The sequence below is a fragment of the Mycobacterium lehmannii genome, from assembly GCF_002245535.1.
GTDB classification, from domain to species: domain Bacteria; phylum Actinomycetota; class Actinomycetes; order Mycobacteriales; family Mycobacteriaceae; genus Mycobacterium; species Mycobacterium lehmannii.
In genome coordinates, this window is sequence record NZ_NKCN01000025.1 from 1 (window position 1) to 57,671 (window position 57,671).

The 57,671-nt window shown below is 66.4% G+C and carries 31 protein-coding genes, 1 tRNA gene and 2 pseudogenes (1 of these 34 running past the window's edge); 20 read left to right on the top strand and 14 right to left on the bottom strand.

Annotated features, from left to right (window positions below):
- A pseudogene (locus CEX87_RS22120) lies at positions 1-338 on the top strand (hypothetical protein); the annotation flags it as partial.
- A 39-nt stretch (positions 339-377) separates the two neighbouring features.
- Here the strand turns inward: CEX87_RS22120 and CEX87_RS22125 are convergent.
- Complete coding sequence (locus CEX87_RS22125) at positions 378-1,202, bottom strand: SDR family oxidoreductase (protein WP_064396638.1); 825 nt, start codon at positions 1,200-1,202, stop codon at positions 378-380.
- Between the two features lie 69 nt (positions 1,203-1,271).
- Between CEX87_RS22125 and CEX87_RS22130 the strand changes: the two genes are divergently transcribed.
- From CEX87_RS22130 to CEX87_RS22140, 3 genes are all read left to right on the top strand, one after another.
- Positions 1,272-1,964 (top strand): demethylmenaquinone methyltransferase, encoded by a 693-nt coding sequence (locus CEX87_RS22130; RefSeq protein ID WP_064396636.1) that lies wholly within the window; start codon positions 1,272-1,274, stop codon positions 1,962-1,964.
- A 115-nt stretch (positions 1,965-2,079) separates the two neighbouring features.
- Positions 2,080-3,861 (top strand): hydroxysqualene dehydroxylase, encoded by a 1,782-nt coding sequence (locus CEX87_RS22135; protein ID WP_064396634.1) that lies wholly within the window; start codon positions 2,080-2,082, stop codon positions 3,859-3,861.
- Between the two features lie 46 nt (positions 3,862-3,907).
- Complete coding sequence (locus tag CEX87_RS22140; protein ID WP_064396632.1) at positions 3,908-4,966, top strand: alpha/beta hydrolase; 1,059 nt, start codon at positions 3,908-3,910, stop codon at positions 4,964-4,966.
- Here the strand turns inward: CEX87_RS22140 and CEX87_RS22145 are convergent.
- The gene (locus CEX87_RS22145; protein ID WP_133148028.1) at positions 4,963-5,208 is read right to left on the bottom strand and encodes a hypothetical protein; all 246 of its coding nucleotides are present in this window, start codon (positions 5,206-5,208) and stop codon (positions 4,963-4,965) included. The two genes, CEX87_RS22140 and CEX87_RS22145, sit on opposite strands and share 4 nt — an antisense overlap.
- A 114-nt stretch (positions 5,209-5,322) precedes the next feature.
- Positions 5,323-5,763 carry a hypothetical protein gene (locus CEX87_RS22150; protein WP_064396628.1) on the bottom strand — a complete coding sequence of 147 codons (441 nt, stop codon included), beginning with the start codon at positions 5,761-5,763 and terminating at the stop codon, positions 5,323-5,325.
- A 21-nt stretch (positions 5,764-5,784) separates the two neighbouring features.
- Between CEX87_RS22150 and CEX87_RS22155 the strand changes: the two genes are divergently transcribed.
- The gene (locus CEX87_RS22155) at positions 5,785-6,039 is read left to right on the top strand and encodes a hypothetical protein (RefSeq protein WP_066810702.1); all 255 of its coding nucleotides are present in this window, start codon (positions 5,785-5,787) and stop codon (positions 6,037-6,039) included.
- Here CEX87_RS22155 and menJ read toward each other — a convergent pair whose 3' ends face one another.
- Positions 6,040-7,260, bottom strand: a complete 1,221-nt coding sequence (menJ, locus tag CEX87_RS22160; RefSeq protein WP_068193260.1) for a menaquinone reductase — start codon at positions 7,258-7,260, stop codon at positions 6,040-6,042.
- 21 nt (positions 7,261-7,281) lie between these two features.
- On the opposite strand from menJ, the gene grcC1 reads away from it, so the two are divergent.
- On the top strand, positions 7,282-8,289 hold the full coding sequence (gene grcC1, locus CEX87_RS22165; RefSeq protein WP_165593300.1) for a nonaprenyl/(2E,6E)-farnesyl/geranylgeranyl diphosphat synthase: 1,008 nt from the start codon (positions 7,282-7,284) through the stop codon (positions 8,287-8,289).
- 68 nt (positions 8,290-8,357) lie between these two features.
- On the top strand, positions 8,358-9,236 hold the full coding sequence (gene htpX / locus CEX87_RS22170; RefSeq protein ID WP_064396620.1) for a zinc metalloprotease HtpX: 879 nt from the start codon (positions 8,358-8,360) through the stop codon (positions 9,234-9,236).
- Positions 9,237-9,240: 4 nt separating this feature from the next.
- On the opposite strand, the gene CEX87_RS22175 is transcribed toward htpX, so the two are convergent.
- The gene (locus tag CEX87_RS22175; RefSeq protein ID WP_064396618.1) at positions 9,241-9,753 is read right to left on the bottom strand and encodes a nitroreductase family deazaflavin-dependent oxidoreductase; all 513 of its coding nucleotides are present in this window, start codon (positions 9,751-9,753) and stop codon (positions 9,241-9,243) included.
- Between the two features lie 255 nt (positions 9,754-10,008).
- Here CEX87_RS22175 and CEX87_RS22180 point away from each other — a divergent pair, with 255 nt between their 5' ends.
- Positions 10,009-10,986, top strand: a complete 978-nt coding sequence (locus CEX87_RS22180; RefSeq protein WP_158220784.1) for a helix-turn-helix transcriptional regulator — start codon at positions 10,009-10,011, stop codon at positions 10,984-10,986.
- Here the strand turns inward: CEX87_RS22180 and CEX87_RS22185 are convergent.
- Entirely contained in the window at positions 10,954-12,132 is a 1,179-nt protein-coding gene (locus CEX87_RS22185) for a flavin-containing monooxygenase (RefSeq protein WP_068193255.1), read from the bottom strand. The two genes, CEX87_RS22180 and CEX87_RS22185, sit on opposite strands and share 33 nt — an antisense overlap.
- Before the next feature lie 133 nt (positions 12,133-12,265).
- Here CEX87_RS22185 and CEX87_RS22190 point away from each other — a divergent pair, with 133 nt between their 5' ends.
- On the top strand, positions 12,266-12,841 hold the full coding sequence (locus tag CEX87_RS22190; RefSeq protein ID WP_068193285.1) for a hypothetical protein: 576 nt from the start codon (positions 12,266-12,268) through the stop codon (positions 12,839-12,841).
- A gap of 3 nt (positions 12,842-12,844) precedes the next feature.
- Here CEX87_RS22190 and CEX87_RS22195 read toward each other — a convergent pair whose 3' ends face one another.
- Together CEX87_RS22195 and CEX87_RS22200 are read right to left on the bottom strand one after the other, a co-directional pair.
- The gene (locus CEX87_RS22195; RefSeq protein WP_064396611.1) at positions 12,845-13,870 is read right to left on the bottom strand and encodes an NAD(P)H-dependent glycerol-3-phosphate dehydrogenase; all 1,026 of its coding nucleotides are present in this window, start codon (positions 13,868-13,870) and stop codon (positions 12,845-12,847) included.
- A gap of 155 nt (positions 13,871-14,025) precedes the next feature.
- Positions 14,026-14,517: a YajQ family cyclic di-GMP-binding protein gene (locus CEX87_RS22200; protein ID WP_064418873.1), complete on the bottom strand. Its 492-nt coding sequence runs from the start codon at positions 14,515-14,517 to the stop codon at positions 14,026-14,028.
- Positions 14,518-14,632: 115 nt separating this feature from the next.
- On the opposite strand from CEX87_RS22200, the gene CEX87_RS22205 reads away from it, so the two are divergent.
- Positions 14,633-14,715, top strand: a tRNA-Tyr gene (locus CEX87_RS22205).
- A gap of 56 nt (positions 14,716-14,771) precedes the next feature.
- Here CEX87_RS22205 and CEX87_RS22210 read toward each other — a convergent pair.
- A complete protein-coding gene (locus tag CEX87_RS22210; RefSeq protein WP_064396605.1) occupies positions 14,772-15,449 on the bottom strand; it encodes a TetR/AcrR family transcriptional regulator in 678 nt (225 codons plus the stop codon).
- Between the two features lie 79 nt (positions 15,450-15,528).
- Here CEX87_RS22210 and CEX87_RS22215 point away from each other — a divergent pair, with 79 nt between their 5' ends.
- The 4 genes from CEX87_RS22215 (at position 15,529) to CEX87_RS22230 (ending at position 18,872) form a co-directional block, all read left to right on the top strand.
- The gene (locus CEX87_RS22215) at positions 15,529-16,272 is read left to right on the top strand and encodes a carboxymuconolactone decarboxylase family protein (protein WP_233151475.1); all 744 of its coding nucleotides are present in this window, start codon (positions 15,529-15,531) and stop codon (positions 16,270-16,272) included.
- A complete protein-coding gene (locus CEX87_RS22220) occupies positions 16,272-17,105 on the top strand; it encodes a mycofactocin-coupled SDR family oxidoreductase (protein WP_064396603.1) in 834 nt (277 codons plus the stop codon). The genes CEX87_RS22215 and CEX87_RS22220 overlap by 1 nt, the downstream gene beginning before the upstream one ends.
- A 7-nt stretch (positions 17,106-17,112) precedes the next feature.
- Entirely contained in the window at positions 17,113-17,919 is an 807-nt protein-coding gene (locus tag CEX87_RS22225) for an SDR family NAD(P)-dependent oxidoreductase (RefSeq protein ID WP_064396601.1), read from the top strand.
- A 98-nt stretch (positions 17,920-18,017) separates the two neighbouring features.
- Complete coding sequence (locus tag CEX87_RS22230; protein ID WP_094289118.1) at positions 18,018-18,872, top strand: phytanoyl-CoA dioxygenase family protein; 855 nt, start codon at positions 18,018-18,020, stop codon at positions 18,870-18,872.
- Positions 18,873-18,933: 61 nt separating this feature from the next.
- On the opposite strand, the gene CEX87_RS27870 is transcribed toward CEX87_RS22230, so the two are convergent.
- Both CEX87_RS27870 and CEX87_RS22235 read right to left on the bottom strand, forming a co-directional pair.
- Positions 18,934-19,059, bottom strand: a complete 126-nt coding sequence (locus CEX87_RS27870) for a hypothetical protein (RefSeq protein ID WP_269845555.1) — start codon at positions 19,057-19,059, stop codon at positions 18,934-18,936.
- 125 nt (positions 19,060-19,184) lie between these two features.
- Positions 19,185-20,648: an APC family permease gene (locus CEX87_RS22235; protein ID WP_064396597.1), complete on the bottom strand. Its 1,464-nt coding sequence runs from the start codon at positions 20,646-20,648 to the stop codon at positions 19,185-19,187.
- A 433-nt stretch (positions 20,649-21,081) separates the two neighbouring features.
- On the opposite strand from CEX87_RS22235, the gene CEX87_RS28005 reads away from it, so the two are divergent.
- A complete protein-coding gene (locus tag CEX87_RS28005) occupies positions 21,082-22,014 on the top strand; it encodes a BBE domain-containing protein (protein ID WP_064425816.1) in 933 nt (310 codons plus the stop codon).
- A gap of 7 nt (positions 22,015-22,021) precedes the next feature.
- On the opposite strand, the gene CEX87_RS22245 is transcribed toward CEX87_RS28005, so the two are convergent.
- Complete coding sequence (locus CEX87_RS22245) at positions 22,022-22,504, bottom strand: hypothetical protein (RefSeq protein ID WP_064425817.1); 483 nt, start codon at positions 22,502-22,504, stop codon at positions 22,022-22,024.
- 224 nt (positions 22,505-22,728) lie between these two features.
- Here CEX87_RS22245 and CEX87_RS22250 point away from each other — a divergent pair, with 224 nt between their 5' ends.
- Positions 22,729-24,939, top strand: a complete 2,211-nt coding sequence (locus CEX87_RS22250) for a 6-phosphofructokinase (RefSeq protein WP_064425818.1) — start codon at positions 22,729-22,731, stop codon at positions 24,937-24,939.
- 244 nt (positions 24,940-25,183) lie between these two features.
- Here CEX87_RS22250 and CEX87_RS22255 read toward each other — a convergent pair whose 3' ends face one another.
- On the bottom strand, positions 25,184-26,146 hold the full coding sequence (locus CEX87_RS22255) for an L-lactate dehydrogenase (protein WP_094289120.1): 963 nt from the start codon (positions 26,144-26,146) through the stop codon (positions 25,184-25,186).
- A 99-nt stretch (positions 26,147-26,245) separates the two neighbouring features.
- The gene (locus CEX87_RS22260) at positions 26,246-28,066 is read right to left on the bottom strand and encodes an SLC13 family permease (RefSeq protein WP_094289122.1); all 1,821 of its coding nucleotides are present in this window, start codon (positions 28,064-28,066) and stop codon (positions 26,246-26,248) included.
- Positions 28,067-28,271: 205 nt separating this feature from the next.
- Between CEX87_RS22260 and CEX87_RS22265 the strand changes: the two are divergent.
- From CEX87_RS22265 to CEX87_RS22280, 4 genes and pseudogenes are all read left to right on the top strand, one after another.
- Positions 28,272-30,615: pseudogene (locus CEX87_RS22265) on the top strand (glycoside hydrolase family 65 protein).
- A gap of 297 nt (positions 30,616-30,912) precedes the next feature.
- Entirely contained in the window at positions 30,913-31,659 is a 747-nt protein-coding gene (locus tag CEX87_RS22270; protein WP_094289124.1) for a class I SAM-dependent methyltransferase, read from the top strand.
- A gap of 172 nt (positions 31,660-31,831) precedes the next feature.
- Entirely contained in the window at positions 31,832-32,053 is a 222-nt protein-coding gene (locus CEX87_RS22275) for an MbtH family protein (RefSeq protein ID WP_094289126.1), read from the top strand.
- Positions 32,054-32,090: 37 nt separating this feature from the next.
- Positions 32,091-57,671 carry the 5' portion of a non-ribosomal peptide synthetase gene (locus CEX87_RS22280; RefSeq protein WP_094289128.1) on the top strand. Its footprint extends 4,431 nt past the window's final position, so 25,581 of the gene's 30,012 nt are visible here — the first part of the coding sequence; it begins with the start codon at positions 32,091-32,093; its stop codon lies off the right edge, out of view.

Genomic DNA, 57,671 nt, shown 5'->3' on the forward strand with positions numbered 1-57,671 from the left:
ACGATGGCGGCTGGTCCACCCGGATGAACGAACGTTGCGAGGTCGAATGGCTTCCGCCGCCCGAACTGGACACCGGCCAGGCGCGGCTGAACTACTACCACCGACCCGAACGACTCCTGCGCCCACCGGACGAGCAGGGAACCCGCAGCCACAACGGCACCGCCGTTTCGCCCGCACCCGATGAGGTCAGCCAGCCTGGCGACAGGCAATCGAGCGCCGCGCCGCCCGCACCGACTGACGACAGCGAGCTCGGCGACAGGCAATCGAGCGCCGCCTCGCCCGTCAACGGTGCCGGTGAGCCCGGTGGGCCCGCACCGCCAGGAGATTGGGTGGCCTGACGGCCGCGAATCTCGAGCACCGTATTCCGGCAGAAGAGCTCAGCCTTGCGCCTCGACAGCGACCGGTTGCCATTCCTCCCATGTCTTGAGGCGGCTCTCGTAGTCGGCCTTGGCCAACTGCAGCGGAAGCTCACCGAAAAAGACTCGCAGCGGCGGGTTCTCAGCGTCGACGACCTTGAGCAGAGCCCGCGCCGACGCCTGCGGATCGCCGGGTTTGGCCACACGCTGACTGCGGATCCGGTCGGCTTCCTCGTGCACCTCTTTATAGTCAGGCAACGGCGTCGAGCGGCGAGACGACGAGCCCGCCCAGTCGGTCGAGTAGCCGCCCGGTTCGATCAGCGTGACGTGCACCCCGAACGGGGCCACTTCCTGCGCCAGCGACTGCGAGAAGCCCTCAAGGGCCCACTTCGACGCGTGGTAGATGCCGACGTTCTGGAACGCGACGATCCCGCCGATCGACGACACCTGGATGATGTGCCCGCTGCGCTGGGCCCGCAGATACGGCAGTGCGGCCTGGGTGACCCACAGCGCGCCGAAGACGTTCGTCTCGATCTGATCGCGCGCCTCCTGTTCGGTCACCTCCTCGATGAAGCCGAAGTGCCCGTAGCCGGCGTTGTTGACGACGATGTCGAGCCGGCCGAAGTGGTCGTGGGCCTGCTTGACCGCGGCGAAATCCGCCTCGCGATCGGTGACGTCCAACGCCAGGGGCAGCAACGCGTCGCCGTATCTCTCGACGAGATCGTCCAGTGAGGAGACGTTGCGCGCCGTCGCCGCGACCTTGTCGCCGCGCTCGAGCGCCGCGATCGTCCACTCGCGCCCAAAGCCCCGCGACGTTCCGGTGATGAACCAAACCTTTTCGCTCATGCTCCCTATATCTCCTCTGGACGGACTCCGCATTCCCGCTTCAAGCATCTTCACAGCTACGGTTGCCTCATGAGCCGCGCGACGCTGGAGAAAGACCCCCGCGATGTGGCGTCGATGTTCGACGCGGTGGCCCGGCGTTACGACCTCACCAACACTGTCATGTCGCTGGGCCAGGACCGGTTCTGGCGACGGGCCACACGGGCGGCACTGCGCATCGGCCCGCAGGACAAGGTGCTCGACCTGGCGGCAGGCACGGCCGTGTCGACGGTCGAGTTGGCCACCTCGGGGGCGTGGTGTGTGGCCGCGGACTTCTCGGTCGGCATGCTGGCCGCGGGCGCCTCGCGGGACGTGCCCAAGGTGGCCGGTGACGCCACCCGACTGCCCTTCGGCGACGGTGTGTTCGACGCGGTGACGATCAGCTTCGGTCTACGCAACGTCGTCGACCACGTAGCGGGGCTGCGCGAGATGGCGCGCGTCACCCGTCCCGGCGGACGGCTGGTGGTGTGCGAGTTCTCCACACCGACGAACCGATTGTTCGCGACGGTGTACAAGGAGTACCTGATGCAGGCGCTGCCGAGAATCGCTCGGGCGGTCTCGTCCAACCCGGACGCCTACGTCTACCTCGCCGAGTCGATCCGCGCATGGCCCGATCAGACGCAGCTGGCCCATCAAATCGCCGACGCCGGATGGTCCTCGGTGCGCTGGCGCAACCTCAGCGGCGGCATCGTCGCACTGCACGCCGCCACCAAACCCCAGCGCTGACGACAACATCGCACGCACGAAAACCATCGCCCACCCGGCGTGTCGCACGCTGTTGTGACGAGAATCACCATTAACTTGTTGCGACAACGGGGTCCGCGAATGAGGCGGTGGCGGAATGTCGGGTGGGGTCGGATCGCGACGGGTGTCGCGCCGGACGTTCGTGATGGGCACCGCAACCGCGGCCGCCCTGATGGCGATGCCGCCGACGGCACGCGCGGCACCGGGCAAGTCGGTCGCCGTTTTCGGGGCGGGTATTGCGGGGCTCACCGCCGCTCACGAACTTGTCGAGCGCGGCTACACGGTGACCGTCTACGAGCGCAAGGCGCTCGGCGGCAAAGCCAGGTCGATTCCTGTACCGAACTCCGGTGTGACACCGTTGCCCGCCGAACACGGCTTCCGGTTCTTCCCCGGCTTCTACCGCAACGTCACCGACACGATGCGACGAGTCCCGTTCCCCGGCAACCGAAACGGCACCTGGGACAACCTGACCCGCGCGACGTCATATCTGCACTCCGGACTCGGGCGCCACGACCTGACGATCCCGCTTCCGTTCCCGCTGCCGATGATCCCGAATCCGATCACCCCGAAGGCGTTCATCGACTCGGTGGCGACGGTGTTCGAGACGCTGTTCCAGTTGCCGCCGTGGGAAGCGGTCTACGCGGCGCAGAAGCTCGCCGTCTACGTCACCAGCAGCACCGAACGCAAACTCGGGCAATGGGAGCACATGACGTGGGAGGACTACATCGGCGCGAACAGGAAGTCGCCGGAGTACAACCGGTATCTCGCCGACGGCATCATCCGCAACCTCGCCGCATCGAAATCCAAAGACGCGAGCGCACATTCGATCGGTCTGGTCGGCGAAGCCTCTGTCTGGTCGATCCTGCTTCTCGGAAACGACTCCGACAACAAGGGATTCGACCGCGTACTCAACGGGCCGACCAGCTCGCAGTGGCTCGACCCGTGGGTCGACCACCTGCGTGCGCAAGGCGTGACCTTCCGCGTCGGTGAGGCCCTGGCCCGCCTCACACCGAACGGCAGGCACATCGAATCCGCCACCGTCGTCAGCACCAGCGGAGTACCACGCCAGGTCACCGCCGACTGGTATGTCTCCGCGATCCCGTGTGAAAAGCTCGCCGCCGTGCTCACCGCCGATGTGCTCGAGGCCGACCCGCAACTGGCGAACATCGCCTTGCTGCGCACCGAGTGGATGAACGGCCTGATGTTCTACCTCAAGGAACGGGTCGACGTCACCAAGGGGCACGTCAACTACGTCGACTCCGGATGGGCCATCACCTCGATCAGCGAGGAGCAGTTCTGGAAGAAGAGCCTGACGAACTACGGCGACGGCACCGTCAAAGACTGTCTGTCCGCGATCATCTCGGACTGGACCACGCCCGGCAACTTCAACCGTCGAAGCGCGCGGGACTGCACACCGCAGGAGATCGCCAGTGAGGCCTGGGCTCAGATCAAGGCGCACCTCAACGACACCGACAGGGTCGTCGACGACGCGATGCTGCACTCCTGGTTTCTCGACCCCGCGATCATCGACCCGGGCACACCGGATGTGCGAAACGACGAACCGTTGTTCATCCAGGACCCCGGCTCGTGGAACCGTCGCCCCACCGCGGTCACCGGTATCGACAACCTGTTTTTGGCCGGCGAATGGATCAAGACCGACCAGAACGTCACGACCATGGAGGGCGCCAACGAGGGCGGCCGCTACGCAGCCAACGGCGTGCTGCAGGCGTCGGGTTACAACGGGGACATGGTGAAGATCGTCGAATTATTCCAGGCGCCGTGGTGGGTGCCGTTCAAGAACGCCGACCGGGCTCGCTACCGCGCCGGTCTTCCGCATCTGCTCGACATCGTCGACACGCGGTGGCCGACGCGGCGGTAACCGGAAACCGGGTTCAGTCCCGGCGATCGCGCGCTACGGTCTGGACATGTACGGACGCCTGACCGACCCGGACCGCACGCTGGCAACCGACCCCCGTTCCGACCCCCGAATGGTCAAGGCGTTCGCGCAGTTCGGTCTCGAGGGCCGACTGCCCGCGGTACCGCTGAGCGTCGACTCCCCGCTCGAGGACCGCATCGCCTTCGCGACGATGAGCGAGGAGGGGATGGGCGCGATCCTCGAAGCGCTGGGCAAGGATCTGCCCACCGTCTCCGGGGTGGCCACATCGACGACGACGATCACCGGACCCGACGGCAACGACATCACGCTCTACATCAGCCGCCCAGAGGACGACGCCGGCGGCCCGCTGCCCGCCGTCGTCCATCTGCACGGGGGCGGTATGGCGATCGGCAGCGCGGCCGACATCGGCTACATGAGGATGCGTGAATACCTCGCCGCCACAGGGCTCGTCGTGGTCGGTGTGGAGTTCCGCAACTCCGGCGGCAAACTCGGCCCGCACCCATACCCCGCCGGTCTCAACGACTGCGCGGCCGCGGTGCGCTGGGTGGCCGCCAACCGCACAGAACTCGGTGTCAGCCACCTGATCGTGTCGGGGGAGTCCGGCGGCGGCAACCTCACACTGACCGTGGCGCACAAGGCCAAACGGGAGGATTGGCTGCACGAGATCGCCGGGTGCTACGCGCAGTGCCCGTACATCTCCAACCGCTGGCTCGACGAGTGCGAGGACCTGCCCTCACTGGCGGAGAACGACGAGTACTTCGTCAGCCGCCACCAACTCGCGCTGCTCGGTTCGATCTACAACCCCGACGGCTCTCACGCCGGCGACGCCACGTGCTGGGCTGCCGTTGCGACCGACGAGGAACTCAGTGGGCTTCCGCCACATGTCATTTCGGTCAACGAACTGGACCCGCTGCGCGACGAGGGCCTCGCCTACTACCGCCGCCTGCTCCGCGCGGGCGTTTCCGCGGTCGGCCGGGTGGTGGCGGGCACCTGCCATGGCGGCGACCTACTGTGTGGGGCTTATATGCCCGAGGTGTTCGACGCATCCATCCGCGACGTCAGCGGGTTCGCGAAATCGCTAGGTTAGTCGTCGATGTCGATCGCCGCTTGCTGGCCGCCGCCTGTTGCCGGGGCGGTGTTGACGACCGGCAGGGGCGGTTCGGACTTGGCGTTCGAGGACGGCTTGCCGGTGGCCCCTCGATACGGTGTGCACACACCGACGAAAGGCACGTCCTGACAGGGCCCCTGCGGCAGAGCGGGTGCGACGGGGGCGGAGAGAAGCGCGGCAGCCGCGACCGCGATCGCGGCAACTGCCGATCGAACCGTCACACCGAGCATCGTGGTTTCCTTCCGCCGATGCATATATGAACGCCGCTGTGCTCCAGGATAATCCCCGTAGGACGCCAAAAACAGGTCGTCTAGCTGGGCTTACAGTTAGCCTGGTTACGAAATTTGATCGCTGCGGGCATCCCACACGCGTTCCGTATGCGGGCCCACATCGGGGTCGTGCGTTTGCTGAAAGTTGCGCCCACCGCGTGCGTAGGTCGCGAGAACCGCTGCGGGAACGTCGGATTCGAGGATGGGTTCGCTGAGCCAGCGGCACGGCCGCACGTGAACCAGGTCGACAGCGGCGGCCTCGTCGGTGTCGTCACGGCGGTACGGGCCTTCGATCCGGCCCAACCAGAAAAGGCCATCCGCATCGCGTGTCCACACGAACGACCCGTCCTCGATATCGGCGAACCGGTCCACCCGGCGAGCCAGCCGCTCACCGAAACCCGCGTCGCCGAAACCGACGACCCCCACCGACAACGCCCGATCGAGCGATGCCTGCGGGTCGATGTCGTCGCGGCGGGATCGCATCGGAGCCCGGTACACGGCGGTCATCCGCGATATTCTGCCTGCGACATGGAGACGTTCAAGCGCTATCTGATGTTTCAGGGCATGATGTTCGTCTTCGGCATCGTCGGCCCGATCTTCCTCGTCTTGTACTTCGCGTCCCAACCGGACCCCACCATGCGGTGGGCGTACTGGATCGGGTTGTTCGTCACCGCGGCCGACATATTGATTGCCTTGGGGCTCACCGCTTCTGCGCAGACGAACCGCGAGCCCGCGCACACCCGCATCGCAGTGAAGCTCGCCGAGCGGCGTCGGCGCGACTGACTAGCGAAACGGTGTGCGGGCGTCGATGCGCCGCGACAGGCGGCCGGCTCCGCGCCAGACCCGGGCCGTCCAGTCCTCGTCCTCGTCGGTGACGAAGTTGCCCATCACCCGCACCGCGATGTTCATCAACGTCTCCGACCGCATGGCGAGCGGCCCGGTCGACGGCAGGAACCGCGGAAACGTCAGCAGCAGCGCGAGCCGCCGGGCCACCGAGAACCCGCGCGCATAGTGCGCCGTCAGCACGGCGGGCCACGCCTGCGAGAGATCGCCGGTGCCCAGCAGTTCGGCGGCCAGCCGGCCGGTTTCGAGACCGTAGTCGATGCCTTCGCCGTTGAGCGGGTTCACGCAGGCGGCCGCGTCGCCGATCAGCATCCAGTTCGGTCCGGCCACACCCGACACCGCACCGCCCATCGGCAGCAGCGCAGACAGGCCGGCGCGCGGTTCCCCGACGAAGCCCCATTCCTCACGACGTAGCCCGGTGTAATACGACATCAACGGCCGCAGCGCGGCGTCGGCCGGTCGCTTGGCCGTCGCGAGCGCACCGACGCCGATGTTCACCTCGCCGTTGCCCAGCGGGAAGATCCAGCCGTAGCCGGGCAGCACCGCACCCTCCGGCGAGCGCAACTCCAGATGCGAGGTGATCCACGGCTCGCTCGCGCGTGGCGTGGCGATGTAGCCGCGGATCGCCACGCCGTACACCGTCTCCTGATGCCATTCGCGGCCCAGCACGCGGCCGAGCGTCGAGCGGGCTCCGTCGGCGACAATCAGCTCGCCGCATCCGATCTCGGCTCCCGAGTCGAGGATCACCGCCTCCACGCGCCCCGAGGCGTCATGGCGTACGTCGACGGCCTTCTCGCCGAGCATCATCTTCGCGCCGTCGTCGACGGCGACCATGCGGATGCGGTCGTCGAGTTCGGTGCGGGGGACTGCGCTCGACGTCGACGGGAACGACGGCCCCGGCCATTCGATCTCGACGTCGGCCCCGAATCCGGACATTCGCAGGCCGCGGTGCTGCACCCGGTCGTCCAGCCACGGCCCGAGGCCCAGGCGGCGCATCTCCAGTACCGCGCGCGGAGTCAGCCCGTCACCGCAGGCCTTGTCGCGCGGGAACTGAGCCTTGTCGATGACGAGGACGTCGCGGCCGTTGCGCGCGGCCCACGCTGCGGCGGCCGAACCCGCCGGCCCGGCCCCGACGACGACCACGTCCCCTCGGGTATCCATGGTTCCCAGTATGTTGGCAGGGTGAGGACGCCAGCGACGGTGGTAGCCGGGGTGGACTTCGGAGATCCCGAATTCGCGCAGGAAGTGCGCGACGGGGTCGCCCGCATCGAAGACCTGATGGCCACTGAGCTCGGCAAAGCCGACGAGCTGATGGCCGAAGCGGTACAGCACCTGTTTCAGGCCGGCGGGAAGCGGTTCCGTCCGCTGTTCACGGTGCTCTCAGCCCGGCTGGGTCCGGACCCGGATGCGTGGCAGGTCACCGTCGCGGGCGCGGTCATCGAACTGGTCCACCTCGCGACGCTGTACCACGACGACGTGATGGACGAAGCGCAGGTCCGCCGCGGTGCCGACAGCGCCAACGCGCGCTGGGGCAACAACATCGCGATCCTGGCCGGCGACTACCTGTTCGCCACCGCCTCGCGCCTGGTCAGCAGGCTCGGGCCGGACGCCGTGCGCATCATCGCCGACACCTTCGCCCAGCTGGTCACGGGCCAGATGCGGGAAACCCGCGGCGCGGCCGAGCACGTCGACTCCGTCGAGCACTACCTGAAGGTCGTCTACGAGAAGACCGCATGCCTGATCGCGGCGTCCGGCCGGTTCGGGGCGACGTTCTCCGGCGCCGACGAAGAGCAGATCGAGCGGCTGAGCCGGCTGGGCGGCATCGTCGGCACGGCATTCCAGATCTCCGACGACATCATCGACATCGACAGCGATCCGGACGAGTCGGGCAAGGTGCCGGGCACCGACCTGCGCGAGGGCGTGCACACGCTGCCGGTGCTGTACGCGTTGCGTGACGACGGTCCCGCCGCCGACCGGTTGCGCGAGCTGCTGGCCGGCCCGGTGGAGAACGACGACGACGTGGCCGAGGCGCTTCGGCTGCTGCGCGGCTCGCCGGGCATGGCGAAGGCCAAGCAGACCGTCGCGCAGTACGCGGTGCAGGCCCGCGAGGAGCTCGCCCAGCTTCCCGAGGGGCCGGGCCGTCAGGCCCTGGCGACCCTGGTGGATTACACGGTCAACCGGCACGGCTGAGCGCTGGAACTTGCGGAGCCCGACTAAGCGTTGACTCAGCGGAGTCTTTCTTTCTGGAGGAGGAAGCGATGACCTGGCATCCGCACGCGAACACCGCCAAGACGTTCGCTCTGCTGGTGGGGTTCTCGGCGCTGATCGTGTTCATCGCCGCGCTGTTCCGCAACACGGCGCTCATCGGCCTGGCGGTGCTGTTCGCCGTCGGCATGAACGCCTACATGTATTTCAACAGCGACAAGATCGCGCTGCGGGCGATGCACGCGCAGCCGGTCACCGAGATGCAGGCGCCGGTGATGTACCGGATCGTCCGTGAGCTGGCCACCACCGCCCGCCAGCCGATGCCGCGGCTGTACATCAGCGACACCGACGCGCCGAACGCGTTCGCCACCGGGCGCAATCCGCGTAACGCCGCGGTGTGCTGTACAACCGGCATCCTGCAGATCCTCAACGAACGCGAACTGCGGGCGGTGCTCGGCCACGAACTGTCGCACGTCTACAACCGCGACATCCTGATCTCGAGCGTCGCGGGCGCGATGGCCGCGGTCATCACCGCGCTCGCCAACCTCGCCTACTTCGCGACGATGTTCGGCGGTAACCGCGAAGGCACGAATCCCTTTGCGATCCTGTTGGTTTCGATGCTCGGCCCCATCGCGGCGATGGTGATCAAGATGGCGGTGTCGCGGTCGCGGGAGTACCAGGCCGACCAGACCGGCGCGGAGTTGACGGGCGATCCGCTGGCGTTGGCCAGTGCGCTGCGCAAGATCAGCGCCGGCGTCGAGCAGGCGCCGCTGCCGCCCGACCCCAAGCTGGCCGATCAGGCGCACCTGATGATCGCCAACCCGTTCCGTGCGGGCGAGAAGATCGGCAAGCTGTTCTCGACGCACCCGCCGATCGGCGACCGCATCGCCCGCCTGGAGTCGATGGCCGGCCGCGGCCCGGGTTACTACTGACGCCTCACCGGTCAGGATCTGTCAGCCGCAGCTCGACCATCGGCAGGGCGGTGTTCTCGGTCGTGATCGGTGCGCCCAAGGTCGATTCGAGGACCGGCTTCATCGTCTCCCACGCCCGGCGGTGCCGGTCGACGTAACGACGCAGCGCGGCGTCAGCCTCGCCGATGCTGAGCGGACGTGCGATCGCGGGCATCGACGCCCGGGTCCCCACGGACACCTTCACCCGGGGCTCGGCCTCGACGTTCTTGTACCACTGCGCCCGAGTTCCGAAGCCGGACGCGACGATGTAAGCGTCCTGGTCAGGACGGTCGAGCACCTCGAGGAGCACTTGCCGGGTATGCCCTGACTTGCGGCCGACATGTTCGAGCAACAGGATCCGCGAGCCGAAGACAAATCCGAGGCGAGCTCGATACAGCCCGATTGGGGCCCGCATCAGCCGACGTGACCGCAGAGCCTTGACGCCTGCACCGACCAACACGTCCGAGGCTGTGCGACCCAGGTTCGAAAGCGCACGCATCGAAATCCTCCTTTGCTGTTCGTATGCGCCACCCGTGCGAGTGCGCTGTGTGAGCGGCCCGCAGAGTCCTTGTCTGCGTGCGTCAAAGGGGAGTAGAACCGACAGTACGGACCACCCCGACGGACGGCGAACCCAACGGAAGGGCGGTAGGTCGGTATGTCACCGGCGATGTCGTTGAGCGGGCCTGCCCGGTTGGAACAGCGGGTCGCGCGAATCTGCGCGCGGGCTCACGATCCGCTCGAACTATTGGCTGCGGTGGCCACCGCCGTGAGGGCCGAGATCTCATACGCCGCTGCGGGCTGGCTGCTCACCGACCCCGACACTCTGCTCATCACCGGGGTGCACGCCGAGAACGTCACACGTCAGCAGAACCTCGACCTCATCGAATGCGAGTTGACCACCGACGACGTGAACAAGTTCGTCGACCTCGCGCGACGGGACGTCCCGGCGGCGTCGCTCGGCATCGAGACCGCCGGTGACCTGAGCCGCAGCGCGCGGTGGTCGAAGATCTACCAGCCCAACGGATACGGCGACGAGATGCGCGGCGTCTTCAATTCGGGGTCGGTCACCTGGGGGCACTTCTGCCTGACCCGGCGGGCCGAGGATGCGTTCTTCACCGAGGGCGAGGTCGCGACGATGGCGGGGCTCTGCCCGCACGTGGCCAACGGCATCCGGGCATCCCTCCAACTCGGCGAGAAGCCCGCGCCAAGTGTTGCCGCAGCACCCGCACTGGTGATGTTCGCCGACGACGGCAGCATCGAGTCGATGACACCGCAGGTCACCGACTGGCTGGGGCCGGTCGAGGACGAAGGTTTGGAGAGCACCATCGTGCTGCACGAGGTCGCTCACCAGGCGCGTGTTCTCGCCGAAACCGGTGTCGGTGAGCCGGCGATGGCGCGCACCAGGGCGCGCTCGGGAGACTGGCTCGTGGTGCGGGCAGTCCGTATGGAGCGAGAGGGGTCCAGAACAGGTTGCACCGCAGTGGTTTTGGAACAGGCGCGGCGTTCGGACATTGCGCCGCTGCTGGTCCACCTGAGTCAGCTGACCCGTCGTGAGAAGGAGGTCACCCAGCTGCTGTTGACCGGCATGTCCACCAGGGAGATCGCCGGCCGGCTGTGGATCACCGCCGAGACGCTGCGCGGTCACGTCAAGGCGATCTTCGCCAAACTCGGTGTGAACAGCCGTCCGGAGCTGGCAGCACTACTCTCGCAAGATCTCGTCCTTCGGCGATGACTCTCGAAGCTCAGAAGCCGCCAGCTGCGCGGCGATCTCGTCGGCTACCCGTCTGGCGAGTGTTCCCACGAATCTCGTCAGCCCCGGCCGGTACACGTAGCCGACGAAGCGAAGACCCGGCAACACCTCGCCACCACGGCCGTCACGCGGCATGCCTCGCTGCTCGAGGACATCGAGGTGAGAGACCATGGCGTCCAGCCCGGTTCGGTACCCCGTGGCCGCGACGATGGAGTCGACCTGGACGGATGTGCCGTCTGCCAGGACCGCCCCATCGGGTTGCAGTCGGTCGACGGCTGCTACCACACGAAGCGAGCGGTCGCGGATCGCGTCGACCACGTGACGGTCGACGATCGCCGTACCCGCGCCGCGGCGTTTGAGTCCGGCGATCGGCCCCTCGGGCGGCGTGGAGAACCCGAAATCGCTGAGGTCACCGACGATTCCGCGCTGCACGGCGAGCAATAGCTTGTCGACGAGCCCGGCGGGCAGCCGGAGAAAGAGCGGCATCGGCAGATCGAAGGGCAGCCCGCCGACTTCGCGCAGAAGGATGTTCGGCGGAGTGCGCACCGCCAGCAACACCTCTGGGCAACCCGAGCGGCTCAACTCGTGGGCGATCTCGAGTCCGCTGGAACCGGCGCCGGCGACCAACACACGCTGGCCGGAGAACGGGTGGGCGTTGCGGTACTGCGCGGCGTGCACGACCTGCCCGGCGAAGCGGTCCTCGGTTGCCCAGTCGGGCACAGCGGGCTGATTGAAGATGCCCGTGGCGACCACGACATGGCGCGCCCTGCGCGGCCCGCCGTTGGTTTCAACGTTCCAGCCGCCGTCGGGCGCCTGATCGAGCCGGAGCGCGTCGACGCCGAGCTCGACGGCCACACGATGGCGTCCGGCGTAGGTCTGCAGATAGTCGACGTACTGGTCGCGGGTCGGAAACTGCCCGAAGTGGCGCGGGAACGGAGCGCCGGGCAAGGCGGAGTTACGCCGGCAGGTGTTGAACCGTAGGGCGTCGTAGCGGCCGGACCAGGCCGCGCCGATCTGCCCGCCGCGCTCCACGACGGTCACATCGATCCCTCGCGCATGCAATTCTGCGGCGCAGGACAAGCCGGCCGGACCGCTGCCGATCACCAGCACGGTGTGCGCGGTTCGCATTCGGTTCCTCCGTGACGTTGCCTGACTACAGCGTCGGCCGAAGCCGCGCTCGGCGCCACCCCACAGGTGGGGGGTTCACAACCGGCGGGTCGACGTCGGTAACACCGTGTCGACCTGCGGCGATGTGATTCGTATGCTGCGAGGATCCGCCGCACCCCTTAGGGTGTGGACCGTGCTGAACCGGGTGTTGATCGGCGTCGTCGGGTCCGCGGGGGCGGCCCTGATCGGCGCGCAAGGTATCGCCGTAGCTCAACCGTCCGAACCACCGCCGCCACCGGCGCCGAACGTCAATGCGCTCGCACCGGTGAAGCTGTCGGAGTTCGCGAAGATGGACGGCCACTGGTACGCGTTCAAGACCCCGGACGGGTTGACGTGCGTCCTGCAGCGCAACGGCGGCTACGGCTGCAGCGGCGCGATCCCCTCGGCACCGGACGGCGCGAACTTCGTCAGCGGCGGCCCGGGTGTTCCGCAGTTCTCCGCGACGACGGCCGACGTGTTCGCCGTCGTCGGCGACGCCAAGCCGCTTCCGGCCGGTTCGCGGATCAGCTTCCAGACCGTCAGCTGCGGCAGCGACGGCGGTATGACCACGTGCTCGGACAGCCGCAACCAGTCCGGCTTCGTGTTGTCCCCCGCGGGCAGCTACATCATCAACGGCGGCAGGGATCCGCTGCTCGAGCGGCCCGAGGGCACCAACCCCTTCTTCAACTGAGCGCTAGAACCCCGCGCCGTGCACCTCGTGCCCGGGCTTTTCGACCATCAGGCCGCGGTACGCCTCTTCGACACTGGAGCCGTGGTTGACCACTGCGTCGACCTCGCGAGCGATCGGCATCGAAATCCCGTACTGGTCAGCGAATTCCATGATGACGCTGGCGGCCTTGACGCCCTCGGCGACCTGGTTCATCGACGCGATGATCTCGTCAATCGGCTTGCCCGCGCCCAACTGCTCGCCGACGTGGCGGTTGCGGCTGCGCTGGCTGGTGCACGTGACGATCAGGTCACCGATGCCGGCCAGGCCGGCGAATGTGTCGCGGTGCCCGCCGGTCGCCTCGCCGAGTTTGGACATCTCGCGGATCGCGCGGGCCATCACCATCGCCCGTGTGTTCTCGCCGATACCGAGCGAGTAGCCCATGCCGACCGCGATCGCGTAGACGTTCTTCAACGCCCCGGCCATCTCCACGCCGACCACGTCGTCGGTGGTGTAGGTGCGAAACCGCTTGGTGCGGAACAGTCGTGCCAGGTCCGCCGCGAGTTGCTGGTCGGGCATGGCGAGCACCGCGGCGGCGGCGTACCCCTCGGCCACCTCGCGCGCGATGTTCGGCCCGGCCAGGATTCCGGCCGGATGTCCGGGCAGCACCTCGGAGACGACCTGGCTCATCCGATAGTTGGTGCCCTGCTCGAGACCCTTGACCAGCGACACCACCGGGACCCACGGCCGCAGCTCCCTGGCCAGTTCGGTGAGCACGGCGCGGAAGCCGTGTGACGGCACGCCCATGACGATGACGTCGGCGCACGACGCCGCCTCGGAAAAGTCCGTCGTCGCCTTCAGACCGTCCGGAAGCTCGACCTCGTTGCCCAGGTACTTCGAGTTGCGGTGGTTGTCGTTGATGTCATCGGCGGTCTCCGCAGAGCGCACCCACTGCAGCGTCGGCCCGCGGCGGGCGCAGATGGACGCCACGGTGGTGCCCCAGGAGCCTCCACCGAGAACGACGACTTGGGGAACACGTTGCGCAGGTGCCATGCCGATCAGGGTAGGTCGGACGGCCCAAAACCAGGGCGTATTCGGAAACGACGGCTCAGTGTGCGCGCCGATTTCTGCGGCAGGGCCGTGCTTGACCGGGTCGACCCGACCCTCAGGCAGAAGTGGGCGCACTCACGCTAGGTGGCTCCGAGCGCTCAGCGGTAGTTGACGAACTGCAGTGCCACGTCGAGGTCGGCGCCTTTGAGCAGGGCGATCACCGCCTGCAGATCGTCGCGCTTCTTGCTGCTGACGCGGATCTCCTCGCCCTGGATCTGTGCCTTGACGCCCTTGGGGCCCTCGTCGCGGATCAGCTTGGTGATCTTCTTGGCCTGCTCGCTCGTGATGCCCTGTTTGATCTGGCCGCTGACCTTGTAGGTCTTGCCCGACGCCTGCGGATCGCCGGCGTCGAACGCCTTCATCGAGATGTCGCGGCGCACGAGCTTCTCCTTGAACACGTCGACGGCGGCCTTGGCGCGCTCCTCGGTCGAGCTGGTGATGACGACGGTCTCCTCGCCCTGCCACTCGATCGACGTGTCGGTGCCGCGGAAGTCGTAGCGGGTGGCCAGCTCCTTGGCGGCCTGGTTCAGCGCGTTGTCCACCTCCTGGCGGTCGACCTTGCTCACGACATCGAACGATGAATCCGCCATGGATCGGTCCTCCTAGATGCTCGACTGAGGGTCTGGTCCCGTTTTCGTCTTCGGACCATCCTCGTTGTACCCTGCAAGTCGCACCAAACCGGGTCACCCGGCGGTGCAGCACCCAGGCAGGTTGCCCGAGCGGCCAATGGGAGCGGACTGTAAATCCGTCGGCTTACGCCTACGCAGGTTCGAATCCTGCACCTGCCACGCTATTCAGGTCGTTTGAGCGGGCCTGATGTGTTATGACCGCTCGCTTCCACCTCCTACGGCAATGCCCGAAGCACCACGCCTCGCTGCCGAGAGCCCTTTAGCGCAGCGAGCGTCTCCTCGGACGGCGCAGCGGTGAGCATGGCGACGAAGTCGTCGAGCAGTGCGCTCACGTGCAACGCGTACGACGCGACCGGTTGTCCGAAAGAGCGATATCGGTGACGGTCGGCGCACGCGTGCACACACATTGCGGAGACCTTGTGGATCCGCTCGTCGCGGATGGCTCGCGGAATGTGCTTGGTGAGATCGCCGACCCTTCGGACGTACTCGCGATGGGACTGCGCGTGCTCCTCCGGTAGCGAGGCCAGCGGGCTGACTGACGAGTCATAGCGCAGTAGCTGTTCGAGGAACGATACGTAGAAGCAATTCTCGTCCTCGGCCATCTCGATGAGCGGCAACTGGTGCGCCTCGACAATGCCCCGTAGGTCATCGGAGCCGGCGCGCGCCGCCAGCAGCCGGCGTCGCTGCGTCAGGTGTTCCAGCCGGTTCAGCAGGATCGCTTGCACCAGAGCCTCTTTGGACCCGAAGTGGTACTGCACCGCCGACTTGTTGGCCATGCCCGCCTCGGTGCCGATTTGACGAAGCGGCACACCGTCGAGACCGCGTTGGGCGAACAGCCGCTCCGCGGTGAGCACCAACTGTTGCTTCGGCGACAGTTCCACTGACACGGACATGGCAAGACAATCTCATACTGGACGGATTAAGTCTAGGGACTTAAAGTGCAGTCATTCGTCTTCACCGAGAGAGGTGCCTGTGAGCACGAACCCGCCTTATCAGGACGTGATGGTCGCCGACCCGGTCGTCGGGCCGGTGTGGGAACGGCCGGGGTTGAGTCGGCGAGACCGCCGGTTCGTCACGCTGACCTGCGTGTGTGCACTCGAAAGCGTCGACCTCATGAACCAGCACATGTACGCCGCACTGGCCAGCGGCGACATCACCTACGAGGAACTGCTCGAATTCGTCTTGCACTTCGCGGTGTACTGCGGCTGGCCGCGGGCGTCGGAAGCCGAAGGCGCGGCACGTAATGAGTGGGTTCGATTAGCAGAAGAGCGGGGTGAGGAAGTACCGCCGAGGCCAGAACTCCCGACGGAATCGCTTGGGCCGACGGATCACGACGTTCGCCTCGACGAGGGTGAGAAGTGCTTCGTCGACGTGAACCTGCTGCCGGCTCCGCCGCGGGACTCGCCGTACTTCCAGGCCGGCATCCTGGCATTCGTCTTCGGCCACCTCTGGCAACGACCGAACCTCGGCCGTCGTGAGCGCCGGTTGATCACGGTCGCTGCGGTCGGGGTGTCCGGTGCGCTCGGGCCGATCTATTCCCATGTCGGGTCGGCCCTGGAGTCCGGCGACATCAGCCGTTCGGAGATGAACGAAGTCATTTTGCAGTTCTCTGCCTACAGCGGATTTCCCAAGGGCCGGGTCCTCCAGACAGCCGCAGACCAGTCGTGGCAGCGCATCGCGGCCGCCATGCCAACCGCCAATGCGAAAGGAGTCTGATGTCGAAGTCACTGGCAGGAAAGGTCGCCTTCATCACCGGCGCGGCGAGAGGGCAGGGCCGTGCGCACGCCGTGCGGTTGGCTCGTGAAGGAGCCGACATCATCGGAGTCGATATCTGCGAGAACATCGCGTCGATGACGTATCCGAATGCCTCGATGGCCGACCTCGACGAAACCGAGAGGCTCGTCGAGAAAGAAGGTCAACGCATGGTGGCGCGCAAAGGCGATGTTCGGAGCTATCGCGACATGCTAACCGCGGTGGATGCCGGCGTTGAGCAGTTCGGCCGTATCGACATCATCATCGCCAATGCCGGAATCGTCCGTCTAGCAGGCGAATCAGACGATTTCATGCAGGATTGGCAGGATGTGATCGACACCAACCTGACCGGCGTCTACCACACCATCCGAGCCGCGTTGCCCGTCATGCGTGGGGGCAAACAAGGTGGATCGATTGTCATCACAAGCTCCACGGCGGGTCTGAAGGGCACCGCCTCGCTCAACGCCAGCGGAAACGCCTACGCCGCAGCCAAACGCGGCGTGGTCGCACTGATGCAGAACATCGCCAACTACCTTGCCCCCGAATGGATCCGGGTGAACACCATCCACCCCACCGGAGTGCTCAGCGGAATGACGCAGAACGAGGCGATGGACGCGCTGATGGCGCAGGCGGCTGAAGGCGGCCAGAATGCGATCTCGGGCATGGAGAACGCGCTACCGCTGCCCATCCTCCAACCCGAGGATGTCGCCCACGCTGTAGCTTTCCTGGTTTCGGAGGAGGCCAAATTCATCACCGGCATTCAGTGGCCGCTCGACGCAGGCTTCACGGTTCGGTGAGGCAACTGTGAGATCACTGAACGGTGCGACGGCCGTCATCACCGGCGGAGCCAGCGGCATCGGATTGGCGACCGCGCACTCCCTGGCCAAGCGGGGAGCGCGGCTCGTGATTGCCGACATCCACGCCGACAACGCGGATCGGGCAGTGGCGGACATCAGGGCCGACGGCCACACGGCAGAAGCCTTCGTGTGTGATGTCGCCAAGGAGCAGGCATTCGCAGATCTCGGCGAATTCACGCGGCAGCGCTACGGATCGGTCGACATCGTCATGAACAACGTCGGCGTTTTGACCAGCGGCCGACCCGACCATCTCCCGGTCGGCGAATGGGAACGGATCATCAAGATCAACCTGATGTCCGTCGTTCGGAGTAACGCCGTCTTCCTGCCTCAACTCATTTCGCAGGGGCACGGCCATATCGTCAACACCGCCTCGTTCGCCGGGCTCTACACGTATTCCTACGATCGGATTCCGTACGCGGCGACGAAGGCCGCAATTATCCAGATCTCCGAAGGCCTCCGGCTCTACCTGCACCCGCACGGCATCGGCGTCACCGTAGTGTGTCCGGGTCCGGTGGCGACGAACATCCTCGCGACGATGCCCCCTACCTTCGGGCCAGAGGTCCAGACCGGCCTGCCCGGAGAACAATTCGGCATCCTGCAACCCGAGGAAGTCGGCGAGCAGGTCGCAGAGGCGATTCTCAACGACACCTTCATGGTCTACACCGACGATCAGGTGCGTGATCTCCTCGTCGAGCGCGCGACGGACTGGAACTCCTTCATCGCAAAACAGACCGAGAAGCTGGCTCAACGCTGAGTTCGGCGCGGCCCCGCGAGACACTTGACCGGCGGTCCAGCCAGGTCCAGTGTTTTTGCATAGGCCGCCAACCGCGCGCCGGCCAGTGAGGACTGCTCATGAGCATCGACGACGATCCGGTCAGCACGCTCGATGATCTACGTAGCGATCTCGCGCGCCGGCACAAGTGGACACCCAGCAGCGGCGCCTCGGTGGACCCGGCGGTCGTCGACGCCGATATGGCGGCCCTCGACCGCGACGGCTACCTCATTTGGGAGAACCTGCTCAGCGACGACGAGTGCCGGCAGATCAAAGCGACGGTCGCACCCTGGCTCTCGCACACCGGCCGCAACTCCTTTGAAGGGCACCGCACACAGCGCATCTACAGCCTGCTGAGCAGGACCCGCGGGTGCGACCGACTCGTCGACCATCCGCGGGTGCTCGCGGTCCTCGACCGGCTGCTGATGGACAACTACCTCCTGTCGGCCCTACAAGCCATCAACATCCAGCCCGGCGAGACCGCGCAACTGCCTCATCACGACGACGGGTTCTATCCGATTCCGCGGCCCCGCGCTCCGCTCGCCGCCGCGACGATGTGGGCGATCGACGATTTCACCGCCGACAACGGCGCCACCGTGCTCTACCCGGGCAGTCACCGCTGGGGCAGGCGGCGGCCCGAGCGGGGCGACCCCGCGATCCCCGTCGTCATGCCTGCCGGCTCGTGCGTCTTCTTCGTCGGCACCCTCTGGCACGGCGGCGGCGCCAACACCACCGACAAAGCGCGACTGGCCGTCACCGCCCAGTACTGCCAGCCGTGGCTGCGGCCGATGGAGGCCTTCACGCTGTCGATCTCCCGCGACACGGCGCGAGAGGTCTCCGACGACATCCGGCGCATGATCGGCTACAGCATTCACCCGCCGTTCGTCGGCGCCGTCGACGGTCTGCACCCGCTGCGGCTGTTGGAGCAGCCATAGTCGACATTGCCACTGAGGTTGCTGCAAAGCCGACGCAACAACCCGGTGTGCAATCTCGACGCTAGGACGCCACCCGCGAGCCGAAAGCCGGCCGAGCGGTGACCAGCGCCTCGGCCGGAAAAAGCTGGTCCGCCAGGGCGAGCCAGTCCACGGTTTGATCCTCAGGGGCGTGCGTCGCTTCGAACATCGTCGGTTCCTTCGTTTGGTCTTGGACCAATCGTCGACGTCAAGCGCCGCGCGCGTAATGGCCGCCGAGCCAGTTTCGGCTGCGCGATCGGAAGCCTTTCCTATCCGCCAGGTAAGGGTCGCAACTCAGAACGCGTCGGGATCACCGGGTTCGGTTTCGAGCACCTCACGGTTGAAGATCAACATCTTGGCGAAGTACAGCCCGCCCGCCGCTACGACGCCCAGGACGATCAGGTCGGGGACCAGTGAGTCCGAGGGCGACATCAGCGCCACCAACGAGAACACCACCCAGATGATGGCGGCGATCGCCACGGGCACCTCGAAGCGTCCCAACCCGAACGCACCCTCCCTGCGGCCCAGCCGCTTTCGCACCGACAGGTACAACACGGAGATGGCTCCGTAGATCAGCGCCGGAAGGATCGTCGACCCGACAATCAGCTGCAGCAAGGCCTGACCCGGCAGCGCCACCATGAGAGCGACGCCCACGACGAACATCAGCACGGTCGCGGGAATCGGCGTACGGGTGCGCGGGTTGACTCGGCGGAACAAGGTGTAGCCCGGGAAGCGGGAATCACGAGCCATGGCGAACACGATGCGAGAGCAGGAGGCCAACATCACCATTCCCGCACCGAACATCGCAAACGCGATTCCCGACAACAGGATTCGCTCAGTGAGGGATCCCAGCTGGTCGCGGATGATCGTCGCCACCGGCGATTCGCTGTTGCTGACCTCCGGAATGCTCTTGATGCCGACGGTGAGGGTGAAGATGAAGATGAACCCCAGGACGGCCGATGCCAGCACCGAGGTGACGATCGCCCGCGGGACGCTGCGGTAGGGGTCCTTGGCCTCCTCGGCCAGGTTGGCCGCCGAGTCGAAGCCGACCAGCGTCACCAGTCCCATGACCATCCCGGCCATCAAGCCGCCGCCGATTGCGAAGTAGTCGGGTGAGCCGGCGGCGATGCCATGCGATACCACGTTGTCGACGGTTCCGCTGCCGCCGAACATCATCACCGCACCGAGCGCGATCACCAGCACCACGACGATCGTCAGCTCCAGCGCCACCGCCGTCGAGGTGACCATTCCGAGCAGTCGGGTCGAGGCGATGACGAGCACCGTTTGCGTCGCCAACACCGCCAGCGTGATCGCCCGCGCCACATCCTCGTCGGGCGCCATACCCAGCAGCGGCATGAGCGCCTGGCTGGCGAGCGCGTTGTCCATGGCCACCACGCCGATGGCCAGAAACCAGAACGTCAACCACCCGAAGAACCAGCCGACCTTCGGGTTCGCCAGCCTCGATGCCCACTGATAGGAGGAGCCGCTGAGCGCGATCCGAGCGGCGAACTGGGCGACGACAAGTGCCACCAGGGTCTGCCCGGCCGCCGCGACCAACCACAGCCAAATGCCGACGGGTCCTGAACTCTGAAGCACCGCACCATAACTAGCGAAGACGCCGACCGCAACCGAGATGAACGCGAACGAGATCGCGAACACCTGGAACGAGCCGAGACTCCGCTTCAGTTCGGGCGTATAACCGCATTCTCGAGACTCGTCATCGGCGGATTGACCCTGCACGACGCCCTCCGTGGTCATCCACCCATCCCTTCTGAAGTTAGGTGAACAGTATGGCACCGGATATTTCGCGGTCGTCAATTCGGTGATTATCTTCGCCGCTGATCTGTACGTTCGGAGAAGTGTCCTCAGTCGTCGGAAGGTCAACGGTCATGACAGAGGTTGCACCGGACGAAACAGACGCAGACGAAACGGTGAGGACTGTGGCTACGAGCCGGAACTCAACCGCTCCCTCGGGGTTGACGGGAGACGTTGTGCGGCCCGGAGACTCGGGCTACGACGCGGCCCGAATGGGCTACAACCACCTGTTTGCCCCGCAACCCGACGCGGTCGGGTTCTGCGCCGACACACAGGAGGTGGTCGACGCCGTGTCATGGGCGCGGCGCAGCGGCGTGCCTCTGCGGGTGCGTAGCGGACGCCACTGCCTCGAGGGCTGCTCACCCGCCGGTACGGCATGGCGTCTGACAATCTGCTCGCGGCGGAGGTCGTCGTGGCCTCGACCGACGGTGGCGCGACGACGGTCATCGCCGACGAGCAGAACAGCCCGGACCTGTTGTGGGCGTTACGTGGCGCAGGCAACGGCAATTTCGGGATCGTCACATCGCTGACGTACCGCATCCATCCCGTGAAGCACACCATCCATGTCGTGGCGACAGCGCAGCGCCCCACATGCCGACGATCGGCTCACCAGCCAGTTGGAGATCCGCCCCGACAAGGTGGTGCTGGTGGCCAGGCCTCGAAGACCGGCGAAAGCTGCTCGAGCCCCGGCCACGTCGATGAAGCCGCGAACTGGAAATTCCTGTCGCAGTTCGTCTATGCACCGTATCCGCCGCAAGCCATCGACCTCGTCACATCGTTCATGGCTAAGGCCCCGACGCCGGATTGCAACTACTTCACCAACGCCTTCGGTGGCACAGTGCGAGCAAGTGAGCCGCCCGGCGGTTCTGCCTTCGCGCATCGCGATGCGCTGTTCTACGCTGAGCCCGGCGCGGGGTGGGGTGTCCGCGGCGGGATACCGGCCGCCGGCGATCCGCTGACGGACGAGTGCCTGACATGGTGCGCCGAATTCGGAGAAGCCTTGCAGCCGTATGCGAGTGGCGCCTACGTCAATGTCCCGAATGCCGGTATGCCGGAACGGCTGGTGGTTTCTGGACGCCCGCGTAGACATCGGCCCACCGTGCGTCGTCGGTCGAGACTTGTGGCTTGCCGACTGCAAGGATCGGCGCCAGTATCTGCTGGGCCTCGGCCGAGGACCCGTCGACCAGCACCGCCATGGGAATCGGCGTATTGGGGGGACAACGTCGAAAGGTTGCGCGCGATCAAGGCGAAATACGACCCTCAGAACGTGTTCGCCTTCGAGCAGAGCCTTTCGGCCGACGGCGGCTGATAACGCTTCACGCCGGTCTGAACCGCACCGCCGCGATACGTTCCCGACGAACCACATCCGCGAAATCCTCGGCCGACGGTATGCCGTCGTCGCGGAACTTCAGCCCCATCATCGTCGGGGCACGCTTGGCGCCCCAGGCTTTCGCGCAGCGGTGCGACAACTCGGCGACGAGCGCGGTGTCGGTCAGCAGTTCACCGCGCATCGTCGTCGTCCTACCGTCGAGCAGTATGTCCGCGGTCGCCCCGTCGCGGAAGTTGTTCTTCCATCCCGCTGAGGTCAACGCATACAGTTCGCCGTCAATTCGATGGGCGCTCACCGGGATTGAGTATCGGCGTCCGCTCTTGCGGCCGACGACGTTGACCACCATCATGCGGCTGCGCAGTGGTCCGGCGAGGGGAGTGCGCAGCAACCTGCCGATCAAGGGGTTCACGATCCGCAGCACCCTGTCGGACGGGTGTGCCGCCGTGACAGCGGGGGTTTGTTCTGCCATGGATGTCACGGTATGACGGGGCGGTCCCGCAGAAGCGGTTCTCGCCAAAGTCGAAGCGCATGTGCCCAGCACCGTCGATGAGCGGTCCCAACGCTGGTGACGCTGATGTGACGCCTGTGGTTCGAGCGGGAGATTACGCCTACGTCGGTTGGTCCGTTCCTCATGTCGGCTCCAGCCGTGCAAGATGGTCGTGGAGCATCCCCGAACGGCACGGAGGCGGGTACATGCCTGAAGTCCAGTCCGCACCATCCAGTATTGGTGTCCTGACCAGCGGCGGTGACGCCGCCGGCATGAACGCAGCGGTACGCGCCGTCGTGCTTACCGCCGCGCACCACGGCATCGACGTGTATGCGGTCCACGAGGGATACCACGGGCTCGTCACAGGTGGTGACCTCATCCGGCGTATGGAACCGATTGATGTCGAGGCAATCCTGCACCAGGGCGGTACTGTCATCGGCACCGCCCGATCGAAGCAGTTCAGAACTCGTGAAGGCCGGCGATCGGCCGCGCGCAACCTGGTCGAGCACGGTATCGACGCCCTAGTGGTGATCGGCGGTGACGGCAGTCTTGCGGGGGCAAACCTGTTCCGTCAGGAGTGGTCGGGATTGCTCGCTGAATTGGTTGAGGCCGGGGACATCTCGCAGGACCTGGCGGATGATCATCCTTTTCTGCGACTTGCTGGTTTGGTCGGGTCCATCGACAACGACATGGCAGGCACCGACATGACGGTAGGCGCCGATACGGCGTTGCACCGGATCATCGAGGCCTTGGATGCCTTGCACAGCACCGCTGCCAGCCACCAGCGCACCTTCGTGGTGGAAGTGATGGGCAGGAACTGCGGCTACCTCGCCCTCATGTCGTCGCTGGCGACCGCCGCGAGTTGGGTCCTCATACCCGAACAACCGCCAGGCGAGGGCTGGCGAGAGCGGATGTGTCGCGACATCAAGGCGGGCCGATCGATCGGCCGTCGACACAGCGTGGTCGTCGTCGCCGAGGGTGCCCACCGCGACGGCAACCGGATCACCGCCGAACAGGTCAGAGAACTGCTGGAGGACGAACTCGGTGAGGATGTCCGCATCACCGTCTTGGGTCACGTCCAACGTGGCGGTGCGCCAAGCGCTTTCGACCGCTACCTGGCAACGCACTTCGGCTTTCTGGCTGTGGAACGACTGCTTGCCGACACGCCCGACGCGCCCGCGCAACTGATCGGATTGCGGGGTAACCGCGTGGTTGCCTCGCCACTGATGGAGTGCGTGGAGCGGACCCAAGAAGTCGCCACACGAATGAAGTCACGGGACTATGCGGGAGCGATTCAGGCGCGCGGGGGACATTTCGCGGAATCGTGCAGGGTCCTGGACACCATCCAACAGGCTGCGCCGCGGCCCGCCGAGGCAAAGCGCTTCCGGATCGCCGTTGTACACGCCGGCGGACCGGCGCCCGGGATGAACACCGCGGTGCGCGCCGCCGTCCGACTCGGCCTGGATCGCGGCCACACCGTATTGGCGGTCAAGAACGGGTTTCGGGGATTAGCCAACGGTGACGTACACGAGATGGGTTGGATGGATGTCAGCGGCTGGGTGTCCGAGGGGGGCGCCGAGATCGGCACCAATCGCTACGTGCCCGACCGGGCCGGTATCGCCCGGATCGCCGAACAGATAGCCGCTCACCGTATCGACGGGCTCATCGTCGCCGGCGGATGGGCGGGTTACCGGGCCGCTCACGAGCTCTATCGGCATCGGCAGGAGTATGACGCCCTTGACATCCCACTCGTGTGCATGCCGATGACCATCAACAACGATGTCCCGGCAAGTGAATTGAGTATCGGCAGTGATACCGCGCTGAACAGCATCGTCTCCGACGTCGACAAGATACGGCAGTCCGCGGTCGCCACGCGACGAGTGTTCATTGTCGAAGTGATGGGCCACGACTGCGGTTATCTTGCCCTGGTCAGCGGGCTGGCCACCGGTGCAGATCGCGTCTACCTACCGGAGGAGGGCATCACACTGAACGCCCTGACCGCCGACGTGCACGCGCTCGCGGACCGTTTCCGAGCCGGCAAGCGGGTGGGCCTGATCGTGCGCAGCGAAGGCTCCGACCGCGTCTACACCACCAGATTCATTACCGCACTGTTCGAGAAAGAAGGCGCGGAGTTGTTCGATGCGCGGGAGGAGGTTCTTGGCTACGTCCAGGAGGGCGGAAACCCGTCGCCGTTCGACCGGGTGCAGGCGACGATCATGACCGCCCGCTGTATCGGATTCCTCTCAGAACAGCTCTCGTCCGGTGGCCGCGCCGGCGCAATGCTCGGATTTCAGTCCGGCGAACTGCGATTCACCGATCTCGCGCATTACCCGACGCTCATCGAGGACAACGCTCAGCGACCGGTCGAACAGCAGTGGTGGGACCATCGTCACCTGGCTGACGTCATGCGCGACTAAAGGGGCGGCCACGATGCGAAACTCGTGATTGCGCGGCAACGTCGCGCCGGGCAAGCGCGCTGGCGCACTCCCGAAGTGTCGCCGAAGTCCTTGCGGTATTGGGCAGTTCCGCAGACGGGCTCGACGGCGCCACCATGCACAAGCGGCTGGATGTGTTCGTCACCTCGTCAAGCTCTCGGCCCCAGGTGTTTTCGGGGTGTTGGTCGCCCTCACGCCCGCGACCGCGGCTCCACCGACGAGTCGACTACAGACCCAGCGACGTCTGCGCCTGCTTGAGGGTCGCCGCAGAACCCTGCAAGCTGAGCAGTTCGGAGACCGACAGCGGCACTTCGAGCACCCGGCCCGCACCCGCGGCTGTCACGACCGTCGGCAATGACAGGCAGACATCAGTGATCTCATAGACGCCGCGCTGCACGGTCGACACCGGCAACACCCGGTGTTGGTCGTAGAGGATTGCCTCGATGATCCGGGCGGTCGACAGTCCGATGGCCAGGCTCGTCGCGCCCTTACCGGCGATGACCTCGTAGGCCGCGTTGACGACGGCCGCCGATATCTCGTTACGGGTCGGTTCGTCGAACACCACAGTGCCGTCGATGCGGAACTTCTCGGCAGGCACCCCGCCGATCGACACGCTCGACCACAGCGGGATCTGCGAATCGCCGTGTTCGCCCACGATGAAGCCGTGCACATTGGCGACGGCGAGGTCAGCCTGCTGAGCGATCAGATAGCGAAACCTGCTGGAATCCAACACCGTCCCGGACCCGAAAATCCGGCCGTCGTCAGTGCCCACCGCCTCGACCGCGGCGTAGGTGACGACGTCGACCGGGTTGGTGACGAACACGATGACCGCGTCGGGTGACTGTTCGAGCAGCTGTGGCGTCAACGATTGCGCCATCGCCACATTGGCGGTCGCCAAGTCCAGTCGGGTCTGCCCCTCGTCCTGTTTGGCGCCTGCCGTGACGATGATGATCCTCGAACCGGCGGTGATGCCGATCTCATCAGAGCCGATGGTGGGGCAGTGAGGTACGAACTGGCTGCCGTGATTGAGGTCGAGCAGCTCGGCGCGGACCTTCTTGGCGTTGATGTCATAGAGCGCCAGGGCGCCCGCGGAGCCCCGGATCAGGCAGGCGTAGGCGATCGCGGTGCCGACGCTGCCCATCCCGACGATGCTGACCTTGTTCGACAGTCCCTGCGATGTCTTCCTCATGGCTCCATAGTCGACGATGCGGGGCTGTTCCGGATCGATCCAGACGGAAATGCGACGAAAATCAGCCTGCCGCCGGGTTTTCCGTCCTCCGGACCGGAGTCAGTACAGCGGCCACCAGACCGGGATCACCACCATCGCGACCGCGAACCACGCCACCATCGTGACGATGCCGAGCCGCCAGTAGTCGCCGAAGCGGTAACCACCCGGGTTCAGCACGATCATATTGGCCGGTGTGGCGATCGGAGTCAGCAGCGATGCCGCACCCGCGAGCGCCACGAGCATCAGCGTCGCCTGCACCGAGATACCGCTGTCCGTGGCCGCAGCCACGGCGATCGGTATCACGACCAACACCGTGGCAACGTTGGAGATGAACTGTCCGAGCACCGCCGTGAGCACGAAAAGCACGGCGAGCAACAGATACGGGCTGCGGTTGCCGACAAGATCGACGATCGGGCGGGCGATCTGCTCTGCCGCCCCGCTGGCCTGGATCGCAGTGGACAACGGGATCAGCGCACCGATGAGAATGATCGTCTGCCATGGGATTGCGCGGTACACCTGGTCCGTGCGCACCACGCGCGACGCCACCATTGCCAGTGCGGCCAGCAATGCCGCCACCGCCGGCGGCACGATCCCCGTCACCAGTAACACGATCATCATTGTGAGCACAGCAATCGCACGGGGCGCGGTGCGGTTGAGCGCGACCGTCTGACGTCTCACCTCTTCGGTCGAATCCACGACAAGCAAGCCCGACGCCGTCAATCGGTCGATCGCCGCCCATTGGCCGTGGACCAGGATGGTGTCGCCCTGCGCCAGTTCGACAACGCGGGCGCCCACATCGGAGTTCATCCGGTGCACGGACAGGATGGTGAGCCCGGCCCAGGCGAGCCCGGGGAAAGCCTGCTGCCCCAACCAGTCCGACCGGGGTGGAACCACCAGCTCGGCGAGCCCGGTGTCGGGGCCCAACAGGTCGTCGGATTGTCCACCCGGCAGATGCTCGACCGAGCTCCCCGCGCGTTTCCCAAATGCGGCGACTACGTCGTCGTTCCCGTCCACGGTGAGCACATCTCCTGGCTCGAGCCGGTGATGGTCGTCAACGACCCGGCCCCCGCGCGATTGCGCCGCCACCAAAATCAGATCCCCGCCGGCCGGCTCCGCGTCTGCACCGTGCGGACTGACAACGTCGCGCACCGGCACACCTACCGCAGCCGACCCATCATCGATCGTGAGCCGGAAGAGGCGGCGATTCAGCCCCCAGTGCTCCATGAGGCGCGGCAGGTACCCGCTGAAGTCGCTGGGCAGGGTGGTCGACTCCCGCTCCGGCAACAACCGACGGCCGAACACCACCGCAACCAGCACGGTCACGAGCACCAGCGGGACACCGACCAGCGCGAATTCGAAGTAGCCGAACCCGGAACCGCCGTTGTCGCGCGATGCGTCGTAGATGAGGACGTTCACCGGGCTGCCGCCCAGCGTGAGCAGCGCCCCCGCACTGGCGCCAAACGCCAACGGAATCAATACTTTCGATGGCGCGATCCGCGCCCGTCGCGACACCGACACCGTCACCGGGACCAGTGCTGCGGCCGCACCGTTGACGGTTATCACCGCGCTGACCACTGCGCCGAGAGACATCACGGTGGCCGTCAAGCGGGCGTATGCCCGCCCTGCCAACCGAGTCAGCGTCCGGCTCACCCAGGCGGTGACCCCGGATGCCTCCAGGCCCTCGCTGACCACGAAGAGCGACGCGATGAACACGATCACCGCATCGCCGAATCCGCTGAACAGCGTCCTCGTGTCGACCAGCCCGGTGAAGTACAGCAGCAACGCCACACCGATCGCGACCACCTCGACGGGGAGCCGGTTCCAGATGAACAACACGACGGCGACCCCGACGATCACCAAGCTCAGTGTTGCTTCAGACATTCTGTGGACATTCGATCGTTTCACCTGCGCTGGTTGTACGGCGTTCCGAGGTGGTCTGACGCACGCTGTGGTTCGATTATCGCGGCGATGACCATAACTCCGCGGTGATTTCACGACGCCGCCCCTCGACGAGCGGCCACTCCGGAAAACAGCAACGTCCGCCGATCACGGCATGCGATCGCCGCGGGGTGGCGATAATGGCGTCATGGCAGCCCCTCCTGAGTTCGAGATTGCCCCCTGGGAACTGCGGTGGTCCGGCTTTGATCTCGACCTACTGCCTGACGTCGAATCGATCTTCGCCCTCTCGAACGGCCACATCGGCCTGCGTGGATCCCTCGACGAGCGAGAGCCGGTCGGCACACCGGGCACGTTTCTGAACGGGTTCTACGAGAACCACGAATTGCCTTATGCAGAAGGCGGATACGGCTATCCCGAGGACGGCCAGACCATCGTCAACGTGACGGATGGAAAGATCATCCAGCTGTTCGTTCAGGACTCGCCGATGGATATGCGCTACGGCAGGGTGGTCGAACACGAACACATCCTCGATTTCCGTACCGGAACGCTGCGCCGCAACACGGTCTGGGCGTCACAGACCGGACGGTGCGTCCGAATCAGCTCCGAGCGCTTGGTCTCGTTCACCCAGCGCGCGGTGGCCGCGATCCGCTACGAGGTCGAGCCGCTGGACTCGTCCCTGGAACTGGTGGTGCAGTCCGACTTGCTGGCCAACGAGGCGGTGGTCACCGCGAGTGACGATCCGCGGCTGGCGGCCGCACTGGATCATCCCCTGGTCGCTGAATTCGCTTTCGCGGAGCGAAGTTCCGCAGTGCTCGTCCATCACACCAGACATTCCGGTTTGCGGGTCGCCGCCGGCATGGACCACCAGCTCGACCTTCCGTCCGGCGTCGCGTGCGATATCCGCGCCGAAGACGACCTGGCGCGCATGACCGTCGCGGTCGACGTCGACAAGGGCCAAGTACTGCGGATGACGAAGTTCATCGCGTACGGATGGTCGAGCAGGCGCTCGACAGAGGCGTTGCGGGCGCAGGTGGAGGCCGCGCTCGCGCAGGCGAAGCAGACCGGGTGGGACAATCTGCTGTCAGCGCAACGCGAATACCTCGATGGGTTCTGGTCCCACGCCGATATCGAGATCGATGGAGATCCGGAACTCCAACAGGCGATCCGGTACGCGTTGTTCCAGGTGCTGCAGGCGGGGGCCCGCGGTGAAAGCCGACCCATCTCGGCGAAGGGCCTCACCGGAACCGGATACGGCGGGCACGCCTTCTGGGATACCGAGATCTATGTGCTGCCCATGCTGACCCATACCATGCCGGAAGCGGCGGCCGCTGCGCTGCGCTGGCGGCACTCGACGTTGCCGAGCGCCAAGCGACGGGCGCGTGAACTCGCCCATGACGGAGCGATGTTCGCGTGGCGGACGATCAACGGTGACGAGTGCTCCGGCTACTGGCCCGCTGGGACGGCGGCCGTGCACGTGACGGCCGACATCGCCTATGCGACAGCGCAATATGTCGCTGCGACCGGAGATCGGCAATTCGAGAACGACTACGGCGTCGAGCTGCTGGTGGAGACCGCACGCCTGTGGGTCAGCCTCGGTCACCACGATTCAACGGGGCAGTTCCGGATCGACGGGGTCACCGGACCCGATGAGTACACCGCGCTGGTGGACAACAATCTGTTCACCAACTTGATGGCCCAACACAATCTCACCGAAGCCGCCGCCGCGTGTGAGCGCAATCCTGTGGTGGCCCGCCGCCTCGGCGTGAGCGCGGAGGAGACCGCGGTATGGCGCGTCGCGGCCTCGCACATGGTGGTGCCGTTCAACGACGACCTCGAAGTGCACGAGCAGTCGGAGAGCTTCACCCGGATGGCCGTGTGGAACTACGCCGAGACACCGCCGAGCGCGTACCCGCTTCTGCTGAACTACCCGTACTTCGAGTTGTATCGCACCCAGGTCGTCAAGCAGGCCGATCTCACGCTGGCGATGTACTTGCGGGGCGACGCGTTCACCGCGGAGGAGAAGGTTCGCAATTTCGAGTACTACGAGGCGCAGACCGTCCGGGACTCGTCGCTGTCGGCCTGCGGACAGGGGGTGCTGGCCGCCGAGGTCGGCCAGCTGCGGCTCGCCTACGACTACCTGGTCGAGACGGCGTTCATCGACCTGCACAACCTCCATCACAACGTGTCCAGCGGGCTGCACATCGCCGCGCTCGCCGGGACGTGGCTGGTCTGCGTGGCGGGTTTCGGCGGAATGCGTTGTCGCGGAGACGAGCTCACGTTCGCTCCCGCTCTTCCGCCGGCGCTGAACCGGCTGAAGTTTAGGGTTACCCGGCGTAACAGTTGCCTAGCGGTGGAAGTCACCGCGCATGAAGCGACGTATCGCCTGACGTCGGGTGATCCGGTACTCCTCACCCACCACGGTCAGCCGGTGACCGTTCGATAAGGAGCCCGTCGCTCGACCGCTCCCGAAACCACCGCCAGAGCGCGACATCGAGTTCCCGACCCATCGCGCGCCGTACCGAAGGGCGTGACGGCCGGCGGAAGTGGCTAGAGCGATCCGAGGTCGTCGGGCCGCAGACCGGGAAGCGGTAGGTTATGGCGCCGCCGGCCACCGAAGACGGTTCGTCGCAAGTGCCACCTGCCGTCGACCGAAAGCCGTTACGCTGACCACGCGGCAAGCACATCGAAACGCCGAGGGACAAGAAGCGTAGAGCGAGCTGAGGGAGGACGCGACGAATCCCGGAACGCCAAAGCCGGTCGACGCTCATCGCGGCAGGGTCGACTTCACCGGCGTGCGTTGGGGATCGGTCGAGTGGACGCTACTTTGCATGCTTTACCTGCGGGCCTGCGAGAGCCGATCGGCCCAACCGATACTGGACGACCAGCTCGCCGCACAGCACGTCGCACGCATCGATTACGACTGGGAGCGTGTCCACCGTGCCGTACGCCCGGCGATCAATCAGTTCGGCGTGGCATTGCGTGGCGCGCAGTTCGACGCACTGGTCACCAAATACCTGGCCGCCCATCAGAACGCCACCGTGCTGCATTTAGGTTGTGGATTGCATAGCCGCGCAACACGTTTGGCAATACCCCCTGGCGTGAGATGGTTCGACGTCGACTTGCCGCAAGTGATCGCGTTGCGTCGGCAGCTGTACGCGGAGTCCGGTCGCTATCACATGATCGGTTCGTCGGTCACCGACCCGTTGTGGCTTGACCAGATCCCGAAAGGCGGTCCCGCTCTGATCGTCGCAGAGGGTGTTCTGATGTATCTCACGCCGGATGACCTGAAGCGGCTGCTGCCCCAGCTACTCGATCGCTTCGATAGCGGAGAGCTCCTCGCCGACCTCCTGTCGCCCTGGGGACCTCGACTGTCCAGATCGGGCATCATCAAATGGGGCACGCGCGACGGTCGGGAGATCACCCGGTGGGATGCCCGACTACGCCTGATCGACGACAGCTCGGTCATCGCTGGACTCGAAAAAATACCGCTCACGACCCCGCGACTTCTGTACCGGATACAGAGCCTGATCCGCACGACCCGAAATTACGATCGACTCTTCCAATACAGGTTCTAGATCCCCAGCGAAGCGCTCCCGCATGTCCTGGCGTTTGCTAGCTGATGTAACCACAAATCGCGGATCAGCCCCTGCTTACGGAGACGACAATTTTTGCCGAAACTGCATAAGCGCGTCGAGGACGAGTTAGCGTCGAACTGGTTTTACTCAAGCGGGGGTTTGGAGAGAACCGATGAGCGAGCGCCCGTTCGACGACGAAAACGGCAATTTGCTCGTCGTGGTCCACGACGAGGCGCAGCACAGCGTGTGGCCGGCCTTCGCGGCGGTCTCAGCTGGCTGGAGGGTGGTTCACGGGGGAGCGGACCGCGTTACGTGTCTGGACTATCTCGAACAGAACTGGTCTGAAACACGGCTGAAGAGCCTGCGCAGGCGGCTCAAGGCTCACCAAGCCTGATCTGCTTCCCTTCAATATCTTCTGGAGCGGGGCTCGAATGGAGCTTGACAACCAGGCATTGCCGTTGACGCGTCGGCAACTTGACATTTGGCTTGCCCAACAGTCGGGCCACTCCGGCACCGAGTGGCAGCTCGGCATGTTCGTCAAAATCCAGGGCGCCATCCAGCCGGACGTCTTCGAACAGGCGATCAGGCTGGGCCTGCAGGAAGCCGAACCGATTCGCGCCGCCTTCTTCGAGAAGGACGGTCAAGTAGTTCAGCGAGCGATCGACTACTCCGACCTCAAGTTGGCTCGCTACGACCTGATCGGCTCGTACGACGCTGAGCAGGAAGCCCGGCAGATTGCGACAGCGATCGAACGCACCCCGATGCCGTTCGACGGCAAGCTGATGAAGTTTGCGCTGTTTGCCACGCGGCCCAACGAGTATTACTGGTTCGCATGCTGTCATCACATCGTCATCGACGGCATAAGCATGGGACTGGTGGGCAGGCGCATCGCCGCGATCTACTCAGCACTTGTCGCAGGCACGCCCGCCTCGCCCGCTTTCTTCGGCTCTCTTCGGGACTTCGTACGCAGCGAGCTGGAGTACGAGTCGTCGACCGACTACCAAGATGACGAAGCGTACTGGCGGGAGAACCTCCCGTCGGAATCCGTACCAGACTTCCGGCTACCGCGAACCGAGAGCACGACCGATTCGCACCGGCCATCCCCTTCGATCCACCTCGATCCGGCGGTCGCCGGTTGCGTCAAAGAGTTGGCCAAGGCACTGGGCATCCGGCGGTCGTCCGTCCTCACTGCGGCGTGCGCGCTGCTGGTGCGCGGCTGCAGCCACGGCGACTCGGAGGTGGTGCTCGACTTCCCGGTCAGCAGGCGGGTGGATGCAAAGACGAAAACGCTTCCCGCAATGCTCGCCGGAGTCGTCCCGCTGGTCGTGAAAATGTCGCCGCACTCCACAGTCGCCGACCTCTGCCGGCAGGTCGACAAGCGAACTCGAGAAATATTGCTTCATCAACGTTTTCCGGTGCGATCCCTCGAGCTCGGCGGTGACCACCGCCGCTTGCGACAAGTGCCGGACCGGGTCGTGCTCAACTTCGTTCCCTCCCGCCTGTCGCTGAACCTCGCCGGTGTGCCGGCGACGGCAACGTACACGACATTCGGCCCGGTCGGGCACTTCGGCTTGTTCTTCGTCGGAGTCGGTGATCAGCAGTCATTCTTTACGGCGGGGGCAGGGCAACCATTTGCGGACTTCACGCCATCGGATCTGGCCGAACGTCTGCAACGGATGTTGACGGCCATGGCAGCCGCTCCCGAGTGTCGGTTGTTGTCGTTGACTGTCCTCGGATCGCACGATCAGGCACGCCTCGACGAATGTGGTAATCGTGCGGTGCTGACCACGGCCCCATCGGCGTCGTCGATCCCTGCGCTGTTCTCTGCGCAGGTGACACGCACGCCCGATGCGATCGCGCTGGTATGCGGCGACCGCACGTGGACTTATCGGGAGTTGGACGAGGCGTCGATCCGACTGGCTCGCCTGCTGGTCTCACGCAAAGTGCGGCCAGGACAGATAGTGGCGCTGCTGTTTTCGCGCAGTGCCGAGGCGATTATGTCAATTCTGGCGTGCTTGAAGACCCGCGCGGCGTACCTGCCGATTGACCCGGCCACGCCCGCGGCCCGGATCGGATACATCATCGAGGACGCTGCGCCCGTCGCCGCGATGACGACCGCTGAGTTGGCCTCGTCGCTCTCCGGATACGGGCTGCAGGTCATCGACGTCGACGACGCGGCGACGCGGTTAGAGTCCGACGACTCGTTGCCGCCGCCCGATCCCGACGACATCGCCCACGTCATCTACACCTCCGGCACCACGGGGGCTCCCAAAGGTGTTGCGATCACGCACCGTAGCCTCACCCGATTACTCGGTCCACCCGATGAGCATCTGTCCGCCCGCGCGTGGGGGCAGTGGCATTCGTATGGCTTCGACGCCTCAGTCGAGGAGATCTGGCGCGCTTTGCTACACGGTGGGCGGTTGGTGATCGTGCCCGAGGAGGTCGCGGCCTCCCCGCAAGACCTACACGCCTTGCTCGTCGCCGAGAACGTCAGCGTCCTGAGCCAGACGCCGTCGGCGCTGGGAACACTTGCGCCGGAGGGCCTGGACTCGATGGCGCTGCTGGTGGCCGGCGAGGCTTGCCCCGCCGAGTTGGTGGACCGGTGGGCGCCGGGCCGGGTGATGCTCAACGGCTATGGGCCGACCGAGACGACCATCTGCGCATCGAGAAGTGCTCCGCTGGTGCCCGGTTCGGGCGTCCCGCCTATCGGCTCACCTGTCAGGGGAGCGGCGTTGTTTGTCCTCGACGGGTGGTTGCGGCCGGTGCTTCCCGGTGTGGTCGGGGAGTTGTACGTCGCGGGCAGCGGTGTGGGCGTGGGGTATTGGCGTCGCACGGGGTTGACCGCGTCGCGGTTCGTGGCGTGTCCGTTCGCCTGCGGGGGGCAGCGGATGTATCGCACCGGGGATCTGGTGTGTTGGCGTCCAGACGGTCAGTTGCAGTATCTCGGGCGCTCCGATGAGCAGGTCAAGATCCGCGGTTACCGCATCGAACTGGGCGAGGTGCAGGCGGCGCTGGCCGGGCTGGCCGGGGTGCAGCAATCGGTGGTGATCGCGCGCGAGGACCGCCCCGGAGACAAGCGGCTGGTGGGGTATGTGACCGGTGCGGTGGATGCGGGCGCGGCGCGTGCGGCGTTGGCCGACCGGTTACCTAACTACATGGTGCCCGCGGCGGTCGTGGTGCTCGACGGATTGCCGGTCACGGTCAACGGCAAGCTCGACACCGCCGCGTTGCCGGCCCCCGAATATGTCGACGCCGATCGCTATCGCGCTCCGAGCAACCACATCGAGGAGATGCTGGCCGGTATCTATGCCCGTGTGCTCGGGCTGCCACGCGTGGGTGTCGACGACTCATTCTTCGACCTCGGCGGCGACTCCTTGTCGGCGATGCGCGTGATCGGCATGGTCGCCAAGGCCGTCGACGCCCACCTGACCGTGCGCGCGTTGTTCGATGCGCCCTCGGTCGCCCTGTTGGCGACCCGTGTCAGAGCTGACGGAAGTCGGCGACCGGAGCTGGTGGCCCTCCAGCGGCCCTCTGTGATTCCGTTGTCGTTCGCGCAAAGTCGGCTGTGGTTCCTGGACCAGGTGCAGGCGGGTGCGTACAACATGCCGACCGTGCTTCGGATCAGTGGCCGACTGGATGTCAAGGCGCTCTCCACCGCCCTCGACGATGTGATCGCGCGACACGAAGTGCTGCGCACCGTGTATCCCCAAACCGACGGTGTGCCATGTCAACAGGTGCTGTGCGCCGGTGCTGCGAAGTGGCGGCACCACGGCATGCCGGTGGAATCGATGTCCGAGCGCGAGGCGTTCGGCGAGTTGACGGCAATGGCGGCCTATCCGTTCGACCTGTCGGTGGAGATTCCGCTTCGCGCTCAACTGTATGGGATTGGCCCCCAGGAGTATCTGTTGGGGATCGTCGTGCACCACATCGCGTTTGACGGATGGTCAGTGGCACCGCTAGCGCGCGATCTGGGTCAGGCGTATGAAGCCCGCCAACAGGGCCGAGAGCCCGAGTGGACTGCGTTACCGGTGCAGTACGTCGACTACGCGTTATGGCAGCGTGCACAGTTCGGCGATCTGGCGGACAGCCGCAGCCCGATCGCCGCACAGCTGGACTATTGGCACGATGCCTTGGCGGGCATGCCCGAACGGCTCCAGCTTCCAACTGACCGGCCCTACCCCCCAGTGGCCGACCAGCAGGGCGCCACCTTGCCAGTGGACTGGCCGGCGTCACTGCAGCAGCGGGTACGTCAGTTGGCCGCGAATTGCAACGCGACCAGTTTCATGGTGGTGCAGGCCGCGCTCGCAGTACTGCTGTCGCGGTTGAGTGGCAGTCCGGATGTAGCGATGGGGTTTCCGATAGCCGGCCGCACCGATCCTGCACTCGACGAGTTGGTGGGTTTCTTCGTCAACACGTTGGTCCTGCGGGTCGACCTGGCGGAGGACCCCACGGTCGATGAGGTACTCGCGCAGGTACGCCAACGCAGCATAGGCGCCTACGAAAACGAGGACGTACCCTTCGAGGCGCTCGTCGAACGCCTGAACCCGACTCGCAGCCTGACCCATCACCCGCTGGTTCAGGTGTTATTAGCCTGGCAGAACCTTCCCGGCAATGCGGGGGCCCCCACCCCGTTGACGTTGGACGGACTCCAAGTCACCCAGATTCCGGTCGACACTCACACCGCGCGCATGGACCTGTCATTCTCGCTGGCCGAGCGGTGGACGGAAACCGCTGAGCCAGCTGGCATTTCGGGGGAAGTAGAATTCCGCAGCGACGTTTTCGACCCGCACACGATCACGACACTGCTGCAACGGTTCGAGCGGATCCTGACGGCCATGACAGCCGATCCGGCAGCGCGCTTGTCGTCGATCGAGCTGCTCGACGCCACCGAGTTCGCTTGGCTGGATCAGATCGGCAACCGCGCGGTGCTCGCCGACCCGGCTCCTGCGGCCGCGTCGATACCGCAGCTGTTCGCCGAACATGTGATGCGCCGCCCGGAGATGGTCGCGATCAGCTACGGACGGGATTCGTGGACGTACCTCGAACTCGACCAAGTCTCAGATCGGTTGGCACACCTGCTGTCTGCCCATGGTGCTGGTCCCGGTGAGACTGTCGCGTTGCTGCTGGAACGCTCGGCCGAGGCGATCGTGGCGATGCTGGCGGTACTCAAGACCGGCGCCGCTTATCTGGCGATCGACCCGGCCCACCCGGACGCCCGCGTCGAGTTCATGCTCACCGACGCCACACCGGTGGCCGCGCTCACCACCCCCGATCTTCGACAGCGCCTCAACGGTTACACGCTTACCGTTCTCGACGCCGCCGACCCTGGCGAGGACGCGCAGCGTGGTTCCATCCTCTCGACACCGGCACCAGAGGACATCGCTTACGTCGTCTACACCTCGGGGACCACCGGAACTCCCAAAGCCGTGGCCATCACCCACCACAACCTGGCTCATCTCGCCGCCTCGACACCACCGGGTCTGCCTGCAGCGCAGGTGTGGACGCAATGTCACTCCTACGGTTTCGACTTCTCGGTCTGGGAGATCTGGGCTGCCCTGCTCGGCGGCGGCAGGCTCGTGGTGGTGCCCGAAGAGGTGGCCGCTTCACCGGAGGACTTCCACGCCCTGCTGGTACGCGAACAGGTCAACGTGCTCACCCAAACTCCATCCGCAGTGGCGGCTCTGAATTCGGACAGGTTGGAGTCCGTGGCCGTACTGCTGGGCGGCGAAGCGTGCCCAGCCGATGTCGTAGACCATTGGGCCCCCGGCCGCGTGGTGATCAACGCCTATGGCCCCACCGAGACAACGGTGTACGCCTCGATGAGCACACCCCTGCAGGCAGGCACCGGGGCGGCGCCGATCGGTGCGCCGGTGGCGACCGCGGCGCTGTTCGTTCTCGACGAGTGGCTGCGCCCGGTCCCGGCCGGAGTGGTCGGTGAGTTGTACGTCGCCGGTCGAGGCGTGGGCCTCGGCTACCTAAGGCGGTCCGGGCTGACCGCAAGCCGGTTCCTGGCCTGCCCGTTCGGCCGGCCCGGCACACGCATGTACCGCACCGGCGACCTGGTGTGCTGGCGCGCCGACGGTCAACTGCAATATCTTGGTCGCGCCGACGAACAGGTGAAGATCCGCGGCTACCGCATCGAGCTCGGCGAGATCCAAGCCGCCCTCGCCGCCCTCGACGGCGTCGAGCAGGCCGCCGTCATAGCCCACGAGGACCAGGCCGGGGTCAAACGGCTGGTCGGCTACCTCACCGAAAGTGCGCCCGGGACAGTCGATCCGGCCTCCGTGCGGCCCGTGCTCGCCGACCGGTTGCCCGCGTACATGGTGCCGACGGCGGTGGTGCTTCTCGACGCACTGCCGTTGACCGTCAACGGAAAACTCGATACCCGCGCACTGCCGATCCCCGACTACCAGAGCTCGCAGCATTACTCGGCACCTGCCGACGCAGTCGAAGAGGTATTGGCCGGCATCTATGCGCAGGTGCTGGGTGTTCAGCGGGTCAGCGTCGATGACTCGTTCTTCGATCTCGGCGGCGACAGTATCTTGTCGATGCAGGTGGTGGCCCGTGCCCGCGCCGCCGGTCTGCGGTGTCGGCCCCGCGACATCTTCGTCGAGCAGACCGTTGCCCGGCTGGCCCGGGTCGCCGGGATAGCCGGCGGTGAGATCGGCCCTGCCGACGAGGGCGTCGGCGCCGTGAATGCGACGCCCATCATGTGCTGGCTGCATCAAGTATCCGGCAATATAGACGAATTCAACCAGACCGTGGTGGTGCAGGCGCCGGCAGGCGTCACCCACCGCGATATCGTCGCCATGCTGCAGACGCTGTTGGACCGCCACGCCGCCTTGCGGCTGCGTGCCGAACACCGCGAGACGGGCTGGTCGCTGTATGTGCCCGAGCCTGGGTCGGTCGATGCGGCGGCAAGCCTGGAAACCGTAGGTGAGTTGACGACAGATGCGTTGGTGGCCGGGCGTTCTCGACTCAACCCCTCCGCGGGCGTGATGCTCAGCGGTCTGTGGGCGCCGAGCACCGGCGAGTTGGGTTTGATCGTCCACCACCTCGCCGTAGACGCGGTCTCGTGGCGGATTCTCCTCGAAGACCTCAACATCGCCTGGACGCAGTACCACAGCGGACAGCCGATCGAGTTGCCACCGTTAGGCACCTCGTTTCAGCGCTGGGCGGCGCTGCTCGACAAGCATGCTCACAGTCCGGCGGTCATCGCCTCCGCCGACACCTGGCGCAAAGCGTCCACCACGCCAACGGCTTTGCCCCGCGTACGACCTGAGAAAGATACCTATGCCAACGCGGGCCGGTTTTCAGCGTCGCTGGATCCGGAGACGACGCGACTGCTGTTGGGGCAGGTGCCTTCCGCATTACACGCCGGCGTGCAGGACGTCCTGCTGATCGGGTTCGCGTTGGCGTGGCGAACGTTCCTCGCGGGGAACGACTCCGTCGTCATCGATGTCGAAACCCATGGGCGCAACGAAGACCTGGCTCCCGAGCTCAACCTGTCCCGTACGGTGGGATGGTTCACGTCGAAGTACCCCGTGGCGCTGACCATCGACCCGCTGCCCTGGGGTCACGTGGTCGCCGGTGACGCCACGGTGGGCGCTGTGCTCAAGAACGCCAAGGAACAACTGCGTGCCCTGCCGGACGGCATGACATACGGACTGTTGCGTTACCTCAACACCGGTGTCGCGCTGCCCGAGACAGATCCGGCCATCGGGTTCAACTACCTCGGACGGCTGGACGCAGGCGGCGTGCGGATGTCCGAGGACATGTGGCGGCTCTGCGATGACGGGTTGGCGTTGGCCGATGCCGTCACGGCGGTAGCCATGCCGCTGTCACACACCGTCGAACTCAACACCGGCGCCGTAGAGGGCGCCAATGGGGCTCTTCTACAGGCCAATTGGACATGGGCGACATCGACTTTGGACGAAAGCCAAGTCGACGGGCTCAACCGTCTCTGGTTCGACGCGCTGAAGGGTATCTGCCGCCACGTCGTACGCGGCGGTGGTGGGTTGACACCCTCCGACATCACACCCGTCGTCCTCGACCAGGACCAGATCGACCAGCTCGAGAAGCAGGACCGCGTCGCCGACATCCTTCCGCTGACCCCGCTTCAGGAGGGGTTGTTCTTCCACGCCAACACCACGGCCAGCGCAGACGACGCGGTCTACGCCATGCAACTCGACATCTCCATCGACGGCCCACTCGATCCGCAGCGACTCCGACACGCCATCGAGACGGTGGCCAAGCGCCACCCCAACCTCGCGGCCCGGTTCGACGGCCGCTACGGGCAACCGATCCAGGTCATTCCCGCCGACCCCGTCATCCCTTGGACGTTCCTCGACCTTGGTGCCACCGGCATGGATGTCGGCATGGATGCGGCTGCCGCCGCGGTGGCAGCCGGCCCGACCGCGGGTGCGCCGCCCACCGACACAGCGACGACGGACGCGGTCTACCGGACCCTCGAAACCGATGTGGCCGAGGCGATCACGAAGCTGTGCGCGGACGAACGTGCCGCGGTCTGCGACCTCACCCGTCCACCCGCCTTCCGGACGGCCGTGGTGCGGACGGCGCCGAACCGACACCGACTGGTGCTGACCAACCACCACATCGTGCTCGACGGCTGGTCGCTGCCGATCGTCGCCCGAGAGATATTCGCCAGCTACTACGGACACCGACTGCCCGCCGCCGGCTCCTACCGCCGATACGTCATGTGGCTTGCCGAACGGGACAACACCGCGGCGCGTGCGGCCTGGCGTGAGGTGCTGGCTGGCTTCGACACACCTACAGTGGTCGGCCCTCCGAACCGGCTGAGGCTCGGGCCGCGAGGGACCACCGCGTTCCGGGTCGGCGAGGACTCGACGCGGGCGCTCGGCGAGCTGGCACGCTCATGTCACACGACCGTCAACACGGTGCTGCAGGCCGCCTGGGCGCAGTTGCTGGTGTCACTGACCGGCCACCACGATGTCGCATTCGGCACTGCGGTGTCCGGGCGATCCACCGACATCATCGGCGCTGAATCGATGGTCGGCCTGCTGATCAACACCGTGCCGGTGCGCGCCTACACCACTCCGGCGACGACCGTCGGCGAGTTGCTGGACCAACTGCAGCGCAGCTACAACCACACACTGGAACACCAGCACCTCGCGCTGAGCGAGATTCACCACGCCACCGGCCAGGATCTGCTGTTCGACACCGTCTTCGTCTACGAGAACTATCCCGTCGACGCCCGCACGTTGCTCAGCAACGGGCTGACCGTCACCGAGGTCAACGGACGCGAGTCCACCCACTACCCGCTCGCGGTCGTCGCGCAGCCGGGCACGGAGTTGGGGATGCGCATCGAGTTCGACACCGACGTGTTCGACGCGACTGAGGTCGACGAGCTCAGCCGGCGCTTTCAGCGGGTGCTGCGGGCGATGACCGCCGGCCCGACGCGCCGGTTGTCGTCGATCGATCTGCTCGACGGTGACGAGCACGCGGTTATCGACCGGCACGGCAACATAGCCGTGTTGACCCAGACCTCCGCGCCGACAACGATTCCGGCGCTTTTCGCCGCGCAGAAGGCGCGCGACCCGCAGGCGGTCGCGTTGACCTTCGAGCGTGAGTCGATGTCGTACGGTGAGCTAGACGAGGCGTCGAATCGACTCGCCCACTTGCTGGTTCGCCACGGAGCCGGGCCGGGCCGGTGTTTTCTGATTGTGTCCGAGCGCTCGGCCCGGGCCGTCGTGGGGATCCTGGCGGTGCTCAAGAGCGGGGCAGCTTACCTGCCGATCGACCCGTCGACGCCCAGGACTCGCATCGAGTTCATCGTCGCCGACGCTGCACCGGCCGCCGCGCTCACCACCACCGACCTGGCGGACCAGATGCGCGGCATCGGCATCCCTGTCATCGAACTCGACGACGCCGTGATATCCGCAGAGTCGAGCAGCGCGCTGCGCGAACCGGCCGCAGACGACATCGCGCACATAATCTACACATCGGGAACTACCGGCGTCCCGAAAGGCGTTGCGGTCACACATCACAACGTCACCCGCCTCTTCGACTCCCTCGACGTCGGTCTCGAGCTGGGGCCGCATCAGGTGTGGGCCCACTGCGCGTCGCTGGCGTTCGACTTCTCGGTCTGGGAGATCTGGGGCGCGCTGTTGTTCGGCGCACGGCTTGTGGTCGTGCCCAAGTCGGTGACCCGCTCGCCGAAGGACCTGAACGCTTTGTTGCGCAGTGAGCACGTCACAGTGCTGAGTCAGACACCGACGGCGGTGCAGGCGCTTTCAACCGAGGGCTTGGCGGCCGTCACGTTGATGGCGGCCGGTGAGGCCTGCCCGGCCGAGGTGGTGGACCGCTGGGCGCCGGGCCGGGTGATGCTCAACGGTTACGGGCCGACCGAGATCACCGTGTACGCGACAATCAGCGCGCCACTGACGGCAGGATCGGACACGGTGCCGATCGGTGCACCCGTGCCGGGCGCCGCGCTGTTCGTGCTCGACGGGTGGCTGCGCCCGGTACCGCTCGGGGTGGTGGGCGAGCTGTACGTGGCGGGCCGAGGGGTCGCCGTCGGATACTGGCGTCGGCCTGGCCTGACCGGATCACGGTTCGTCGCATGTCCCGGCGGTGAGCTCGGCGCACGGATGTACCGCACCGGTGATCTGGTGCGGTGGCGCGCAGATGGGCAATTGCAGTACCTGGGTCGCGCCGACGAGCAGGTCAAGGTACGCGGCTACCGGATCGAACTCGGCGAGGTGCGCACCGCGCTTGCTGAGCTGAACGGCGTCGAGCAGGCCGCGGTGATCGCCCGCGAGGACCGCCCCGGTGACAAACGCCTGGTCGGTTACCTCACCGAAACCATCCCTGGGACAATTGATCCGGCGGAGGCGCGGGCCGCCCTTGTTGAGCGGTTGCCGTCCTATATGGTGCCCGCGGCCGTGGTGGTACTCGACGTGTTGCCACTGACGGCGAACGGCAAGCTCGACGTCCGTGCCTTGCCGGCACCGGAGTACCAGGGCGTCGATCACTACCGCGCCCCGGCCACTCCCATCGAGGCGATCCTGGTCAGCCTCTACGCCCGGGCGCTCGGCCTCGAACGCGTCGGTGTCGACGACTCCTTCTTCGACCTCGGCGGGGACAGTATCTTGGCGATGCGCGTGGTCGCCGACATCAACACCAGCCTCGATGGCGATCTCTCCGTGCGTGCCTTGTTCGACGCGCCCACGGTCGCCGGGCTGGCGCGCTGTCTCGGCGGTGACGCGGGCCGGCGCGCACCATTGGTCCCGGACGCACGGCCCCCGGTGATCCCATTGTCGTTCGCCCAGAGCCGGCTGTGGTTCCTCGACCAGTTGCAGGGTCCTTCAGCCGTTTTCAACATGACTGTCGCGCTGAATCTGCAAGGGCAGCTTGACGTCGACGCGCTGCAAGCGGCTCTACACGACCTCGTCGCCCGCCATGAGAGCCTGCGCACGTTGTTCCCAGCGCCGGACGGGGTCCCGCAGCAGCTCGTCGTGGACGCCGACAACGCCGACTTCGGCTGGCAGGTCGTCGACGCCACTGCCTGGTCGGCGGAGCGGCGCAGCGACGCCATCGAGGAGACGGTACGCCTGGCCTTCGACCTCTCTTCGCAGATTCCGTTGCGAGCCCGGCTGTTCCACGTCGGTGAAGACGAACACGTGTTGGCGGGCGTAGTGCACCACATCGCCGCCGACGGCTGGTCGATCGCCCCGCTGATACGCGATCTCAACGCGGCATACACGAGCCGGTGCGCGGGGCGGCCACCGGCGTGGTCGCAATTGCCGGTGCAGTACGCCGATTACACGCTGTGGCAGCGTGAGCAGTTCGGCGATCTCGACGACGGCAGCAGTCCCATCGGAGCCCAATTGGCGTACTGGCGGGACGCGCTGGCGGGGATGCCCGAACGGCTGCAGCTGCCGACCGACCGTCCCTACCCGCCGGTGGCCGAGCAGCGCGGCGCCACGGTGACCGTCCAGTGGCCGGCCGAGTTGCAGCGTCGGGTGGGGGATGTGGCCGCGCAGCACAACGCGACAAGTTTCATGGTCGTCCAAGCCGGCCTGGCTGCGTTGCTGTCCCGGCTGAGTAGCAGTTACGATGTCGCCGTTGGGTTCCCGATCGCCGGACGCCGCGATCCCGCGCTCGACGACCTCGTCGGTTTCTTCGTCAACCTCTTGTTGCTACGGGTGGATCTGGCGGGCGACCCGACGGTCGCGGAGTTGCTTGCGCAAGTGCGACGGAGCAGCCTGGACGCCTACGAGAACCAGGATGTGCCGTTCGAAGTTTTGGTCGATCGGCTCAACCCGGCCCGCAGCCTGACCCATCACCCGCTCGTGCAGGTCGCGTTGGCCTGGCAGACGGCCATCGGAGGCGCCGACGATACCGACGCGCTGACGCTCGGCGATCTGCAGGTCACCCGGATGCCCGTGGAAACCCACACCGCTCGTATGGACCTGGTGTTCTCGCTGTCCGAGTGCTGGACCGACACCGGTGAGTGCGACGGGATCGGCGGGACGGTCGAATTCCGCACCGACGTGTTCGACGCCGTCACCGTCGAGACACTGGTCGCACGGCTGCAACGGGTCTTGACTGCGATCACGAGCGATCCCTCGCGGCGGTTGTCGGCGGTGGACGTGCTCGCCGACGAAGAGCACGCGCAACTCGAGCGGTTCGGCAACCTCGTCGGATTGACCGCCCCGAGACCTGCGCCGGACTCGATTCCGGCGTTGTTCGCCGAACACGTGGCGCGCGCACCGGATGCGGTCGCGATCAGCTGTCTGGACACTTCCTGGACCTACCGGCAACTAGACGAGGGTTCGAACCGGCTGGCGCACTTGTTGATCAGCCGCGGGGCGCGACCGGGACGATGCGTGGCACTGGCGATGAGCCGGTCGGCAGAAGCCATCGCGGCGATACTTGCGGTACTCAAGACCGGAGCGGCGTACCTTCCGATCGATCCGGGCTTGCCGTCGGCGCGTATCGAGTTCATGATCGCCGATACCGCACCGATCGCCGCGGTCACCACGGCCGCCCTGCGCGACAGCCTCGATGGCTGCGACGTGCCCGTTGTCGACGTCGACGATGCCGGCATCGCGACCCAGCCGGACACCGCGCTACCGCCGCCCCCCGCCGAACACCTCGCGTACGTCATCTACACCTCAGGAACCACCGGTGTGCCCAAAGGCGTTGCGGTCACCCATCACAACGTGACCCAGCTGTTGTCGTCGCTGGACGCCGGACTGCCGCGGCCGGGGGTATGGGCGCAGTGCCATTCGTTGGCGTTCGACGTGTCGGTCTGGGAGGTCTTCGGCGCACTGCTGCGCGGTGGACGGGTCGTCGTCGTACCCGAAAGCGTCGCCGCTTCGCCGGACGACTTCCACGCGGTGCTGACCACCGAGAAGGTGAGTGTACTGACCCAAACGCCCTCTGCCGCAGGGATGCTGCGACGCGAGGGGTTGGAGTCGACCGCGTTGGTGGTGGTCGGTGAGGCGTGCCCGGCCCAGGTCGTTGAGCAGTGGGCGCCCGGGCGGGTGATGCTCAACGCCTACGGTCCGACCGAGACCACGATGTGTGTGGCCATCAGCGCCCCACTGGCGCCGGGATCGAGCGTGCCGATCGGCTCGCCGGTGTCGAGGGCGGCGCTGTTGGTTCTCGACGACGTGCTACGGCCGGTGCCGCCCGGATCGGTCGGTGAACTGTACGTGGCCGGGGCGGGAGTCGCAGCCGGCTACCTCGGCCGGTCCGGACTGACAGCTTCGCGGTTTGTGGCCTGTCCGTCCAGGGGCAGCGCGGGACTGCGGATGTATCGCACCGGCGATGTGGTGCGCTGGCGTGCTGACGGCCAACTGCAGTACCTGGGACGGTCCGACGAGCAGGTCAAGATCCGCGGCTACCGCATCGAACTCGGGGAAATTCAGGCCGCGCTCGCCGAACTGGCCGGCGTGGAGCAGGCAGTCGTCGTCGCTCGCGAAGACCGCCCCGGTGAAAAACGGCTGGTCGGCTACCTCACCGGAACGGCAGACCCCGCCGAAACGCGCGCGGTCCTGGCCCGGCGGCTCCCGGGTTACATGGTGCCGGTCGCGGTGATGCAGTTGGAGAGCCTGCCGCTGACACCGAACAACAAGCTCGACGTCCGCGCGTTGCCCGCGCCCGACTACCAGGACAGTGACCGGTACCGCGCGCCGGCCGACGCGGTCGAGGAGATTCTGACCGGCATCTACGCCCAAGTGCTGGGACTCGAGAGGGTCGGCGTCGATGACTCTTTCTTCGACCTCGGCGGTGACAGCATCTTGTCGATGCAGGTGGTGGCGCGGGCTCGGGCAGCGGGTGTGACGTGCCGGCCGCGGGACATCTTCGTCGAGCAAACGGTGGCCCGGCTCGCCCGTGCCGCGCGGGTGCTGACCGCGGACACCGGCCCCATCGACGAAGGCCTCGGAGAAGTGGCAGCTACGCCGATCATGCGCTGGCTGCGCGAAATCGAGGGCTCAGTACGGGAATTCAATCAGACAATCATCGTCGATGCACCCGAGGGTGCGACGCGTGCCGACGTCGGCACCGTGCTGCAGGCACTGTTGGACCGACATGCCATGTTGCGCCTGCACGCGGTAGAGCGCGGGACCGGAGGTTGGTCACTGCACGTACCGGATCCGGGGTCGGTCGATGCCGACGCGTGCGTCGACGCGGTCGACGAACTGTCTGAGGAGGTGGTGAGAGCGGCGCGGTCGCGGCTGGACCCCGCCAAAGGTCGGATGCTCAGCGCGCTTTGGGTGCCCGCCACCGGCCGGCTGGCGCTGATCATCCACCATCTGGCCGTCGACGCGGTGTCATGGCGCATCCTTCTCGAAGACCTGAATATCGCTTGGGCGCAACACCGCAACGGGCAGCCGGTGAACCTGCCGGTGACTGGAACGTCGTTCCGGCGGTGGGCGTCTCTGTTGACAGAGCGCGCACACGACCCCGCGGTGCTGCGCCAGGCGGATGCGTGGCGACATGTCGCAGTGGTGCCGCCCGCACTCCCAGCGCCGCAGCCCGACATCGATACCTACTCCAGCGCGGGCCAGCTGTCCGCCACGCTGGACACCGACACCACCCGCGTTCTGGTCGGCGACGTACCCGCCGCGTTCCACGCCGGTATTGGCGACATCCTGCTCATCGCATATGCGATCGCTTGGTCGCGGTTCCTCGACATCGGCGGCGAACCCGTGGGCATCGACGTCGAAGGCCACGGCCGGTACGACGATCTCGCGCCGGATCTCGATTTGTCGCACACGGTGGGTTGGTTCACCCTCAAACACCCTGTCGCCCTAGTTATTCCGGAGATGGCCTGGAACAAGACCGTGGCCGGCGACACCATGCTTGGCAACGTGGTAAAAGATGCCAAGGAACAACTTCGCAGTCTGCCCGAGGGGTTGTCATACGGGCTTCTGCGTTACCTCAACGACGAGATCGAGCTGCCGGCAACCGACCCGTCGATCGGATTCAACTATCTGGGCCGCCTCGGTGGCGCTGGGGCCGGAGTTGCGGGTGAACTGTGGACGGTCAGCAGAGATGACTTGTCGCTCGTCGACATTTCTGCCGCCATTCCCATGTCGCTGTCCCACACCGTCGAGCTCAACGCCGCGACCGTCGACACCGACGCGGGACCGCAGCTGCAGGCGAAGTGGGCATGGGCCCAGTCAGCCGTCAACCAGGCCGACGTAACCCGTCTCAGCGACCTGTTCTTCGACGCACTCAGCGGCATCTGCGCCTACGTCCGGGAGGGCGGCGGCGGGCTGACCTCTTCGGACATCACGCCCGCCCGGCTCAACCAGCACCAAATCGACCGGCTCGAGACGCAATTCCGCCCCGCGGACATCCTCCCGCTGACCCCGATGCAGCAGGGCCTCCTCTTTCACGCCAGCACCGCACAGTGCAGCGGTGACGACCTGTACGCAATGCAACTCGACATCACGATCACCGGTCGGCTGGACCGCGATCGCCTGGAAGCGGCGGTCCAGGCCGTGGCCGCACGCCATCCGCACCTGGTCGCTCGATTCTGCGGAGAGTACGACCCACCGGTGCAGATCATCCCCGCCGATGCGCGACCGGCCTGGCAGTACCTCGACCTCGCAGGCAAGGACGCCGACGAGCGGGTCGCGCGGGTTTGCGGCGACGAACGCGCCGCGGTCTGCCGTCTCAGCGACGCACCGGCGTTTCGTGCGGCGCTGATTCGCCTCGCCGAGGATCGGCATCGCTGCGTACTGACCTTCCACCACATCGTGATCGACGGCTGGTCGCTGCCTATCCTCGCGCAAGAGTTGTTCGCGAGCTACTTCGGGCAGCGGTTGTCGGCCGCCGGATCGTTCCGCCGGTACGTCACCTGGATGTCAGAGCGTGACATCGATTCGGCGCGGGCGGCCTGGGGCGAAGTCCTCGTCGGATTCGACACGCCGACCATGGTCGCCCCGCCCGGCCGGCACGGGCGCCGGGGGGTTGAGTCGCATCGGTTGTCCGAGCACCTCAGTCGTGCCGTCGAGGAGTTGGCGCGCTCAGAGCACACCACCGTCAACACCGTGCTTCAGGCAGCTTGGGGGCATCTGCTCACGTGGTTGACCGGCCGGCGGGACGTCGCGTTCGGCACTGCGGTGTCCGGCCGTCCGGCTGACCTTGCGGACGCGGAGTCGATGGTCGGGCTGTTGATCAACACGGTGCCCGTCCGGGCGACCTTCAAGCCGGACACCACGGCATCCGATGTGCTGAAACAACTTCGGACAGCCCATGCCCACACCCTTGAGCACCAGCATCTTTCGCTTGCCGAGATCCACCGGATCACCGGGCTGGACCAGTTGTTCGACACGCTCTTCGTCTACGAGAACTACCCGGTCGACACGGCGGATTTGCTCGACTTCGACGGGCTGGCCGTCACCGAGTTCAGCACCCGCGAGCGCAACGACTATCCGCTGACGCTGCAGGCCATGCCGGGGCGCGAACTCGCGCTTCGGCTCGAGTATGACATCGAGGTGTTCGACCCGGCCGGAGTGGGCACGCTGATCGGGCGTCTGCAGCAGGTGCTGGTCGCGATGACCGCCGACCCGGCGCGGCAGCTCTTGTCGATCGACCTGCTCGACGCCGACGAGCATGCCCGCTTGGACCTGATGGGTAACCGCGCGGTGCTGACGCAACCGGTGGGGACGCCGTCATCGATTCCGGCTGTGTTCGCTGCCCAGGTGACTCGCACCCCTGATGCGATCGCGGTGAACTGCGGCGAGTCTGCGTGGTCGTACCGGGAACTCGACGAGGCGTCCAACCGCCTGGCCCACCTGCTTGCCGAACACGGTGCTCGCCCGGGCCAGTCTGTGGCGCTGCTATTTTCGCGCTGCCCCGAGGCCATCCTTGCGATCCTCGCGGTGCTGAAGTCGGGCGCGGCGTATCTGCCGATCGACCCCGCCCACCCCTCCACCCGGATCAAGTTCATGATCGCGGACGCCGCGCCGGTCGCAGCAGTCACCACCGCCGCTCTGGCGCACCGATTCGATGAGTGTGACATCGAGGTCATCGACGCCGCCGACCCGCGCGTCGACACCCAGCCCAGCACCGCGCCGCCCGCACCCCGTCCGGACGACATCGCGCACATCATCTACACCTCCGGGACCACCGGTGTGCCGAAAGGCGTTGCAGTCACTCAGTACAACGTCGTGCAACTGTTCGACCGACTCGACACCGGCCTGGAGTTGTCACCGGCACAGGTGTGGACGCAGTTCCACTCCTATGCGTTCGACTTCTCGGTGTGGGAGATTTGGGGCGCACTGCTGCATGGTGGGCGACTCGTCATCGTGCCCGAGACCGTGGCCCATGCGCCGGAAGACTTCCACGCACTGTTGCGGTACGAACACGTCAGCGTGCTTACCCAGACACCCTCTGCCGTGAGGGGAATCACGCCCGAAGGCCTGGGCTCCACCGCGTTGGTCATCGGCGCTGAGGCTTGCCCCGCCGAGTTGGTGGACCGGTGGGCGCCGGGCCGGGTGATGCTCAACGTCTATGGTCCCACCGAAACCACGATGTGGCTCTCCAAGAGCGCGCCTCTGACGCCGGGTTCGGGTGCGCCGCCTATCGGCTCACCTGTCAGAGGAGCGGCGTTGTTTGTCCTCGACGGGTGGTTGCGGCCGGTGCTTCCCGGTGTGGTCGGGGAGTTGTACGTCGCGGGCAGCGGTGTGGGCGTGGGGTATTGGCGTCGGGCGGGGTTGACCGCGTCGCGGTTCGTGGCGTGTCCGTTCGCCTGCGGGGGGCAGCGGATGTATCGCACCGGGGATCTGGTGTGTTGGCGTCCAGACGGTCAGTTGCAGTATCTCGGGCGCTCCGATGAGCAGGTCAAGATCCGCGGTTACCGCATCGAACTGGGCGAGGTGCAGGCGGCGCTGGCCGGGCTGGCCGGGGTGCAGCAATCGGTGGTGATCGCGCGCGAGGACCGCCCCGGAGACAAGCGGCTGGTGGGGTATGTGACCGGTGCGGTGGATGCGGGCGCGGCGCGTGCGGCGTTGGCCGACCGGTTACCGAACTACATGGTGCCCGCGGCGGTGGTGGTGCTCGACGGGTTGCCGGTCACGGTGAACGGCAAGCTCGACACCGCCGCGTTGCCGGCCCCCGAATATGTCGACGCCGATCGCTATCGCGCTCCAGCCAACCCCATCGAGGAGATGCTGGCCGGTATCTATGCCCGTGTGCTCGGGCTCGACCGCGTGGGTGTCGACGACTCATTCTTCGACCTCGGCGGCGACTCGATGTCGGCGATGCGGGTCGTCGCCGCGATCAATGCCGGCCTGGACGCCAACCTCCCGGTACGCGCGTTGTTCGATGCGCCGACGATCGGTGGGCTGGCGCCACGCCTGAGCCGCTGCGCGGGTGGTCGCCCGCCGTTGGTCGCCGGTGAGCGACCCGCTGTCGTTCCGCTGTCGTTCGCCCAGAGCCGGCTGTGGGTGATCGACCAATTGCACGGTCCCTCACCGGTTTACCACATGGTGGTGGCGTTGCGGCTGCGCGGTCACCTCGATGGCGACGCACTACGCGCCGCACTGGGTGACGTGGTGGACCGCCACGAAAGCCTGCGCACGCTGTTCGTGGCGCCCGACGGCACCGCGCAACAGCTGGTCCTTGCCGCCGGGTGCGCCGATGTGGGCTGGCAGGTCGTCGAGGCCGGCGGATGGTCGGAAGACAGGCTGATGGCGGCCATCGGCGGCGCGGCGGCTCAGCCGTTCGACCTGTCTACGCATATCCCGCTGCGTGCCAGCGTCTTTCGTATCAGCGACGACGACCATGTGTTGGTCGGCGTGGTGCACCACATCGCCGCCGACGGCTGGTCGTTGGGCCCGCTGATACGCGACCTGGGCGTTGCCTACGAGGCACGCCGACACGGAGACGCTCCCGGGTGGGCGCCGCTCCCCGTGCAATACGTCGACTACACGATGTGGCAGCGTGCGCGATTCGGTGACCTCGACGACAGCGACAGTCCGATCGCCGCGCAACTGGAGCACTGGCAACAGGCGTTGACGGGCCTGCCCGAGCGCCTGCAGCTGCCGACGGACCGACCCTATCCAGCGCTCGCCGATCAGCGCGGCGCCGTCATGACGGTGCACTGGCCCGCGGAGCTGCAGCAACGGGTGCGCGAAACGGCCGCGGAGTACAACGCGACCACTTTCATGGTGATGCAGGCCGGACTGGCGGTGCTGTTGTCGCGGCTGAGCGCGAACCCCGATGTGGCGGTTGGCTTCCCGATTGCGGGGCGCAGTGATCCCGCCCTCGACGAGCTGATCGGCTTCTTCGTCAACACGTTGGTGTTGCGGGTCGATTTGACCGGCGACCCCAGCTTCGCCGAACTGCTCGACCAGGTGCGGCAGCGCAGTCTGGCGGCGTTCGACCACCAGGAGGTGCCGTTCGAGTTGCTGGTAGAGCGGCTCAACCCGATGCGGTCACTGGCGCACCACCCGCTGGTTCAGGTGTTGTTGGCCTGGCAGAACCTGCCCGGCCTCGGCGGTGATCACGCGGCCGCCTTGACGCTGGGCGACCTGGACGTCAAGCAACTACCCGTCGAAACCCACACTGCCAGAATGGATCTGACGTTCTCACTGTCGGAGCACTTCACTGATTCCGGTCTGCCGGACGGCATTCGGGGAGCGGTCGAGTTCCGCACCGACATCTTCGATGCCACCAGCATCCAGGCGCTCGTCGGCCGCTTCGAGCGGGTGTTGACGACGATGACCGCCGATCCCCACCGCCGCGTCTCCGCGGTGGACCTCCTCGAGCCCTCCGAGCACCACCGACTGGCAGAGCTGGGCAATCGGCGGATGCTGAACGCAGCCGCACCGCCGTCGCGGTCGGTCCCGGAGTTGTTCTCCGAACATGTGAGGCGTCACCCGAATGCGGTGGCGGTCAGTGGCGCGGACCGCGCGCTGACCTACCGCGACCTCGACGACGCGTCGAATAGGTTGGCGTACCTGCTCAGCGAGCGCGGAGTCGAACCCGGCTCGCGTGTCGCGCTGCTGTTCGAGCGATGCTGCGAAGCGATCGTCGCCATGGTGGCGGTGCTCAAAGCCGGGGCGGCGTACCTGCCGATCGATCCGGCACTGCCGTCCGCGCGCCGGGAATTCCTACTGGCCGACGCCGAGCCGATCGCGGTCCTGACCACGGCCACGCTTGCCGAACTGTTGACGGCAAGCGACGTCGCGGTGGTCGACGTCGACGACCCCGCCGTCACCGAATACCCGTGCGCACCGCTGCCGTCGCCTGCGGTCGATGACATCGCCTACCTGATCTACACGTCGGGCACGACCGGCGCCCCCAAAGGTGTGGCGATCACCCACCAGAACCTGGCTCATCTGGCCGAGTCGACACCCACGGCCCTACCTACCCGGCAGGTCTGGACACAGTGTCACTCGTACGGCTTCGACTTCTCGGTGTGGGAAGTCTGGGCGGCGCTGCTCGGCGGCGGACGACTGGTGATCGTCCCCGAAGCGATCACCGCTTCGCCCGACGACTTCCACGAGCTGTTAGTGCGTGAACGGGTCAACGTGCTGACCCAAACCCCCTCCGCTGTTGCCGCATTGAATCCGTTGGGGCTCGAAGGGGTGGCAGTGCTGCTCGGCGGTGAGGTGTGTCCCGCCGAGGTGGTCGATCGGTGGGCACCGGGCCGGGTGGTGATCAACGCCTACGGGCCGACCGAGGCCACGGTCTATGTGACGATGAGCCGTGCGCTGAGTGCCGGGTCGGGGGCCGCGCCGATCGGTGCGCCGGTCCCGACCGCGGCGTTGTTCGTGCTCGACGAGTGGCTGCGGCCGGTGCCGGCGGGCGTCGTCGGCGAGTTGTACGTGGCAGGTCGAGGCGTGGCAATGGGTTACCTCGGCCGGGCCGGGCTCACTGCGGGACGGTTCCTGGCCTGCCCGTTCGGCCGGCCCGGCATACGCATGTACCGCACCGGGGATCTGGTGTGCTGGCGCGCCGACGGCCAACTGCAATATCTTGGCCGCGCCGACGAGCAGGTGAAGATCCGCGGATTCCGCGTCGAACTCGGTGAAATCCAAAGCGCGCTGGCCGAAGTCGACGGCGTCGAACAGGCAGCGGTCGTCGTCCGCGAGGACCGCCCCGGCGACAAGCGTCTGGTCGGCTACACCACCGGCACCGCCATCCCCGCCGCGGCGCGCACCGCGCTGGCCGAGCGGTTGCCTGCCTACATGGTGCCTGCCGCGGTGGTTGCGGTCGATGCGATCCCGTTGACGGTCAACGGAAAGCTCGACACTCGCGCCCTGCCCGCGCCCGACTACCAGAGCGCGCCGCAGTACCGCGCCCCGGCCGATGCGGTCGAGGAGGTGCTGGCCGGCATCTACGCGCAGGTGCTCGGGTTGGAGCGGATAGGTGTCGACGACTCGTTCTTCGATCTGGGTGGCGACAGCATTCTGTCGATGCAAGTGGTGGCCCGCGCCCGGGCCGCGGGGCTTCGGTGTCGGCCGCGTGATGTCTTCGTCGAGCAGACGGTGGCGCGGCTCGCCCGGGTCGCCGATGCCGCGGACGGCGCGGCCGCCACGGTCGATGACGGCACCGGACCCGTGCAGCCCACCCCGATCATGGCCTGGCTCCGCGAGGTCGACGGCCCGGTCGACCAGTTCAACCAGACGATGGTGTTGCAGGCGCCCGCGGGAGTCACCGACGCCGACGTCGTCATGCTGTTGCAGGCGCTGCTGGACCGGCACGCCATGCTGCGGTTGCACGTCGCAGACGACGGCCAGATGATCGTTCCCGCGCCGGGGTCGGTGCAGTCCATGGACTGTCTGCACATGACCGACGAACTGACCGAATCGGCGATGAAAAGCCTTTGTGCGCAACTCAGTCCGGCCGCGGGAAAGATGCTGACGGCGCTGTGGGTGCCGTCCACCGGACAACTGGCATTGAGCATTCACCACCTCGGAGTCGACGCGGTTTCGTGGCCGATTCTCATCGAAGACATCAACATCGCGTGGGCTCAACACCACAACGGCCAAGCCATCGCGCTGGCGCCGACCGGCACCTCGTTCCGGCAGTGGGCTGCCCGGCTGGCCGACCATGCCCAGGATGCAGCAACCCTGGCCCACGCGGAGGCCTGGCGGCAGATCACCGCCACCGACCCCGCGCTGCCCGCTCCCGCACCCGAGGTCGACACCTACGCTGACGCCGGGCATCTGTCTCTGTCGCTGGACGTCGCCAGCACCCGCGCGTTGCTCGTTAAGGCGCCTGCCGCGTTCCACGCGGGCATCTCCGACATCCTGTTGATCGCGTACGCGCTGGCGTGCGCCGAATTCGTCGGCAGCCCAGCGTCGGTCGGCATCGACGTCGAGGGCCACGGCCGCCACGAACACCTCGCCCAGGATGTCGACCTGTCCCGCACGGTGGGATGGTTCACCACGAAACATCCCGTCGCGCTGACAGTGCGGAAGCTGAACTGGCAGGACGTGACCGCCGGAGACGCAACACTGGGAGCGGTGGTCAAAGACCTCAAGGAGCAACTGCGCACCCACCCAGATCCGCTCACTTACGGGTTACTGCGTTACCTCAACCCCGAGGTGGACCTGGCCGGCCCCGACCCGTCGCTCGGGTTCAACTACCTCGGTCGCCTCGGTGCTGGCGCTGCGCAGCTGTCCCAGGAGATGTGGAGTGTCAGCCACGACGGCTTGACACTGGCCGAAGCCGCCGCAGCCGTACCCATGCCGTTGGCCCACACCCTCGAACTCAACGCCGCAGCCGTCGAAACCGCCGAGGGTCCTACTCTGCGGGCCAACTGGACGTTCGCGCGCTCAGCGCTGGACCACGCCGAAGCCGGCAGGTTCGGCATGCTGTTCTTCCAAGCGTTGCGCGGCATCTGCGCTCATGCCGCGAGTGGCGGCGGTGGGCGCACGCCTTCCGACATCGCCCCCGCCCGGCTCAGCCAAGACCAGATCGACGAGCTAGAGGCGCACGAGCGCATCGCCGACATCCTGCCGCTGACCCCACTGCAACAGGGGCTGCTCTTCCACGCCAGCACCACGACAAACGCGGCCGACGACGTCTACGCGATGCAGCTCGACGTCGCGATATCCGGCCCACTCGACCGCGACCGGCTCCGCGACGCGGTGCATAACGTCGCCATCCGCCACCCCAACCTCGCCGCGCGATTCTGCGGGCAATTCGACGAACCGGTGCAGATCATCCCGGCCGACCCGGCACCGGCCTGGCGGTACATCGACCTCACCCACAACGGCCGAAACCCCGGTGATCACGTCGAGGAGGTGCGCACCGAGGAACGCGCCGCGGTCTGCGACCTCACCCGGCCGCCGGCCTTCCGAGCGGCGTTGATCCGCGTCGCGCCGGACAGGCACCGGTTCGTGCTCACCAATCACCACATCGTGCTCGACGGCTGGTCGTTGCCGGTCCTGATGCAGGAGCTCTTCGCCGCCTACTACGGGCAGCGGTTGCCCGCGGCGACGCCGTACCGGAACTTCGTCGCGTGGCTGGCCGAACAGGACATCGACGCGGCCCGTGCCGCCTGGCGCGAAGTGCTGGCCGGTTTCGACACACCCACCCTGGTCGGTTCACCGGGCCGACTGACGCCGGGGCCGCGGGGCACCGCCTCGATCTCGCTGCCGGCACGAAACACCCGCGCCCTCAACAATTTCGCGCGCGCGCAACGCACCACGGTCAACATCGTACTGCAGGCCGCCTGGGCGCAGGTGCTGATGTCGGCGACCGGCCACCACGACGTCGTGTTCGGTGCCGCGGTTTCCGGGCGACCCACCGAAGTGGTCGGGGCCGAAACGATGGTCGGGCTGTTGATCAACACGGTGCCGGTGCGCGCGGACGCCAACGCAGCGACCACCGTCGGCGACCTGCTCGACCAACTGCAACGGGCCCACGTCGACACCCTCGAGCACCACCATCTAGCGCTCAACGAGATTCACAAAGTCACCGGCTGCGACCAGTTGTTCGACACCCTGTTCGTGTACGAGAACTACCCCGTCGACACCAGCGCCCTGGCAGACGTGACCGAGTTGGCGATCACCGAAATCGTCGGCACCGAGTCCACGCATTATCCTCTGATGCTGCAGGCACGGTCGGCCGAGGAGTTGCGGTTGCGCATCGAGTTCGACGCCGATTTGTTCGACACGACCCGAGTCGACGCGCTCATGCGACGCCTGCAGTGGGTGCTCGAGGAGATGACCGCCGATCCCACCCGAAGGCTGTCGTCGATGGATGCACTCGATGCCGCCGAACACGCCCAGCTCGACCGGTTCGGTAACCGCGAGGTGTTGCATCAGCCTGCGACGCTCGCGTCGATTCCGGCTCTGTGGGTCGCGCAGGTCGCGCGCACACCTGATGCGGTCGCCCTGAGTGACGAAACGCGCTCGTGGACCTACGACGAGCTCCACGATGCGTCGAACCGGTTCGCGCGCTTGCTGATTGAGCATGGTGCCGGACCGGGGCAGTGCGTGGCACTGCTGCTGGAGAGGTCGGCCGAAGCGATCGTGTCGATACTCGCGACGCTCAAGGCCGGTGCGGCCTACCTGCCGATCGACCCCGCGCTACCGCCGAACCGAATCAGGTTCATGATTGAAGACGCCACGCCGATCGCCACGGTGACGTCTGCCGGACTGGTCGATCGGCTCGGCGGGTTGGGGTCGCCCACCATCGATGTGCACGACCCCGCGATCGACGCGCAACCGAGCGAGGCGCTAAGACCGCCGGCACCCGACGATCTGGCCTACATCATCTACACCTCCGGCACCACTGGTGTGCCCAAAGGTGTTGCCATCTCGCACCGTAACGTCACGCAGCACCTTGATTCACTGGACCTCGGCCTGCCGCTGACGGCGGTCTGGACGCAATGGCATTCGTTGGTCTTCGACGTCTCGGTGTGGGAGATCTGGGGCGCCCTGCTGCGCGGCGGCCGGCTGGTCGTGGTCCCCGACCTGGTGGCGGCGTCATCGGAAGACCTGCGCGAGTTGCTGCTGGCCGAAGACGTGGGCGTGCTCAGCCAAACCCCCTCGGCGGCCGCAATGCTCTCGCCCGAGGGACTGGAGTCGACAGCGTTGGTGGTCGCCGGGGAGGCCTGCCCGGTGGAGTTGGTCGAGCGCTGGGCGCAGAACGCGGTGCTGATCAACGCATACGGGCCCACCGAAACGACGGTGTACGCGACGATCAGCGCGCCGTTGACGCCGGGGCCGGGTCCGGTGCCGATCGGCGCCCCGGTCGCAGGCGCCGCGTTGTTCGTGCTCGACGGGTGGCTGCGGCCGACGGCGGCCGGCGTGGTCGGCGAACTGTACGTAGCCGGCCGCGGCGTGGGAGAGGGGTACTGGCGGCGGTCCGGGCTCACGGCCGCGCGGTTCGTCGCCTGTCCATTCGGTGGGCCGGGCGCCCGGATGTACCGCACCGGAGACCTGGTGCGGTGGGGCGACGACGGGCAACTTCAGTACCTGGGCCGCGCCGACGAGCAGGTCAAGATCCGCGGCTACCGCATCGAACTCGGTGAGGTACGCACC

Excerpts from the sequence above, each read along its gene's own strand:
- CEX87_RS22175 (WP_064396618.1), bottom strand. The coding sequence starts at position 9,753 with ATGCGTGCGCTTTCGAACCTGGGTCGCACAGCCTCGGACGTGTTGGTC.
- CEX87_RS22250 (WP_064425818.1), top strand. The coding sequence starts at position 22,729 with ATGCCTGAAGTCCAGTCCGCACCATCCAGTATTGGTGTCCTGACCAGC.
- CEX87_RS28005 (WP_064425816.1), top strand. The coding sequence starts at position 21,082 with ATGGCGTCTGACAATCTGCTCGCGGCGGAGGTCGTCGTGGCCTCGACC.
- CEX87_RS22210 (WP_064396605.1), bottom strand. The coding sequence starts at position 15,449 with ATGTCCGTGTCAGTGGAACTGTCGCCGAAGCAACAGTTGGTGCTCACC.
- CEX87_RS22190 (WP_068193285.1), top strand. The coding sequence starts at position 12,266 with ATGCTGCGAGGATCCGCCGCACCCCTTAGGGTGTGGACCGTGCTGAAC.
- CEX87_RS22155 (WP_066810702.1), top strand. The coding sequence starts at position 5,785 with ATGGAGACGTTCAAGCGCTATCTGATGTTTCAGGGCATGATGTTCGTC.
- CEX87_RS22255 (WP_094289120.1), bottom strand. The coding sequence starts at position 26,146 with ATGAGGAAGACATCGCAGGGACTGTCGAACAAGGTCAGCATCGTCGGG.
- CEX87_RS22195 (WP_064396611.1), bottom strand. The coding sequence starts at position 13,870 with ATGGCACCTGCGCAACGTGTTCCCCAAGTCGTCGTTCTCGGTGGAGGC.
- menJ (WP_068193260.1), bottom strand. The coding sequence starts at position 7,260 with ATGGATACCCGAGGGGACGTGGTCGTCGTCGGGGCCGGGCCGGCGGGT.
- CEX87_RS22220 (WP_064396603.1), top strand. The coding sequence starts at position 16,272 with ATGTCGAAGTCACTGGCAGGAAAGGTCGCCTTCATCACCGGCGCGGCG.
- CEX87_RS22275 (WP_094289126.1), top strand. The coding sequence starts at position 31,832 with ATGAGCGAGCGCCCGTTCGACGACGAAAACGGCAATTTGCTCGTCGTG.
- CEX87_RS22135 (WP_064396634.1), top strand. The coding sequence starts at position 2,080 with ATGTCGGGTGGGGTCGGATCGCGACGGGTGTCGCGCCGGACGTTCGTG.
- htpX (WP_064396620.1), top strand. The coding sequence starts at position 8,358 with ATGACCTGGCATCCGCACGCGAACACCGCCAAGACGTTCGCTCTGCTG.
- CEX87_RS22150 (WP_064396628.1), bottom strand. The coding sequence starts at position 5,763 with ATGACCGCCGTGTACCGGGCTCCGATGCGATCCCGCCGCGACGACATC.
- CEX87_RS22270 (WP_094289124.1), top strand. The coding sequence starts at position 30,913 with ATGCTTTACCTGCGGGCCTGCGAGAGCCGATCGGCCCAACCGATACTG.
- CEX87_RS22125 (WP_064396638.1), bottom strand. The coding sequence starts at position 1,202 with ATGAGCGAAAAGGTTTGGTTCATCACCGGAACGTCGCGGGGCTTTGGG.
- CEX87_RS22245 (WP_064425817.1), bottom strand. The coding sequence starts at position 22,504 with ATGGCAGAACAAACCCCCGCTGTCACGGCGGCACACCCGTCCGACAGG.
- CEX87_RS22235 (WP_064396597.1), bottom strand. The coding sequence starts at position 20,648 with ATGACCACGGAGGGCGTCGTGCAGGGTCAATCCGCCGATGACGAGTCT.
- CEX87_RS22185 (WP_068193255.1), bottom strand. The coding sequence starts at position 12,132 with ATGCGAACCGCGCACACCGTGCTGGTGATCGGCAGCGGTCCGGCCGGC.
- CEX87_RS22230 (WP_094289118.1), top strand. The coding sequence starts at position 18,018 with ATGAGCATCGACGACGATCCGGTCAGCACGCTCGATGATCTACGTAGC.
- CEX87_RS27870 (WP_269845555.1), bottom strand. The coding sequence starts at position 19,059 with ATGTTCGAAGCGACGCACGCCCCTGAGGATCAAACCGTGGACTGGCTC.
- CEX87_RS22260 (WP_094289122.1), bottom strand. The coding sequence starts at position 28,066 with ATGTCTGAAGCAACACTGAGCTTGGTGATCGTCGGGGTCGCCGTCGTG.
- CEX87_RS22200 (WP_064418873.1), bottom strand. The coding sequence starts at position 14,517 with ATGGCGGATTCATCGTTCGATGTCGTGAGCAAGGTCGACCGCCAGGAG.
- CEX87_RS22140 (WP_064396632.1), top strand. The coding sequence starts at position 3,908 with ATGTACGGACGCCTGACCGACCCGGACCGCACGCTGGCAACCGACCCC.
- CEX87_RS22130 (WP_064396636.1), top strand. The coding sequence starts at position 1,272 with ATGAGCCGCGCGACGCTGGAGAAAGACCCCCGCGATGTGGCGTCGATG.